This window comes from Wenzhouxiangella sp. YN9 (assembly GCF_056324165.1).
In genome coordinates this window covers 1-55,822 of sequence record NZ_JBJNIP010000100.1, presented here as the reverse complement: position 1 = coordinate 55,822, position 55,822 = coordinate 1, and the positions used below count along the sequence as shown (strand labels likewise).

Annotated in this window: 52 protein-coding genes; 23 read left to right on the top strand and 29 right to left on the bottom strand. The window is 64.4% G+C overall.

Annotation, left to right across the window (positions count from 1 at the left end; translation table 11 throughout):
* Positions 1-38 precede the first annotated feature (38 nt).
* The 3 genes from ACEWQ0_RS08760 (at position 39) to ACEWQ0_RS08750 (ending at position 3,292) form a co-directional block, all read left to right on the top strand.
* A complete protein-coding gene (locus ACEWQ0_RS08760) occupies positions 39-560 on the top strand; it encodes a lipocalin family protein (protein WP_476483309.1) in 522 nt (173 codons plus the stop codon).
* Positions 557-1,528, top strand: coding sequence for an NAD(P)/FAD-dependent oxidoreductase (locus ACEWQ0_RS08755; protein ID WP_476485115.1), 972 nt, complete (start codon positions 557-559; stop codon positions 1,526-1,528). Before ACEWQ0_RS08760 ends, ACEWQ0_RS08755 begins: the two co-directional genes overlap by 4 nt.
* Before the next feature lie 129 nt (positions 1,529-1,657).
* Complete coding sequence (locus ACEWQ0_RS08750) at positions 1,658-3,292, top strand: methyl-accepting chemotaxis protein (protein ID WP_476483307.1); 1,635 nt, start codon at positions 1,658-1,660, stop codon at positions 3,290-3,292.
* On the opposite strand, the gene ACEWQ0_RS08745 is transcribed toward ACEWQ0_RS08750, so the two are convergent.
* Both ACEWQ0_RS08745 and ACEWQ0_RS08740 read right to left on the bottom strand, forming a co-directional pair.
* On the bottom strand, positions 3,293-4,180 hold the full coding sequence (locus tag ACEWQ0_RS08745) for a UDP-2,3-diacylglucosamine diphosphatase (RefSeq protein WP_476483306.1): 888 nt from the start codon (positions 4,178-4,180) through the stop codon (positions 3,293-3,295).
* Positions 4,161-4,763: a peptidylprolyl isomerase gene (locus ACEWQ0_RS08740; RefSeq protein WP_476485114.1), complete on the bottom strand. Its 603-nt coding sequence runs from the start codon at positions 4,761-4,763 to the stop codon at positions 4,161-4,163. Before ACEWQ0_RS08740 ends, ACEWQ0_RS08745 begins: the two co-directional genes overlap by 20 nt.
* 274 nt (positions 4,764-5,037) lie before the next feature.
* Between ACEWQ0_RS08740 and gyrA the strand changes: the two genes are divergently transcribed.
* Positions 5,038-7,620 carry a DNA gyrase subunit A gene (gene gyrA, locus ACEWQ0_RS08735; protein WP_476483304.1) on the top strand — a complete coding sequence of 861 codons (2,583 nt, stop codon included), beginning with the start codon at positions 5,038-5,040 and terminating at the stop codon, positions 7,618-7,620.
* Between the two features lie 401 nt (positions 7,621-8,021).
* Here the strand turns inward: gyrA and gcvP are convergent, their stop codons facing one another.
* Genes gcvP through ACEWQ0_RS08715 form a run of 4 tightly spaced genes read right to left on the bottom strand, consistent with a single transcriptional unit; the run spans position 8,022 to position 13,189 of the window.
* Positions 8,022-10,925 carry an aminomethyl-transferring glycine dehydrogenase gene (gene gcvP, locus ACEWQ0_RS08730; RefSeq protein ID WP_476483303.1) on the bottom strand — a complete coding sequence of 968 codons (2,904 nt, stop codon included), beginning with the start codon at positions 10,923-10,925 and terminating at the stop codon, positions 8,022-8,024.
* Entirely contained in the window at positions 10,925-11,836 is a 912-nt protein-coding gene (gene cyoE / locus ACEWQ0_RS08725) for a heme o synthase (protein ID WP_476483302.1), read from the bottom strand. The genes gcvP and cyoE overlap by 1 nt, the downstream gene beginning before the upstream one ends.
* Positions 11,837-11,879: 43 nt before the next feature.
* Positions 11,880-12,458, bottom strand: coding sequence for a hypothetical protein (locus ACEWQ0_RS08720; protein ID WP_476485113.1), 579 nt, complete (start codon positions 12,456-12,458; stop codon positions 11,880-11,882).
* Positions 12,455-13,189: an SURF1 family protein gene (locus ACEWQ0_RS08715; RefSeq protein ID WP_476483300.1), complete on the bottom strand. Its 735-nt coding sequence runs from the start codon at positions 13,187-13,189 to the stop codon at positions 12,455-12,457. Before ACEWQ0_RS08715 ends, ACEWQ0_RS08720 begins: the two co-directional genes overlap by 4 nt.
* A 48-nt stretch (positions 13,190-13,237) precedes the next feature.
* Here ACEWQ0_RS08715 and ACEWQ0_RS08710 point away from each other — a divergent pair, with 48 nt between their 5' ends.
* Positions 13,238-13,471, top strand: a complete 234-nt coding sequence (locus ACEWQ0_RS08710) for a DUF2909 domain-containing protein (protein ID WP_476483299.1) — start codon at positions 13,238-13,240, stop codon at positions 13,469-13,471.
* A gap of 170 nt (positions 13,472-13,641) precedes the next feature.
* Here the strand turns inward: ACEWQ0_RS08710 and ACEWQ0_RS08705 are convergent, their stop codons facing one another.
* The 9 genes from ACEWQ0_RS08705 to ACEWQ0_RS08665 all read right to left on the bottom strand — a co-directional run bounded on the left by ACEWQ0_RS08705 (position 13,642) and on the right by ACEWQ0_RS08665 (position 25,861).
* Entirely contained in the window at positions 13,642-14,007 is a 366-nt protein-coding gene (locus ACEWQ0_RS08705) for a response regulator (protein ID WP_476483298.1), read from the bottom strand.
* 90 nt (positions 14,008-14,097) lie between these two features.
* On the bottom strand, positions 14,098-15,108 hold the full coding sequence (locus ACEWQ0_RS08700) for an acrylyl-CoA reductase family protein (protein WP_476485112.1): 1,011 nt from the start codon (positions 15,106-15,108) through the stop codon (positions 14,098-14,100).
* 66 nt (positions 15,109-15,174) lie between these two features.
* Positions 15,175-16,602, bottom strand: a complete 1,428-nt coding sequence (gene lpdA / locus ACEWQ0_RS08695) for a dihydrolipoyl dehydrogenase (RefSeq protein ID WP_476483296.1) — start codon at positions 16,600-16,602, stop codon at positions 15,175-15,177.
* Between the two features lie 182 nt (positions 16,603-16,784).
* Complete coding sequence (sucB, locus tag ACEWQ0_RS08690; RefSeq protein ID WP_476483295.1) at positions 16,785-17,996, bottom strand: dihydrolipoyllysine-residue succinyltransferase; 1,212 nt, start codon at positions 17,994-17,996, stop codon at positions 16,785-16,787.
* Positions 17,997-18,003: 7 nt separating this feature from the next.
* A complete protein-coding gene (locus ACEWQ0_RS08685; protein ID WP_476485111.1) occupies positions 18,004-20,877 on the bottom strand; it encodes a 2-oxoglutarate dehydrogenase E1 component in 2,874 nt (957 codons plus the stop codon).
* A gap of 72 nt (positions 20,878-20,949) precedes the next feature.
* Positions 20,950-22,329, bottom strand: coding sequence for an adenylosuccinate lyase (gene purB / locus ACEWQ0_RS08680; protein ID WP_476483293.1), 1,380 nt, complete (start codon positions 22,327-22,329; stop codon positions 20,950-20,952).
* Between the two features lie 79 nt (positions 22,330-22,408).
* A complete protein-coding gene (locus tag ACEWQ0_RS08675; protein ID WP_476485110.1) occupies positions 22,409-23,536 on the bottom strand; it encodes an NAD(P)/FAD-dependent oxidoreductase in 1,128 nt (375 codons plus the stop codon).
* Between the two features lie 46 nt (positions 23,537-23,582).
* Positions 23,583-24,896, bottom strand: coding sequence for an amidohydrolase (locus ACEWQ0_RS08670; protein ID WP_476485109.1), 1,314 nt, complete (start codon positions 24,894-24,896; stop codon positions 23,583-23,585).
* 71 nt (positions 24,897-24,967) lie between these two features.
* Positions 24,968-25,861 carry an acyltransferase gene (locus tag ACEWQ0_RS08665; RefSeq protein WP_476485108.1) on the bottom strand — a complete coding sequence of 298 codons (894 nt, stop codon included), beginning with the start codon at positions 25,859-25,861 and terminating at the stop codon, positions 24,968-24,970.
* Between the two features lie 105 nt (positions 25,862-25,966).
* On the opposite strand from ACEWQ0_RS08665, the gene ACEWQ0_RS08660 reads away from it, so the two are divergent.
* From ACEWQ0_RS08660 to ACEWQ0_RS08630, 7 genes are all read left to right on the top strand, one after another.
* Positions 25,967-27,343, top strand: coding sequence for a class II fumarate hydratase (locus tag ACEWQ0_RS08660; protein ID WP_476485107.1), 1,377 nt, complete (start codon positions 25,967-25,969; stop codon positions 27,341-27,343).
* Between the two features lie 2 nt (positions 27,344-27,345).
* A complete protein-coding gene (gene greB / locus ACEWQ0_RS08655) occupies positions 27,346-27,816 on the top strand; it encodes a transcription elongation factor GreB (RefSeq protein ID WP_476483497.1) in 471 nt (156 codons plus the stop codon).
* A gap of 211 nt (positions 27,817-28,027) precedes the next feature.
* On the top strand, positions 28,028-28,507 hold the full coding sequence (locus tag ACEWQ0_RS08650) for an Hsp20 family protein (protein ID WP_476483288.1): 480 nt from the start codon (positions 28,028-28,030) through the stop codon (positions 28,505-28,507).
* Positions 28,508-28,659: 152 nt separating this feature from the next.
* Positions 28,660-29,427 (top strand): lysophospholipid acyltransferase family protein, encoded by a 768-nt coding sequence (locus ACEWQ0_RS08645; RefSeq protein WP_476485106.1) that lies wholly within the window; start codon positions 28,660-28,662, stop codon positions 29,425-29,427.
* Complete coding sequence (locus ACEWQ0_RS08640; protein WP_476485105.1) at positions 29,427-30,119, top strand: rhomboid family intramembrane serine protease; 693 nt, start codon at positions 29,427-29,429, stop codon at positions 30,117-30,119. Before ACEWQ0_RS08645 ends, ACEWQ0_RS08640 begins: the two co-directional genes overlap by 1 nt.
* 57 nt (positions 30,120-30,176) lie before the next feature.
* Positions 30,177-30,746, top strand: coding sequence for an SRPBCC family protein (locus tag ACEWQ0_RS08635; RefSeq protein ID WP_476485104.1), 570 nt, complete (start codon positions 30,177-30,179; stop codon positions 30,744-30,746).
* Positions 30,743-31,615: a DUF2520 domain-containing protein gene (locus ACEWQ0_RS08630; protein ID WP_476485103.1), complete on the top strand. Its 873-nt coding sequence runs from the start codon at positions 30,743-30,745 to the stop codon at positions 31,613-31,615. The genes ACEWQ0_RS08635 and ACEWQ0_RS08630 overlap by 4 nt, the downstream gene beginning before the upstream one ends.
* On the opposite strand, the gene aat is transcribed toward ACEWQ0_RS08630, so the two are convergent.
* Genes aat through trxB form a run of 3 tightly spaced genes read right to left on the bottom strand, consistent with a single transcriptional unit; the run spans position 31,602 to position 34,409 of the window.
* On the bottom strand, positions 31,602-32,333 hold the full coding sequence (gene aat, locus ACEWQ0_RS08625) for a leucyl/phenylalanyl-tRNA--protein transferase (protein ID WP_476485102.1): 732 nt from the start codon (positions 32,331-32,333) through the stop codon (positions 31,602-31,604). The two genes, ACEWQ0_RS08630 and aat, sit on opposite strands and share 14 nt — an antisense overlap.
* Entirely contained in the window at positions 32,330-33,472 is a 1,143-nt protein-coding gene (locus ACEWQ0_RS08620) for a GNAT family N-acetyltransferase (RefSeq protein WP_476485101.1), read from the bottom strand. The genes aat and ACEWQ0_RS08620 overlap by 4 nt, the downstream gene beginning before the upstream one ends.
* Positions 33,453-34,409 carry a thioredoxin-disulfide reductase gene (gene trxB / locus ACEWQ0_RS08615; protein WP_476483281.1) on the bottom strand — a complete coding sequence of 319 codons (957 nt, stop codon included), beginning with the start codon at positions 34,407-34,409 and terminating at the stop codon, positions 33,453-33,455. The genes ACEWQ0_RS08620 and trxB overlap by 20 nt, the downstream gene beginning before the upstream one ends.
* 143 nt (positions 34,410-34,552) lie before the next feature.
* Here trxB and ald point away from each other — a divergent pair, with 143 nt between their 5' ends.
* The 3 genes from ald (at position 34,553) to lolA (ending at position 38,679) form a co-directional block, all read left to right on the top strand.
* Positions 34,553-35,608, top strand: coding sequence for an alanine dehydrogenase (ald, locus tag ACEWQ0_RS08610; RefSeq protein ID WP_476483280.1), 1,056 nt, complete (start codon positions 34,553-34,555; stop codon positions 35,606-35,608).
* A 44-nt stretch (positions 35,609-35,652) separates the two neighbouring features.
* Positions 35,653-37,959 carry a DNA translocase FtsK gene (locus tag ACEWQ0_RS08605; protein ID WP_476485100.1) on the top strand — a complete coding sequence of 769 codons (2,307 nt, stop codon included), beginning with the start codon at positions 35,653-35,655 and terminating at the stop codon, positions 37,957-37,959.
* A 108-nt stretch (positions 37,960-38,067) separates the two neighbouring features.
* Positions 38,068-38,679 (top strand): outer membrane lipoprotein periplasmic chaperone LolA, encoded by a 612-nt coding sequence (gene lolA, locus ACEWQ0_RS08600; RefSeq protein WP_476485099.1) that lies wholly within the window; start codon positions 38,068-38,070, stop codon positions 38,677-38,679.
* A 38-nt stretch (positions 38,680-38,717) separates the two neighbouring features.
* Here lolA and ACEWQ0_RS08595 read toward each other — a convergent pair whose 3' ends face one another.
* From ACEWQ0_RS08595 to epmB, 6 genes are read right to left on the bottom strand one after another with little or no spacing between them, the layout of a single operon-like run.
* Positions 38,718-38,981 carry an exodeoxyribonuclease VII small subunit gene (locus ACEWQ0_RS08595; RefSeq protein ID WP_476485098.1) on the bottom strand — a complete coding sequence of 88 codons (264 nt, stop codon included), beginning with the start codon at positions 38,979-38,981 and terminating at the stop codon, positions 38,718-38,720.
* A gap of 10 nt (positions 38,982-38,991) precedes the next feature.
* Positions 38,992-40,281 (bottom strand): tRNA lysidine(34) synthetase TilS, encoded by a 1,290-nt coding sequence (tilS, locus tag ACEWQ0_RS08590; protein ID WP_476485097.1) that lies wholly within the window; start codon positions 40,279-40,281, stop codon positions 38,992-38,994.
* A gap of 11 nt (positions 40,282-40,292) precedes the next feature.
* Positions 40,293-41,252, bottom strand: coding sequence for an acetyl-CoA carboxylase carboxyltransferase subunit alpha (locus tag ACEWQ0_RS08585; RefSeq protein ID WP_476483275.1), 960 nt, complete (start codon positions 41,250-41,252; stop codon positions 40,293-40,295).
* Positions 41,253-41,301: 49 nt separating this feature from the next.
* On the bottom strand, positions 41,302-42,201 hold the full coding sequence (gene gluQRS, locus ACEWQ0_RS08580; RefSeq protein WP_476483274.1) for a tRNA glutamyl-Q(34) synthetase GluQRS: 900 nt from the start codon (positions 42,199-42,201) through the stop codon (positions 41,302-41,304).
* A gap of 37 nt (positions 42,202-42,238) precedes the next feature.
* Positions 42,239-44,296: an EAL domain-containing response regulator gene (locus ACEWQ0_RS08575; RefSeq protein ID WP_476483273.1), complete on the bottom strand. Its 2,058-nt coding sequence runs from the start codon at positions 44,294-44,296 to the stop codon at positions 42,239-42,241.
* Between the two features lie 58 nt (positions 44,297-44,354).
* Positions 44,355-45,362: an EF-P beta-lysylation protein EpmB gene (epmB, locus tag ACEWQ0_RS08570; protein WP_476485096.1), complete on the bottom strand. Its 1,008-nt coding sequence runs from the start codon at positions 45,360-45,362 to the stop codon at positions 44,355-44,357.
* Between the two features lie 78 nt (positions 45,363-45,440).
* Between epmB and efp the strand changes: the two genes are divergently transcribed.
* Genes efp through ACEWQ0_RS08545 form a run of 5 tightly spaced genes read left to right on the top strand, consistent with a single transcriptional unit; the run spans position 45,441 to position 49,594 of the window.
* A complete protein-coding gene (efp, locus tag ACEWQ0_RS08565) occupies positions 45,441-46,010 on the top strand; it encodes an elongation factor P (RefSeq protein ID WP_476483271.1) in 570 nt (189 codons plus the stop codon).
* Between the two features lie 4 nt (positions 46,011-46,014).
* Positions 46,015-47,364 (top strand): TRZ/ATZ family hydrolase, encoded by a 1,350-nt coding sequence (locus tag ACEWQ0_RS08560; protein WP_476485095.1) that lies wholly within the window; start codon positions 46,015-46,017, stop codon positions 47,362-47,364.
* Positions 47,357-48,073: a bifunctional 2-polyprenyl-6-hydroxyphenol methylase/3-demethylubiquinol 3-O-methyltransferase UbiG gene (gene ubiG, locus ACEWQ0_RS08555; protein WP_476483269.1), complete on the top strand. Its 717-nt coding sequence runs from the start codon at positions 47,357-47,359 to the stop codon at positions 48,071-48,073. Before ACEWQ0_RS08560 ends, ubiG begins: the two co-directional genes overlap by 8 nt.
* A gap of 4 nt (positions 48,074-48,077) precedes the next feature.
* The gene (locus tag ACEWQ0_RS08550) at positions 48,078-48,761 is read left to right on the top strand and encodes an HAD family hydrolase (RefSeq protein ID WP_476483268.1); all 684 of its coding nucleotides are present in this window, start codon (positions 48,078-48,080) and stop codon (positions 48,759-48,761) included.
* Positions 48,761-49,594 (top strand): phytoene/squalene synthase family protein, encoded by an 834-nt coding sequence (locus tag ACEWQ0_RS08545; protein WP_476485094.1) that lies wholly within the window; start codon positions 48,761-48,763, stop codon positions 49,592-49,594. The genes ACEWQ0_RS08550 and ACEWQ0_RS08545 overlap by 1 nt, the downstream gene beginning before the upstream one ends.
* 24 nt (positions 49,595-49,618) lie before the next feature.
* Here the strand turns inward: ACEWQ0_RS08545 and ACEWQ0_RS08540 are convergent, their stop codons facing one another.
* Positions 49,619-49,906 carry an FmdB family zinc ribbon protein gene (locus tag ACEWQ0_RS08540; protein WP_476483266.1) on the bottom strand — a complete coding sequence of 96 codons (288 nt, stop codon included), beginning with the start codon at positions 49,904-49,906 and terminating at the stop codon, positions 49,619-49,621.
* Positions 49,907-50,044: 138 nt separating this feature from the next.
* Here ACEWQ0_RS08540 and ACEWQ0_RS08535 point away from each other — a divergent pair, with 138 nt between their 5' ends.
* Both ACEWQ0_RS08535 and ACEWQ0_RS08530 read left to right on the top strand, forming a co-directional pair.
* Complete coding sequence (locus ACEWQ0_RS08535; RefSeq protein WP_476485093.1) at positions 50,045-50,728, top strand: SDR family NAD(P)-dependent oxidoreductase; 684 nt, start codon at positions 50,045-50,047, stop codon at positions 50,726-50,728.
* 23 nt (positions 50,729-50,751) lie between these two features.
* A complete protein-coding gene (locus ACEWQ0_RS08530; protein WP_476483264.1) occupies positions 50,752-51,096 on the top strand; it encodes a histidine triad nucleotide-binding protein in 345 nt (114 codons plus the stop codon).
* A 78-nt stretch (positions 51,097-51,174) separates the two neighbouring features.
* Here the strand turns inward: ACEWQ0_RS08530 and ACEWQ0_RS08525 are convergent, their stop codons facing one another.
* The 4 genes from ACEWQ0_RS08525 to coaE all read right to left on the bottom strand — a co-directional run bounded on the left by ACEWQ0_RS08525 (position 51,175) and on the right by coaE (position 54,805).
* The gene (locus tag ACEWQ0_RS08525; protein WP_476483263.1) at positions 51,175-52,503 is read right to left on the bottom strand and encodes an MFS transporter; all 1,329 of its coding nucleotides are present in this window, start codon (positions 52,501-52,503) and stop codon (positions 51,175-51,177) included.
* Positions 52,500-53,390, bottom strand: coding sequence for a CsiV family protein (locus ACEWQ0_RS08520; protein WP_476485092.1), 891 nt, complete (start codon positions 53,388-53,390; stop codon positions 52,500-52,502). The genes ACEWQ0_RS08525 and ACEWQ0_RS08520 overlap by 4 nt, the downstream gene beginning before the upstream one ends.
* Positions 53,391-53,529: 139 nt before the next feature.
* Positions 53,530-54,039 carry a glycine zipper 2TM domain-containing protein gene (locus tag ACEWQ0_RS08515; protein WP_476483261.1) on the bottom strand — a complete coding sequence of 170 codons (510 nt, stop codon included), beginning with the start codon at positions 54,037-54,039 and terminating at the stop codon, positions 53,530-53,532.
* A gap of 121 nt (positions 54,040-54,160) precedes the next feature.
* A complete protein-coding gene (gene coaE, locus ACEWQ0_RS08510) occupies positions 54,161-54,805 on the bottom strand; it encodes a dephospho-CoA kinase (protein ID WP_476483260.1) in 645 nt (214 codons plus the stop codon).
* Positions 54,806-54,963: 158 nt separating this feature from the next.
* Here coaE and ACEWQ0_RS08505 point away from each other — a divergent pair, with 158 nt between their 5' ends.
* Positions 54,964-55,602 (top strand): response regulator, encoded by a 639-nt coding sequence (locus ACEWQ0_RS08505; protein ID WP_476483259.1) that lies wholly within the window; start codon positions 54,964-54,966, stop codon positions 55,600-55,602.
* The last annotated feature ends 220 nt before the right edge of the window (positions 55,603-55,822 follow it).

Below are 55,822 nucleotides of genomic sequence, written 5' to 3'. Positions count from 1 at the left end.
GGTACAATTCAGGCATGCGCTGTACGATCTGCCTGACAATGATCCTGATGAGCATCACCGGCCGCGCCGAAGAGCGCCTCGAGCTGGTCGAGTCACTCGACCTCGAGCGCTACCAGGGCCTGTGGTATGAAATTGCGCGCCTGCCCAATCGGTTCCAGTCCCGCTGTGTCCGCGATGTCAGCGCGCACTATCAGCTGACGTCGGGTGGCGAGGTGGCGGTGACCAATCGCTGCCGCAGCGAAGACGGGCAGTGGATCGAGGCCCAGGGCAGAGCACGCCCTGACCGCTCGGACGGGCGCCAAGCGGCGCTCGAGGTGCGGTTTGCGCCGCGCTGGCTTGCCTGGCTTCCTTTCGTCTGGGGTGAGTATCGCGTCATCGCGCTCGACGAAGACTATCGCCATGCCCTGGTAGGCAGCGACAATCGTGCCTATCTGTGGATCCTCGCGCGGGAACCAGAATTGTCCGCAGCGGTGTTCGAGCACCTGGTGGAGCAGGCGAGCCGGCAGGGTTTCGATATCGACCAGCTGGAGCGAACCCGCCACGGTGAGCCCTTGCAATGATCGAAGTGCTCGTCGTCGGCGCCGGCTGGAGCGGCCTGGTGGCAGCGGCGCGCCTGGCGGCCCGCGGGCGTTCCGTGGTGGTGGTGGAGAAATCCCGGGGAGCCGGCGGGCGCTGCGCCACCCGTCGCGAGCAGGGTTTTGTCTTCGATCACGGCGCCCAGTACCTGACCGTGCGCAGCGAAGCCTTCGAACGCCAGGTGCAGGCCTGGGCGCATTCGGGCCTGCTTGAGGCATGGCAGCCGCGGCTGACCGTTTTTGGACAACAGCCTGCCGGCGCGTCCGAAACGCCACGCCGGCGCTGGGTGGGCGTTGGCGGCATGAATGCCGTGCCTCACCAGCTTGCCCGAGGGCTGGATTGTCGCTGGCAGTGGCGTGCGCAGACGCTGACTTTTGACCGTGATGGCTGGGAAGTGCGCTCGAGCCAGGGCGAGACCCTGCGGGCCCAATCGCTGTTATTGACGGCCCCGGCGCCGCAGTGTGCCGACCTGCTCGGAGCGGAGCACCCCCTGAGTGCAACGCTGCGTAGCGTTGACATGCTGCCGTGCTGGGCCCTGATGCTGGGCTTCGAGCAACCGGTTGACTGTGATTTCGACGCCGCCTTTGTCAATCGCGGACCGCTGACCTGGCTGGCCCGGCGGCCGGCGGCCATCGATGGTGGTCGCGGGGAGGCCTGGATTGCCCACGCTGCGCCGGACTGGTCGCTTGCCCATCAGGGACAGACGGCCTCGGGCGTGGCTGCGGCGCTGCATTCGGCGGCGGCACAGCTGGTGCCGGCGCTTGGTCGTCAGCCGCGGCTTTGCAGCGCACATCTCTGGCGCCATGCGCGCGCTCGCCAGGCGCCGGGTGGCACGATCCTGCGCGACGACGCTACCAGCCTGGTGGTGGCCGGTGACTGGTGCGCCGGCGAGCGTGTCGAAGGCGCGTGGATCAGCGGCGTGGCCGCGGCGCGTCATCTGGGCAAGTACTGAAGCCGTCCGCCTCAAGCCGCCTTGATTGGAGCCGCTAAAGAAGCCGGGCCGCGACAGACCTTGCGGCCACACTTCCGGCGCGGTTCATCCGTGGACCGCCCCGGCCCCACGGATACGGCAGGAGCAGCTGTGCACCGATTCGATCAACTTGCGGTATCGACCCGCATTGCGCTGGCATTCGGCCTGGTGGTGGTGATATATGTCGCCAACGCCGGCCTCAGCATCATGCATCTCGGGCAGGTGCGTGACAGTACCGAAACCGTCTACTCGGACTGGCTGGTGAGCATCACCACGCTGCTGCAGGCCGATCGCGATGCCTACCAGGCCCGGCTGGCGCTTGCCGAACTGCTGGACGAATCGTCGATGACGGCGGCGGGCATGCGCCGGCAGCTCGACTTTGTCGACGAGAACATCACTCAGCTGGGTGAGCGCTTCGGTCGCTTTCGCGGCATTTACCGGGAAGCCACCGGCGACACCGATCACGCACAGTTTGCGCTCTTCGCGAGCCAGTACGAACAGCTCATGAGTTCGGCCCAACGCCTCGCAGCTGCTTTCAGGAGCGGTGACCTTGCCGCGGCGCGCGGCCTCTACCAGCGTCGGTTCGTGCCGGCCTTTGACGCGGCCCGGAAGGCCATCGATGTGTTGACCGAAGACGCCGAGCGGCAGGCCGGAGCCCGATTTGACGTCAGCATCGAGCAGGCGACGAAGATTCGCAATGAATCGATCGTCTTCTTTGGCCTGATTGTGCTGCTGATGCTGGTCAGCGGCGTCATTCTGCGCCGCAGCATCATGCGCCAGCTTGGCGGTGAGCCGGCCCATGCAGTCGAGGTGGCCCGACGTGTTGCCTCCGGCGATCTCGGCGTGACGGTGGACGTGCGCCGCGGTGACAGTACCAGCCTGCTGGCCCACGTCAGGCAGATGGTCGACAAGCTATCGGGGGTGGTTGCGGAGGTCGGCTCGGCAAGTGAAAGTCTGGCTTCGGCTGCTGAAGAGGTATCGGCCACGGCGCAGAGCATGAACGAAGGTGCGAGCGAGCAGGCCGCAAGCGCGGAGCAGACCACCGCCTCGATCGAGCAGATGTCGGCATCGATCGCGCACAACAACGAAAGCGCCCGGGTCACGCGCGATATTTCCGCACGGGCCGCCGACCAGGCCCTGCAGGGCGGCAAGGCGGTCGGCGAGACGGTGGCGGCAATGCAGGCCATCGCCGACCGGATTTCTGTCATTGACGAGATTGCGCACCAGACCAATCTGCTGGCGCTCAATGCCGCCATAGAAGCCGCCCGCGCCGGAGAGCAGGGCAAGGGGTTTGCGGTGGTTGCTGCCGAGGTGCGCAAGCTTGCCGAGCGCAGTCACCAGGCGGCGCAGGAGGTGGGCGAAACCGCACGCGGCAGCGTCGACCTGGCCCGGCGGGCCGGCGAGCAGCTTGAAGCCATGGTGCCCTCGATACAGAAAACCGCGGAGCTGATCGAGGCAATCTCGGCGGCGTCGTCGCAGCAGGCCGCGGGCGCCGGCGAGATCGGCGGCGCGATGGCGCAGCTCAATGGTGTTACCCGGCAATCGGCGTCTTCTTCCGAACAGCTGGCCGCAACCTCTGAACAGATGAGTGCCCAGGCCGAGCAGCTGCAGCAGCTGATCTCTTTCTTTCGCCTTCGCGAGCGGGCCGTGGTCGCGTCGGCGCAAGCGGCACCAACAGCGGGCGGAGGCGTGGTTGGCGGCCGGGCCCGGCAAGCCCGGTCCGGGGCGCGGTTGGCACCGCTGTGATTAAGCCCCGCCGAGCTCGGTGGCGGCCTCACGCGGATACAGCTCGACCACGCCGCGTTCATTTCTGGCGATGGTCATCATCTGCAGCCCTGCGCCCAGGCAGACTGCGGTGCCGGTGGCGTGCCAGTCTCCGAGCACGATCCGTTGACAGTGGCGCTGCTCGCTGCTGCGTGTGGCGCTGTCATGGCCGCTCTGAGGGACGGCGGATTCACCCGGGCGCTCGCCCGCGCCCTGTTCGCCGTCATCGAGGGTCAGATCGTGGATGGCGCAGCGGTGGGTATGGCCGTGGATCATGCGGCGCACGCCGTGTTTGCGAAAGGCGGCGACGACGGCGTCGTGGTTGACGTCCATGATGCCGGCCTCCGTGCTGCCGGTATGGCGACGGCTGGCCCAGCGGGCCAGGCGCGCCATCAGCCGCCGCAACCAGATCGGTTTGGAGAGCATGCGTTGCTGCCATTCCGGGGTGCGGGACTTGCGGCGAAAGCGCTGGTAGGACACGTCGTCGGTGCACAGCGTGTCACCGTGGAGCAGCAGAACATCCCTGCCGCGGTGGCGGAGCAGCTGGGGCTCTTCCAGGCGCGTCATGCCGGCCTGGCGACAGAAGCGGTCGCCGACCAGGAAGTCGCGATTGCCGCAGATGAAATAAATCGGAATGCCGGCCCGGCTCAGTTTCAGCAGCCCGGCGGCCACCTCGCGGCCGAGTTTCCCGGGCGCATCATCGCCGATCCAGACCTCGAACAGATCGCCAAGGATGAACAGCTGCCCGGCCGCGCGGGCCGGGCCGTCGAGAAAGTCCAGGAACAGCCGCGTTGTTTCCGGGCGTTCCTGCTGCAGGTGCAGGTCAGCGATCAGCCAGGTGGTTTCGCTGTCACTCGGTGATTTCGACACTTTCAATAACAGCCGTTTCAACCGGCACGTCCTGGTGCATGCCATGGCTGCCGGTTTCAAGGGCGCGAATCCGGTCGACGACGTCCATGCCGTCCGTGACCCGGCCGAACACCGCATAACCCCAGGTCTGTCCCGAGCTCTTGTTGCGGTGGTCGAGGAAGTGGTTGTCGGCCACGTTGATGAAGAACTGACTGGTCGCCGAGTGCGGATCATTGGTGCGCGCCATCGCCAGCGTGCCGCGGGTGTTCTGCAGCCCGTTATCGGCTTCGTTTTCGATTGACGCGCGCGTGGGCTTCTGCCTGAAATCAGCGTCGAAGCCGCCGCCCTGAACCATGAAGTTGTCGATCACGCGATGGAAGATGGTGCCATCGTAGTGTCCGTCCCGGGCATACTGCAGAAAGTTGGCCGTTGACAGGGGGGCTTTGTCTTCAAACAGTTCGACGGTGATGTCGCCGAGGTTGGTGTGCACAATCACGCTGGGGTTCTCCGTTGTATTCGGGGTCGGGTCGTCGCCGGGTTGTTCGGCATCCTGCGCTGCCAGCGGCAGCGCAAGAAAAATCAGCAGGGCAAACAGGGTTCGCATGGCGAAGGTTCAATCCGTGGGTTGCACAAGCGCCCAATGATACGAGTTCAGGATGGAAATGTCAGCGGCCGAAAGCGCCGGGGGCGATCAGGCGCTCCATGGACTCAGCGGGTTACGGCTCGAACCAGCGCGTTGACAGGCCCCGCTGTGGTAAGATTTGATGCTTGTTGCGCACAGTTTGCCCGCCGCTTGCCGGGCGATTGTCGCGGCTCTGAAAGTCAGTAGTTTCAGTCATTTGAAAAACAAACCTAAAGCATTGACGGGGTAACCGCAGATGGCGGAAATGGCACGTGAAGTGCTCCAGGTAAATCTGGAAGATGAAATGCGCCAGTCCTACCTTGATTACGCCATGAGCGTGATCGTGGGTCGGGCGCTACCGGATGTGCGCGACGGCCTCAAGCCGGTGCATCGGCGCGTGCTCTTTGCGATGCACGAGCTGGGTAACGACTTCAACAAGCCCTACAAGAAATCGGCCCGCGTGGTCGGTGACGTCATCGGTAAATATCACCCGCACGGCGATAGCGCCGTGTACGACACCATCGTGCGGATGGCCCAGCCCTTTTCCATGCGCTACATGCTGGTCGATGGCCAGGGCAACTTCGGCTCCATTGACGGCGACTCGCCGGCGGCGATGCGCTACACGGAAGTGCGCATGTCGCGAATTGCGCACCAGCTGCTGGCCGACATCGGCAAGGAAACGGTCAATTTCATTCCCAACTACGACGAGTCGGAAAACGAGCCGACCGTCCTGCCGACGCGAGTACCGAATCTGCTGATCAACGGCAGCTCGGGCATTGCGGTGGGCATGGCCACCAACATTCCGCCGCACAACCTAGGCGAGGTGGTCAGTGCACTGCTGGCGATGATCAGGAACCCCGATATCGACGTCGACGAGATCATGGAACACCTGCCGGGGCCGGATTTTCCCACGGCGGCCATCATCAACGGCGCGGCCGGCATTGAAGAGGCTTATCGCACCGGTCGCGGGCGCATCCACTTGCGCGCAAACACCGAGATCGAGACCGATGACGATACCGGCAGGGTTCGTATCGTGGTCAACGAGCTGCCGTATATGGTCAACAAGGCCCGGCTGCTGGAGAAGATCGCCGAGCTGGTCAAGGAAAAGCGATTGGAGGGGATCTCCGGGCTGCGTGATGAGTCCGACAAGGACGGCATGCGCATGGTCATCGAGCTCAAGCGCGGTGAAGTGGCCGAGGTGGTGCTCAATAATCTGTTCCAGCTGACCCAGCTGCAGACGGTGTTCGGCATCAACATGGTGGCCCTGGTCGACGGCCAGCCAAAGCTGCTCGACATTCAGCAGATGCTGTCGGCTTTCCTGGCGCACCGGCGTGAGGTGGTGACCCGGCGCAGCCTCTACGAGCTGAGAAAATCACGCGAGCGCGCGCACATTCTCGAGGGCCTGACGATTGCCATCGCCAACCTCGATGAAGTCATCGCCCTGATCAAGAATTCCAATACGCCGGCCGACGCCCGCGAGGCACTGCAGCGCCAGCGCTGGGAGGCTGGTCTGGTCGAGGCCCTGCTGGGCCGGGCAGGGGCGGAGCTGTCGCGACCGGAGGGCCTGTTGCCTGAATACGGGTTGAGCGAGGGTGGCTATCAGCTCTCGCCGCAGCAGGCGCAGGCGATTCTGGATTTGCGTCTGCAAAAGCTCACCGGACTGGAACAGGACAAGCTTTCGGAGGAATACGAGGAGATTCTGGACACCATCCGCGAACTGATGCGGATTCTCTCCGAGCCGGATGCGCTCATGCAGGTGATCGAGGATGAGTTGATTGCGGTTCGCGATCAGTTTAACGATGTTCGTCGCTCGGAAATTCTGCGTGACCACCTGGATCTGACCATGGAAGATCTGATCACGCCCGAAGATGTGGTGGTGACGCTCTCGCATGCCGGTTACGCCAAGTATCAGCCGCTGGATCGCTATCGCTCCCAGCGGCGCGGCGGGCGCGGCCGGTCGGCGGCCCGGACCAAGGACGAGGATTTTGTCGAGAGATTCTGGGTAACCAACACCCATGACACGCTGCTGGTATTCACCTCGGCGGGCAAGGTCTACAAGACCAGGGTTTATCAGCTGCCGCAGGCCGGTCACAACAGCCGCGGCCGGCCGATGGTCAATCTGCTGCCGCTCGAAGACGGCGAGCGTATCAATGCGGTGTTGCCCACGCGCGAGTTTCCTGACGACTGGTTCGTGTTCTTTGCAACTCGCAGCGGCCGCGTCAAGAAGACGCCGCTGTCGGATTTCGCCAATATCCGCTCCAACGGCATCTGGGCGGTGCTGCTGGAAGAGGGCGATGAGCTGGTGGATGTGGCGCTGACCGACGGCGACCGCGACATCCTTCTTTTCTCCTCCTCCGGCAAGGCGGTACGCTTTGATGAAACCGACGCCCGCCCGATGGGCCGGCAGACCCGCGGCGTGATCGGCATTCGTCTGCAGAATGCTCAGGAAGAGGAGGTCGTCTCGATGCTGGTTGCCGATGAGGAGCGCGACGACGTGCTGCTGGCCACCGCCAACGGCTACGGCAAGCGCACACCGCTGGAAGAGTTCCCGGTGCACAGGCGCGGCGGCCAGGGGGTGATCGGCATTCAGACCGAGGATCGCAACGGGTCGCTGGTTGCCGCGCTGGCGGTGTCCGACGATGATGATGTCATGCTGACTTCCAATGCCGGCACCCTGGTGCGGATTTCAGCTGCGGAAATCTCGAGCATGAGCCGCAACACCCAGGGCGTGACCCTGATTCGGCTGGACGACGAAGAGCAGCTGATCGGCATGGCGCGGGTCGCCGCGTCCGAAGAGGAAGATGAAGCGGGCGAAGCGGCTCAGGACGAAGACGACTGATTCAGTCGGCAACAGCGGGGTGGCGTTGGGCTGAACCGCTCTTGCCCTGGCTCGGGAAGGTTCACTTCAGTTCGACGCGGTGGCGAGGCCTTCAGTGAACCTTCCCGAGCCAGGGCAAACGCTCTGAGTCGGGTTTCGGGATGCCATCCCGGAGTCGCAGTTTCCTCCCCCGGCTCGGGGCACTCACTTCAGTTCGACGCGGTGGCGAGGTCTTCAGTGAACCTTCCCGAGCCAGGGCAAACGCTCTGAGTCGGGTTTCAGGCGGCCATGCCCGGAGCCGCTGTTTGCCCGGCTCGGGTATATTCACTTCGGTTCTGCGCCGTGGCGAGACCGTCAGTGAGCCCTCCCGAGCCAGGCATTCGTCGTCGCGAGCTGGCCTCGAATCGCTCCGGGCGACCAGCCTACATCCAGTCTTCCATCGGCGGGCAGGAGCAGACCAGATTGCGGTCGCCGTAGACGTTGTCCACGCGCCCCACGGGCGTGAAGTATTTGCCCATGCGCAGCTCCCGGACCGGCCAGCCGGCGTCCTGTCGGCTATAGCCGTGCGCCCATTCGTCGGCGCCCAGTTCCTCGACGGTGTGCGGTGCATTCTTGAGCGGGTTGGCCTCGCGGTCCCACTCGCCGCTCGCTACGCGGTCGATCTCCTGCCGGATGCTGATCATTGCCTGAATGAAGCGGTCCAGCTCGGCCTTTGACTCACTTTCGGTCGGCTCGATCATCAGGGTGCCGGGTACGGGCCATGACATGGTCGGCGCGTGAAAGCCGTAGTCCATCATGCGCTTGGCGACGTCTTCCTCGGTGATGTCGGCCGACTCCTTGAAGGGGCGCAGGTCGATGATGCACTCGTGCGCGATGCGTCCGTTCCGGCCCGTATAGAGGATGTCGTAGTGTCCTTCCAGACGTTTGGCGATGTAGTTGGCGCTGAGAATGGCCGCCTCGGTTGCCAGACGCAGACCGTCACCGCCCATCAGGCGAATGTAGACCCAGGGAATGGGCAGGATGCCGGCGCTGCCCCAGGGGGCGGCCGCCACCGGCGGATTGCTGCCGAATTCAGGTCCCAGCAGACCGCTGCCGTGGCCGGGCAGAAAGGGGATGAGGTGCTCGCGAACACCGATCGGTCCGATGCCCGGTCCGCCGCCACCGTGCGGAATGCAGAAAGTCTTGTGAAGGTTCAGGTGGCAGACGTCGGCGTAGTCGGCAATGCGCGACCAGCCCACCAGGGCGTTGAGGTTGGCGCCGTCGAGATAAACCAGGCCGCCGGCTTCGTGTATCTGCTCGCAGATGTCGACCACCGACTCCTCGAACACGCCGTGCGTGGACGGGTAGGTGATCATCAGGGCGGCGAGGCGTTCGCGATGCTCGTCGATCTTCGCACCCAGGTCGTCGAGGTCGATATTGCCCTGTCGGTCGCATTTGACGACGACAATTTCCATCCCCGTCATCTGCGCGCTGGCCGGGTTGGTGCCGTGCGCCGAAGACGGAATCAGGCAGATATCGCGCTCATGGTTGCCCTGGTCTTCGTGCCAGCCCTTGATCGCCAGCAGGCCGGCGTATTCACCCTGCGAGCCGGCATTGGGCTGCAGTGAAAATGCCTTGAAACCGGTGATCTCGCAGAGCATGCCTTCGAGCTCGTCGATAAGCTGGTGATAGCCGCGCGCCTGCTCTGGCGGGCAGAAGGGATGCAGCTCGGAGAACTCCGGCCAGGTAATCGGCATCATCTCGGCGGTGGCGTTGAGCTTCATGGTGCACGAGCCCAGCGGAATCATCGCGTGGGTCAGGCTCAAATCGCGGTTTTCCAGGCGCTTGAGATAGCGCAGCATCTCGGTTTCGGAGCGATAGCGGCTGAACACTTCGTGCTCGAGATAGGGCGTGCGCCGGCGCAGGCTTTCGGGAATGGCCTGGAAGTCCGCGTCGAGCGCTTCGTCGAGCGCGGTGATGTCTGCGGCGTCTTCGCCGCGGAAAAAGCCGAGAAGGCTCGACAGGTGCTGCCGTCGGGTCTGTTCGTTGAGGCTGATGCCGATGACGCCCTCGCGATCGGCGCGCAGGTTGATGCCTGCCTGCTGGGCGCGATGCAGCAGCTCCTGGCGCCGCGGTTCGTCGACGCGCACCGTCAGGGTGTCGAAGTAGTGTTCGTTTTCGAGCGTGTAACCGGCATCGACGATGCCGCGGGCAAGAATGCCGGTCTGGCGGTGAATGCGCTGCGCGATCTTCTTCAGGCCTTCCGGGCCGTGCCAGACGGCGTAAAAGCCGGCCATCACTGCCAGCAGCGCCTGGGCGGTGCAGATATTGCTCATTGCCTTTTCGCGCCGGATATGCTGTTCGCGTGTTTGCAGGGCCATGCGCAGCGCCGGATTGCCGTGGCGGTCCTTTGATACGCCGATGATGCGGCCGGGCACATTGCGACGGTAGGCTTCGCGGGTGGCGAAAAAGCCGGCGTGCGGCCCGCCGTATCCCATGGGCACGCCAAAGCGCTGGGCGCTGCCGACCACCACGTCGGCACCGGCCTGGCCGGGAGACTCGAGCAGCAGCAGCGCCATCAGGTCGGCGGCGACCGCCACCTGAACGTCGCGCTCGTGTGCCTGCGAGACCACATTGTCGAGCGGCTCGACGGCGCCGTTACTGCCCGGGTACTGAACGAGAACGCCGAAACAGTCGATGTCGGGCAGGGCCGAGTGCAGATTCTCGTGCACCTGTACGTCGATACCCAGATGACGACCACGGTTGCTGACCACCTCGATGGTCTGGGGCAGGCAGTTGGCATCCACCAGAAAGACGTCGCTCTTGTTCTTGCGGTTGACGCGCTTGAGCATGGCCATGGCTTCGGCCGCAGCCGTGCCTTCATCGAGCAGCGAGGCGTTGGCCATTTCCATGCCGGTCAGATCCATGACCATCTGCTGGAAGTTGAGCATGCCTTCCAGGCGGCCTTGCGAGATTTCGGCCTGATAGGGCGTGTACGCGGTATACCACCCCGGGTTCTCGAGCACGTTGCGCAAAATTACCGGGGGCGTCAGCGTGGGGTGATAACCCAGCCCGATCATCGAGTGGGCAACGCTGTTGCGTGAAGCCAACTGGCGGATGGTTTCAAGAACACGTTCTTCGTTTTCGCCGGCGGGGAGGTCCAGCGGCCGGTCGGCGCGAATGCTGCCAGGCATGGTCTCCAGGGCCAGCGCCTCCAGCGAATCGCAGCCGACGACATCGAGCATTTCGCGGACCTCATCGGCGGAAGGGCCGATGTGCCGCGAAATGAAATCGTCATGCGATTCCAGATGGTGGAGAGGCGTAGAAGTATTCCGATTGTCGGTCATTACAGAAGCAGTCCTTGCGTAGAGGTCGTGAACACGTAGTGGTCGATCAGGAGAAACGCGAACAGAGCCATGAGGTAGACCACTGAATAATTGAACATGTGCATGGCCAGCTGTTCGTTGCTGGAGCGCATGATGGCGATGGCGTAGCCGAGAAAGCCGACGTTGAGGATCATGGTGCCGACCAGATAGGCCAGCCCGCTCATGCCCGTCAGCCAGGGCAGCAGTGTGATCAGCACGAGGATGATGGTGTAGAACAGAATCTGCCAGCGGGTGAATCTGACGCCGTGCGTGACCGGCATCATGGGCACGTCGGCGGCGGCGTAGTCCTCGCGGCGGTGGATGGCCAGAGCCCAGAAATGCGGCGGGGTCCAGACAAAAACAATCAGGAAAAGAATCAGGGCATGGGCATGAATTTCGCCGGTGACCGCGGCCCAGCCCAGCACCGGTGGTGCGGCGCCGGCGGCACCGCCGATGACGATGTTCTGCGATGTGGCGCGCTTGAGCCAGGCGGTGTAGATCACGGCATAGCCGATCAGGCTGATGAAGGTCAGTACCGCGGTCAGCGGGTTGACCAGAAAGACGAGAATCAGCATCGAAACAGCGGCCAGAATCAGGGCAAAGATGAGTGCCTGGCGGCGGTTGAGCTGTTTGCTGGGCAGTGGTCGGTTGCGCGTGCGCGCCATGATGCGATCGGCGCGCTCGTCGAGCAGATGGTTGATGGCGGCCGCCGAGGCTGCTGCCATGCCGATGCCCAGCGTGCCCCAGATCAGCGCGTCGAGCGGGATCATGCCCGGCACCGACAGCGCCATGCCGACAACCGCGGTAAACACGATCAGTGACACGACCCTGAGCTTGCACAGGCCGAGAAAGAAACGCGTTCGCTGCCGTATTGTTGCCGTGGCTGCCGTCATTTGCGCTCGTTGGGGGTGAATCGCTGCGCCGGTGTTGCCGGAATCACTCCGGCCCGGTCTGAGTCCAGGTGAGCAGGCGCGAGAGATCCCGGCGCATGCCGTTGAGATCTGCATCCTGCGGGTAACTCAGTATTATATGCCCCTTGGGGTCGACAATGTAGCTGATTGGCTTCAGACCGGGGTCGGGCAGGGCGGTGCCGAGGGTTCTTCCGGCCGTTCCGGCCACTACGCGAAAATCCTCGGCCAGGTCATGGATGGCGCTCAGCGTGTCGTTGTTCACCTCGCCGGGGGTGACCAGCATCAGGTCGATTTCGGGCTGGTGACGATCCTGGCCGAGACGGATCTGGCGCAGCCAGTAGAGGTCTTCCAGGCAGGCTTCGCTGCAGCCGGCAGGGCGATAATGCAGCAGCTGCCACTGGCCGGCCAGCGTCTCGCGGCTGACGCGATTTCCGGCGGCGGTCTGGAGCTCGAATTCCGGCAGCCGGACGGCCGGCTGCAACAGCTCGCCGTGATTGCGCGTGCTGCCCGGGCGCCAGTCAAGCCACTGGCTGTTGAGCAGAATCGCGATTGCGACGGGAGCGAAAAACAGCGCCAGCAGAAGGGCAACGGTAACTTTTTTCATGACTTTCCGGTTCGCTTGCGATGGCGAAGACTGCGCCACGTCAGGGTGACCCAGATGAGCAATACCGCGACTGCCATGGTGATCCACTGCCAGGCATAAGCATGATGGCGGTCGGGCCCGAAGTTGACCGGACGCCACTCATCGCCGGTCAGGTGCGCCGCGTGGGTGGGCTCGAGCAGAATCACACGGTCAGCCAGCCGGGTGCCCAGGGCTGTCTCGACGCGGTCGAGGTCGAGATAGGTCACCAGGTTCGGCCAGTGGTCCGCGTCAAGCGCGCGGGCCGTTCCGAGTTCGAGGCCGACGCGCGGCGGGTTCGCCAGTCGACCGCTGATGGCCAGGCTGCCACGGGGCGTGTCGACTTTCGGCAGCGCTTCCTGGCGGGAGGGCAGCGGATACCAGCCCCGGTTGACCAGCCAGGAGCGCGCCGTGCCCTCGGGTTGAAAGGGCGTAAAGACATGCACGCCGGGTTGGCCGCCGCGCATCTGGTTGTCCAGCAGGATGTGGCGCGATGAATCAAAAACCCCGCGCACCTGCACTCGGGCGTATGCCGCTGCTTCTGCAGTCGTCTGATCCAGCGTGACCGCTTCGGCTTGTTGCCAGGATTGCAGCATGGCCTGCTTCTCCTGCGCGCGATCGAACTGCCACACGGCCAGCCTGGCACACAGGAGGATCACCACAACCGCGGCAAGGTGCGGCAGCCAGCGAATGATGAAGGAAGAGAGCCTGCTCATGGCGTCAGACCATTATAATGGCAGCGACATTTTCGCCGGAGCCTTCTGTTGCTCAGCAAAGTACTGATCATCGCTGCCTTTCTCACCATTCTTTATACCCTGGCGTCAAGCTTCTACTTTCTGGTCAAGGATGCCGGCGAGGGGAACCGCACGGTGCGGCGCCTGAGCTGGCGCGTGGGGATCTCGATCGGGCTGGTATTCACGCTGTGGGTGGCCTTTCAGCTGGGCTGGATCGAGCCACAGGGCGTCAACCCGGTGCACTACTCGGGCGGGAATGGCTGAGCTCTGACGCGGAGTCGGAAGCCGGGCGGTTCGATCAGACCGGCAACGGCGCTTGCAAACATCCGCACTGGCTGACAAAACGCGCCGTTTGGCATCGTCGGCAGTTCGGTGTGCGGAGAACCGTCGTGCAGAGAACCGTCGCCCGCCGTTGCCGTCAGGGTGCCGATCGTTCAGCCTTCCAGCGCGCTGTTGATGGCCTTGAGCAGCTCTTTCTTGTCGACCGGCTTGGTGATGTAGGCGGCCGCGCCCTGGCGCATGCCCCAGATGCGGTCGGTTTCCTGATCCTTGGTGGTGACGAAGATCACCGGAACGTTCGCCGTCGACTCTTCCTTGCCGATGCGCCGGGTGGCCTGAAAGCCGTTGAGGCCGGGCATGACGATGTCCATCAGGATAGCGTCGGGCAGGTGCGACTTGGCTTGCTCCACGCCTTCTTCACCGCTGGAGGCGGTAATCACTTCGTGGCCCCCGCCTTCGACGATCTTCTTCAGCGAGTAGAGATGGGTCTCGGAATCGTCAACGATCAGAATCTTGGCCATGGAAATCCCTTGTATGACTGTTGTAGTACGCAAACTGGAATGGATTTCATCATACCCGAAACCAGCGCCCGGGGTCGCGTGAGGTCAGCTTCAGTCCAGCCTGACGCGTACGGTAATGCGCCCGCGCCCCTGACCGGCGAGCAGCTGCCCGAAGGCGTCTTCGAGGCCGTTCAGATCGATCGCGGGCGCGGCAATCCGGTCCAGATGTCGCGGCTTCCAGTCGCTGGCCAGCCGCTGCCAGATTTCGTTGCGAATACTGTAGGGGCAGCCGGCGGAGTTGATCCCCAGCAGGCCGATGCCGCGAATGATGAAGGGCATCACCGTGGTATTGACGCCGATGCCGCCGGCCATGCCGCAGGAGGCGATGTTGCCCCAGGGTTCGATCACGCGGGTCAGCCCGGAGAGCATGTCGCCGCCGACGTTGTCCAGAGCGCCGGCAAACCGGGATGAAGCCAGCGGTGATTCCGGCCAGTAGAGCTCGCGCCGGGAAATGCACTGCGATGCACCGAGCTCGTGCAGCCAGTCGAACTCGTCTTCCTTGCCGGAGATGGCCGTGACCTCGTAGCCGGCTTTGGAGTAGATGTCGCAAGCCAGCGAGCCGACGCCGCCGCTGGCGCCGGTAATCGCGATGGTGCCCATGTCCGGCCGCTGACCATTGGCCTCCATGCGCCACAGCCCGAGCGCGGCGGTAAAGCCGGCGGTGCCGAGCAGCATGGCCTCATGCAGGGACAGGCCATCGGGCAGTGGAATCAGCCACTCCGACGGCACCCGCAGGAACTCGCTGTAGCCGCCGTCACGGGTTTCCGATAGGCCGCTGCCGGTAATCAGAACTTCGTCGCCATCGGCAAAGTCTGCGTGTTCGGACTGCACCACGGTCCCGGCGGCGTCGATACCGCCGTTGAGCGGAAAGCGGCGCAGGATCTTGCCCTGGCCGGTGCCGGCCAGGGCGTCCTTGTAGTTGACGCTGGACCAGGCGACGCGAATGACGACGTCACCCTCGGACTGATCATCGATCGACTGCTCGACAATTTCGCCGCGATAGCCGTCCTCGTCGTCGCTGATCCGGAAAGCGCGGAAGGTGTCGGAAATGGCTTCGGTCATGATGTCGTCAATCCTGGCAACGTCGTATCGCTGATCTTTCAGCCTGCACTGTCAACCCGGCCGCGCTCAGTTGACCTTGTGGATGGCGCGCTTGTCCACGGCCAGCGCGGCTTCGTGGACGGCCTCCGACAGGGTCGGGTGAGCGTGGATGATGCGGGCGAGGTCCTCGGCGGCGCCGGCGAACTCCATTGTGACCACGCATTCGGCAATCAGCTCCGAGGCGCTGGGGCCAATGATCTGCACGCCCAGCAGGCGGTCGGTCTCGGCATCGGCGATGACCTTCACGGTTCCGGGGGCATGCCCCATGGCCAGCCCACGCCCGCTGGCGGCAAACGGAAAGTTGCCCACGTGGTACTCGACGCCTTCTTCCTTCAGCTGCTTTTCGGTCTTGCCCAGCCAGGCGATTTCGGGGTCGGTGTAGATCACCCAGGGCACCGTATCCAGGTTGAAGTTTCCCTGGCTGCCGGCGATGGTTTCGACCACCGCGATGCCTTCTTCGGACGCCTTGTGCGCCAGCATCGGGCCGCGCACCAGGTCGCCCACGGCCCACACGCCGTCGACTGCCGTGCGGCAGTACTCGTCGACTTCGACCTGGCCGCGGTCGGTCATCTTCACGCCGGAGTCATCGGCCAGCAGACCCTCGCCGGCACCCTTGCGGCCCACGGCCACCAGCAGCTTGTCGAAGGTTTCGCTGTGCTCGCCCTTGGAATCCTCGTAGGTGACGGTCACCTTGCCGTCGGCAACCTCGGCGCCGGACACCTTGGCGCCCAGGCGAATATCGAGGCCCTGCTTCTTGAACTCACGGGCGGCGACGCGCGAGCTGTCCTTGTCGATGGCCGGAAGGAATTCGTCCAGCGCTTCGAACAGCATCACCTCGCTGCCCAGGCGTGACCAGACGCTGCCCATTTCCAGGCCGATCACGCCGGCGCCGATGACGCCCAGGCGTTCGGGTACTTCGGGAAATTCCAGCGCGCCGATGTTGTCAACGATGGTCTCGCCATCGAGCTCGACGTTGGGAATGGAGAAAGCGACAGAGCCGGCGGCAAGAATGACGTTCTTGCCCTTGACCGTGTAGGCCTCGCCGTCGTGCGGGCTGAGCTCCACCTCGCGCTCGGCCAGAAGCTTGCCGCGACCGTTGACGAATTCGACCTTGTTGGCCTTGAGCAGCTGGGTGACGCCTCCGGTGAGCTGCTTGACCACCTGATCCTTGCGCTTGAGCATCTGTTCGACATCGATGCTGACTTCATCGACCTGAATGCCATGCTCGGCGTAGTCGTCACGGACGCTGGCGAAGTGCTTGGAGGAGTCCAGCAGCGCCTTGGACGGAATGCAGCCGATGTTCAGGCAGGTGCCGCCAGGGGCCGGCTTGTCGTCTGCGTTCTTGCGATCGTCTACCAGCAAGACTTTCAGATCCAGCTGCGCGGCCCGAATGGCGGCCACGTAGCCTCCGGGCCCGCCGCCGATCACGATTACGTCGAATTCCTTGTCAGCCATTGTGTTTCCTCTCGATCAGGTTCTGCGCCATCAGTTGGGAGCTTCAAGCGTCTGAAAAGCTCGAACGGGAAGGGCGCGAAGAAGGCACGAAGGGCACGCAAGAGTCAGATTCCACTTCGCGGACTTCGTGTCTCCTTCGTGCGCTTCGTGTGCTTCGTGTTTATGGAGTACGTTCTTGCAAACTACAGCCCCAGCAGCATGCGGGCCGGGTCTTCCAGGGCTTCCTTGATGGCCACCAGGAACTGGACGGCGTCCTTGCCGTCGACGATGCGGTGGTCGTAGGACAGGGCGATGTACATCATCGGGCGGATGACGATTTCGCCGTCGATGGCCACCGGGCGTTCCTTGATGGTGTGCATGCCCAGGATGGCCGACTGCGGCATGTTGAGCAGTGGCGTCGACAGCAGCGAGCCGAACACGCCGCCGTTGGTGATGGTGAAGGTGCCGCCCTGCAGATCCTCGAGCTGGATCGTGCCCTTGCGTGCTTTCTGGGCGTAATCGGCGATGCCCTGTTCGATTTCGGCCAATCCCATGCGGTGGGCGTCCCTGAGCACCGGTACTACCAGTCCGCGGTCGGTGGAGACGGCAATGCCGACGTCCTGATAGCCGTGGTAGATGATCTCTTCGCCGTCGACCGAGGCGTTGACCACGGGGTGCTTCTGCAGCGCCTCGCAGGCGGCCTTGACGAAAAACGACATGAAGCCGAGCTTGATGTCGTGCTTTTTCTGGAAATCTTCCTGGTAGCGCTTGCGCAGATCCATGACCGCCTTGAGGTCGACCTCGTTGAACGAGGTCAGGATCGCGGCGGTGCTCTGCGCTTCCTTCATGCGCTCGGCGATGCGCGCGCGCAGGCGCGACATCTTGACCCGTTCTTGCGGGCGCGGGCCGGTGGCACCGCCGGCCATGTGACCCATGACGTCACCCTTGGTGACGCGTCCGCCACGGCCGGTGCCTTCGATCTGGCTGGCATCGAGATCGTTTTCAGCCACCATCCGGCGCGCCGAAGGCGGCAGGTCCTTTTCGGCATCCTTCGACTGACCGGATCGCTTCTGCTTTTCGCTGTCGTCACGCTGGTCAGCCTGGCTGTCTTCGTCCCGGCCCTTGTCTTCCGAGTCCGCCTCTTCGGAGTCCTCATCCGCCGATTTGCTCGGTGCCTCGCCTTCTTTCATCTTGCCCAGCAGCTCGCCCTCGGTGACGGTGTCGCCCTCTTCGGCGCTGATTTCCTCGAGCACGCCGTCGGCCGGGGCCGGCACTTCGAGCACGACCTTGTCGGTTTCGAGATCGACGAGGTTTTCGTCGCGCTCGATCGCATCGCCGGGCTTCTTGTGCCACTTGGCAATGGTGGCGTCCGAAACGGATTCGGGCAGATTGGGAACTTTGACTTCAACGCTCATGGGTAGATTACTCCGTGAATTTGCCTGGGGTCAGCGCCTCGCCGACCAGGCGCTTTTGTTGTTCGATATGGACTTGGTAATAGCCGACGGCCGGCGACGACGAGCCCTTGCGGCCAACGTAGCCAAGCTCCTGATCGTCGCGGATACAGGCCTGAATATGATGGCGAATCTGGAACCAAGCGCCCTGGTTCATGGGCTCTTCCTGGCACCAGACCACTTCGCCGGCGTTCTCGTAGCGCGCGATGATCGCCTGGAACTCCTCACGCGGGAAGGGGTAGAGCTGCTCGACGCGGACCAGGGCAACGTTGTCGACTTCGTCCTTGGTCAGCTGATCGGCGAGATCGAAGTAGACCTTGCCGGAGCAGAAGACCACGCGCTCGACCTTCTTCGGATCGGGCCCGGCGGGATCATCGATGATCAGCTCGAAGCGGCCGTTCTCGAGGTCGTCGAGCGACGAGGTCGAGGCCTTGTGGCGCAACAGCGACTTCGGCGTCATCACCACCAGCGGCTTGCGGAAGTGCCTGAGCATCTGCCGCCTGAGCATGTGGAACATCTGCGAAGGCAGGGTCGGGGCGCAGACCTGCATGTTCGCGCCCGAGCACAGCTGCATGAAGCGCTCCAGCCGGGCTGAGGAATGCTCCGGTCCCTGGCCTTCGTAGCCGTGCGGCAAAAACATCACCAGACCGCACAGGCGGCCCCACTTGGCTTCACCGGAGGCAATGAACTGGTCGATGACCACTTGTGCGCCGTTGGCGAAGTCGCCGAACTGGGCCTCCCAGATCGTCAGCGTGGTCGGTTCGGCGGTGGCGTAGCCGTATTCAAAGCCCAGCACCGCCTCTTCCGACAGCAGCGAGTCGATCACCGTCACCCGCCGCGGATCATCGGTGAACTGACGCAGCGGGAGAATCGAGCTGCCGTCGACCTGGTTGTGCAGCACGGCATGGCGATGGAAGAAAGTGCCGCGGCCGGAGTCCTGACCGACCAGGCGCAGGCCGCAGTCGTCATTGATCAGCGTGGCGTAGGCCATGGTTTCGGCAAAGCCCCAGTCCATGGGTGATTCGCCGGTCGCCATTTTCTTGCGTGAGTCGATGATGCGCTGAACCTGCTTGTGAAGCTCGAACCCTTCGGGCAGGGTGGTCAGTTGATCCGACAGCTTGCGGATGGTGGCGGGCTCAACGCCGGTGTCGACCTCTTCGCGCCACTCGCCGTCGAGGTAGGGTTCCCAGTCGACGGTCTCGATCGCTTCGTCTTCGTCGAGCAGGTCGACGACCGGCTCGCCGGCGTCAAGCTTGTCGCGATAGTCTGCGTTGGCCTGCTCGATGGCCTTCTTGTCGACCAGACCTTCCTTGATCAGGCGGTCGGCGTACTGCTTGCGAACGGTGTCGAGCTTGCGGATGGTTGTGTACATGCGCGGCTGGGTTGCCGCCGGCTCGTCGGCCTCGTTGTGGCCCAGGCGGCGGTAGCAGACCAGGTCGAGCACGACGTCCTTTTTGAATTCGTGACGGAAGTCGGCCAGCACACGCGTGGCAAACAACACGGCTTCGGGGTCGTCGGCGTTGACGTGCAGGATCGGCGCCTGAACCATCTTGGCCACTTCCGTGCAGTACAGCGTCGAGCGCGTGTCGAGCGGGTTGGACGTGGTGAAGCCGATCTGGTTGTTGACCACCACGTGGATGGTGCCGCCGACGGCAAAGCCGCGTGCCTGCGACATGTTGAGCAGCTCGGTGTTGACGCCCTGGCCGGCGATGGCGGCGTCGCCGTGTACCAGTACCGGCAGCACCTGGTCGCGGCGATCGTCGTGCAGGCGCATCTGGCGGGCGCGGGCCGAGCCGGCAACCACCGGGTTGACGATTTCCAGGTGCGACGGGTTGAAGGCCAGGGCCAGGTGCATCGGCCCGCCCGGCGTGGGCACGTCGGAGCTGAAGCCCATGTGGTACTTGACGTCACCGGTGCGGCTGGGATCGTCATACTCCATCTTGCCCTCGAACTCCGCGAACAGGTCGGCGGGGCTCTTGCCAAGAATGTTGACCAGCACGTTCAGCCGGCCGCGGTGGGCCATGCCGATGACCATTTCACGCACGCCCTGACTGCCCGTGTGGCGGATCAGGGTGTCGAATAGCGGGATCATGCTCTCGCCGCCTTCCAGCGAGAAGCGTTTCTGGCCCACGTAGCGTGAGTGCAGGTATTTTTCCAGGCCTTCGGCGGCGGCCAGCTTGTCGAGCAGCCGTCGGCGCTCGCCGGCTTCGGGCGTGTAGTGGCCGCGCGTGCCTTCCAGGCGCTGCTGCAGCCAGCGCCGCTGGTTGGTGTCGGTAATGTGCATGTATTCGACACCGATGCTGCCGCAATAGGTGTCGCGACAGATTTCGACGATTTCCTTCAGCGAGCGGTGGTCAGGACCCGCCAGGGTGCCGGTGTGAAAGTTGGTTTCGAGATCGGACTCCGACAGGCTGTGGAAACCGAGCTCGAGATCGGGAACCTGCGGGCGCTCGCTCAGGCCCAGCGGATCGAGCTGGGCGCGCTGATGGCCGCGCACGCGGTAGGCGTTGATCAGCCGCAGAACGCCGGCCTGCTTGAAGTCCTCAGCAGCGGTGCCGGCGCTGTAGTGTCCATTGGCGGCCAGGTTCTGGAAGTGTGCCTCGATCCGGCGGTGTCGAGTGTCGGTGTCGACCGAGTCCGCCAGTTCGGAAAACAGTTTCTGCCAGTTTTCCGGAACGGACTCGGGATCGTCCAGCCAGGCTTCGTAGAACGCCTCAACATAGTCGGCGTTACCGCCGGAAAGATGAGAGTTGCGGTACTGCTCCTGAAGGAAGTCGGTCATGAAAAAGGTGTGGCTCGGATGGGTGTCCAGTGGAAGATAGTTGATTATAACGGCGGCGGGCATTCTGTTGGGCTCAATATGCCGATATCGACCCGTATTGCCGCGATTGCCTGCATATCGTTCGCCAATCGCGCGTCAAACGTAGCGATCGATGGCGCGCGCCATGGCCGCCGCGTTGCCGGTGTAGGTCGACGGGCTCAGCTCGAGCAGCCGGGCGCGATCGCTTTCGGGAATGTCGAGGCCGGTGATGAATTCGCGGATGCGTTCGCGATCGATGCCGCGGCCGCGGGTCAGCGCCTTGAGCTTCTCGTAAGGCTCGGGCACACCGTGCAGGCGCATGACGGTCTGCACTGCCTCGGCCAGCACCTCCCAGGCGCGCTCGAGGTCGGCAGCCAGTCTTTCCTCGTCGGGGGCGATCCGGTCCAGGCCCTTGAGAATCGACTGCCAGGCCAGCGAGGCGTAGCCAAAGCCCGAACCCAGCGAACGCTGCACCGTGGAGTCGGTCAGGTCGCGCTGAAAGCGTGAAATCGGCAGTTTGTCGGCGAGATGGCCGAGCAGGGCGTTGGCCAGGCCCAGATTGCCCTCGCCGTTTTCGAAGTCGATCGGGTTGACCTTGTGCGGCATGGTCGAGGAGCCGACTTCGCCTTCGACCAGACGCTGGCGGAAATACCCCAGCGAGACATAGCCCCAGGCGTCGCGCGCGAAGTCCAGCAGCACGGTGTTGACGCGCATCAGCGCGTGTGCGACTTCGGCAATCATGTCGTGCGGCTCGATCTGGGTGGTGTAGGGGTTCCAGACCAGACCGAGGTCTTCGACGAAGTCGCGCGCCAGGCTGGGCCAGTCGACGTCCGGGCAGGCAGCCATATGGGCGTTGAAGTTGCCCACGGCGCCGTTGATCTTGCCCGTGATTTCGATCTGATCGAGCGCCCGGCGCTGGCGGCGCAGACGAAAAACCACGTTGGCCAGCTCCTTGCCCAGCGTGGTGGGCGAGGCGGTCTGTCCATGGGTGCGCGAGAGCATCGCCATGCCGGCGGTGTCCTTGGCCATGGTTGCCAGCCGCTCGTCGAGCTGTCCCAGCAGGGGGTCGAGCTCTTCGACCACGGCGTGTCGGATGATCAGCGCCCAGGCGAGGTTGTTGATGTCTTCGGAGGTGCAGGCGAAATGGATGAATTCGGTGTGGGGCTGAAGTGAACTGCGCTCGGCGAGGCGTTCCTTGAGCCAGTATTCGACCGCTTTCACGTCGTGGTTGGTCGTGCGCTCGATGGCCTTGACCGCGGCCGCATCATCCTCGCTGAACTCGTCGACCAGGCGATCGAGAAAGTTGCGGTCTGCACGTGAAAGCTCGGGCAGGGCAGTGAAGGCAGGCTCGGCTGCCAGCGCCTTGAACCAGGCCACCTCCACGCGAACGCGATGGCGAATCAGGCCGGCTTCGGATGCCAGCCAGCGCAGCCCGCCGAGCCGGTTGGCGTAGCGTCCGTCAAGCGGCGATAGAGCAGTCAGGGCGTGGGTGTTCATGGGGTTTTGCCATCGTTTCGATCAGCCGGTAATGATACCCCAGCAAGCCGGTGATTTTGCCCTGCCGGAGGCGGGCCGGTCAGCGGTATTGCCGCAGATAGCGCCACTCCAGCAGGCGCTTGAGCCAGTGCATGGCGCGTAGCGGCGGCAGCACGCGATTGGCTTTGTCGTTGCGCGTGACGAGGATGCCGCGGTCGTGCAGGTCGACAATGCACACCAGTTCGCTCTTGAAGGTCTTGTCGGCCGGCTTGTGGGCAAGCTCGGCCAGCAGGTTGTCGGCGGCGGCAGCAGCCTGCAGGTCGGCCATGTGCGCCTGCTTCGGCATCCAGCCCGGTCCGGGAAACGAACCGGCGTCGCCGGCCACGTACACGCGCTCGAAGCCCTCGACCCGGCAGTGCGCATCGGCTGCGATCATGCCACCGGGTGAACGTGGCAGCGTGGTGTTGTCGAACCAGTCGTTACCGGTCATGCCGGGCATGAACAGGATCAGGTCGGCGGCAAAGCTCGCGGCCTCGGTCTCGACACCGTCAGCGCTCAAGCGCTTCGGTTTCTGGCCAAGGTGCATCAGGATGTCGCGCTTTTGCATTTGCGCGAGCAGGCGGTCGACCGCCTTGCCGCCCAGCCGCTGACCGGGTTTTTCAGCCGGACTGAAGAAGTGCAGATCGAAGCGCTCGCGCCGGCCCTGCCGGCGCAGCCAGGTGTCGATGCCGAACAGGAATTCGAACACCGGGCCGCCGCGCATGGCCGCAGGCTCCGCCGGGTTGCCGGCAAAGCCGAAGGCAATCGAGCCCGAGCCCAGGCTCTGGAGGCGGTCGCGCAGGCGCGTCATTTCCCATGGCCCGCCACAGGGCAGGAAGCTGTGCTCGATGCCCGGCAGCGTGCGCAGGAACTGCCCGCCGCAGGCAATGATCAGGCCGTCGTTGGCCACCTCGCCGGTGCTTGTCTGTACGCTGCGCCCGTCGTCGGACAAGCCGCCGGCCCGGCTGGCGTGATGGCGCACACGCATGCGCTCGAGGAAGCCATCGAGCGGCACGATCAGGTCTTCGGCCCGGCGCCTGCTGGTCGGGATCCAGATCGTGCCGGGGTAGTAGACCAGCTCGGCCCGGGGCGCGATCAGGTCGATGCCCAGCCGGGCATCGGCCTGGCGCAGCCGGCGAACGGCGGTCAGGGCGGCGAATCCCGAACCGATAACGGTCACGCGCGACATGGTGTGTTCGCCTTGCGTCTGAAATGGACGCTTATATTAACAAATGCTAATCAGGCGCATGGTCGAGCATGTAGTCCAGGGTCAACGTGGCCAGCGCGCGCACGCCGGTCTGCATGGCCGACTCATTGATCTGAAAGTCCGGCGTGTGGTGCGGAGCCACCTCTTCCAGCGCCATGCCCTCCGGCGCAGCGCCCAGAAAGATGAACACGCCCGGCACCTCGCGCTGGAAGAACGAAAAATCCTCGGCCGCGGTCAGCGCGTCGATGCGGATTGCCTGATCGCCGGCCACGCGCTCCAGGCTGGGCGCCATGGCTGCCGTCAGTTCCGGGTCGTTGTAGGTCACCGGATAGCCGCGCTGGATGTCGACGCTGACCTCTGCGCCCTGGCTTTTGGCGATGTGCTCGGCCGTGCGCCGGATGTCGGCGTGGATCTTGTCCTGCATATCCGCGTCGAGCGTGCGGATGGTGCCGATCAGCTCGGCTTCTTCGGGAATGATGTTGTTGCGCACGCCGGCACGCACGCGACCGACCGAAATGACGGCCGCGGCCTTGGTCAGCTCGGTCTGGCGGCTGACGATCGTGTTGAGGCCAAGCACGATCTGGGCGGCAGTGGTGATCGGATCGACTCCGGTCCACGGCGTCGATCCGTGCGTCTGCTTGCCGTGCACGGTAATGTTGAACTGATCCGAGGCGGCCATGGTGCCGGCGGCACGAAAGCCGATCTGGCCGGCGGGCGCGGGTGCCCAGATGTGCTGTCCGAAGACGACGTCGACGTCGGGATCGGTGAGCACGCCTGCGGCCACCATCATCTCTGCGCCGCCTTCCTCGCCCGGCGGTGTGCCTTCTTCGGCCGGCTGGAAGATGAACTTGACGGTACCCGGCAGCTGATCGCGCCGATCGGCCAGCATCCGGGCCACGCCCATGAGCATGGCCATGTGCGAGTCATGACCGCAGGCGTGCGAAACCGGAACCTCTTCGCCCAGGTATTCGCCGGTGACATCCGGTGAAAACGGCAGGCCTGCCCGCGCGGGCACGGGCAGGGCGTCCATGTCGGCACGCAGGCCCACGACCGGACCGGGGCGGCCGCCTTCGAGCACGCCCACAACGCCGGTGTGTGCCACGCCGGTGGTCACCTGCATATCGAGCGAGCGCAGAAACTCGGCGAGTGTCTCGGCAGTCTCGAATTCGCGATTCGACAGCTCGGGGTTGGCGTGGAAGTGGCGTCGCCATTCGATCACCTGTGGCTGCAGCGTGGCCGCGCTTGCGTCGATGTATTCATGCCAGTCGGTGGCCGTCTCCTGAGCATTGCCAGCCAGGGCGACCAGCAGACCGAAAAGCGGTAGCAGGGCGATGTTTCTCACGGCAGTTCCTTTGACCATGGGGAGCAGCACTCATTCTTGCCGCCCCGGTGGCGGTCATGCAAGTCGGGAATTCACCCCGTGTGGAGCGTTTTCAGCGTGGTGTCCTTTTGCCGCCAGAGTTGATTGATCCAGTCCTGGATCCTGCGACGGAATTCGGGATCGTTCTGGTAGTCGCCGCCGCGCAGCTGCTCGGGAATCGGCAGGCGACGGACGTGAACGCGGATCACGCGCACGCGATTGGCGAACAGATCGGCCAGGCTGGGGCGCCCGTCGGGATAGGCAATGGTGACGTCGACGAGGGTGTCGAGCGCAGCGCCCATGGCGTCCAGGGTGAAGGCTACGCCGCCGGCACGCGGCTTGAGCAGGTATTGATGGGGCGATTGCTGATCCTGATGCTTGGCCGGCGTGAAGCGCGTGCCCTCGACGAAATTGACGATGGCTACGGGGATGCGGCTGAATTTGCGGCAGGCGTGGCGCGTGGCGGCAATGTCGCGCCCGGCCAGTTCCGGTCGGCGCGCAATCCGGGCGCGGCTGTAGCGTTTCATGAAGGGGAAATCCAGCGCCCACCAGGCCAGGCCCAGCAAGGGCACCCAGATGAGCTGGCTTTTCAGGAAAAAGCGCAGCAGCGGCAGACGGCGGTTGAACAGCTTCTGCAGGACGGGAATATCGACCCAGCTCTGATGGTTGCATATCACCAGCATTTGCCCGTCGATGTCGGCTGTGGGCAGGCCTTCGACCTGCAGGCGTGTGGCCGTCAGCTGGTCGAACAGCCAGGAGTTGAAGTCGATCCAGCTCGCCGCGATGCCTGCCAGAGCCCGATCACAGGCGCGCGTAACCGCTGCTGTGCGCACGCCCAGTTTCACCAGCGCGACCACCAGCAGGGGCAGGATGTGCACCACGGAATTGGCGGCCAGCAGCAGGCTGGCGGCGACGATGCGCAGGCAGGCAGACAGTTTTTCCAGCATGGTTTGATTATCTCACGCGCGTCTGCCGGCCGGGCTCGGCAGTAAAAGCCGGGCACGGCGTTATAATCAGGGACTTGGCTCTGTCTGACACTGGACTACCACGCAATGAGTGATTTTCGTATCGAAAAAGACAGCATGGGCGAGCTTCAGGTGCCCGCCGATGCTCTCTGGGGGGCGCAGACCCAGCGCGCCGTGAACAATTTCCCGATCAGCGGTCAGCGCATGCCGGCGGCCTTCATCCGGGCGCTGGGCCTGGTCAAGGCCGCCTGCGCCGAGGCCAACGAAGCGCTGGAGCTGCTCGATGCCGACCGCAGTCGGGCCATCGTGCGGGCCGCCGGGCGGGTGGCGGCCAACGAGGTCGACGAACATTTCCCGATCGACGTCTATCAGACCGGCTCGGGTACCAGCTCGAACATGAACGCCAACGAGGTGATCGCGCACCTGGCCGACCCGAAGGGCGAGTTGGGAATTCACCCCAACGATCACGTCAACATGGGGCAAAGCTCCAACGATGTGATCCCCACCACGATTCAGGTCAGCGCCTGTTTGCTGACCAGCGAACATCTGCTGCCGGCCCTGCAGCACTTGCAAAAGGTGTTGCGCCAACGCGCCGACGAGTTCTCGCAGGTGGCCAAGACCGGGCGCACTCACTTGATGGATGCCATGCCGGTGACGCTGGGCCAGGAGCTGGCCACCTGGGCGGTTCAGATCGACGGAGCCGAGCGACGCATTCGCGACGCGCTCTCGCGCTGCCGCTATCTGCCTCAGGGTGGCACTGCCGTGGGCACCGGAATCAATGCTCATCCGGAGTTCGGCCACCGCTTTGCCGCCCGCCTGGCCGAGTCCACGGGTTTCGAGTTTGCCTCGGCCGACAACAAGTTCGAGGGCATTGCCAGCCAGGACGCGGCGGTCGAGCTTTCCGGCCAGCTCAAGGGCCTGGCGGTGGCGCTTTTGAAAATCAGCAATGATCTGCGCTGGATGAACTCCGGACCGCTGGCCGGTCTCGGGGAAATCGAGCTCGAAGCCCTGCAGCCGGGCTCTTCGATCATGCCGGGCAAAGTCAATCCGGTGATTCCCGAAGCCATCGGCATGGTGTGTGCCCGCGTGATCGGCAATGACAGCACAATCACCGTTGCCGGGCAATCCGGCAATTTTCAGCTCAACGTCATGCTGCCGGTGGTTGCCGCAGGCCTGCTCGACAGCCTGGAAATCCTCGGCAACGCCGCACGGCTGTTCGCCGATCGCGCCGTCGCCACGTTCACGGTGCGCGAAGACAACCTTGAAAAGGCGCTGGCGCGCAACCCCATCCTGGTGACCGCGCTCAACCCGGTCATCGGCTATGAAAAGGGTGCGGCCGCGGCCAAGAAAGCCTATGCCGAGGGCCGGCCGATTCTCGATGTCGCTGCCGAGATGACCGATCTGTCGCGCGAAGAGCTCGAGAAGCTGCTCGATCCGGTCAAGCTCACGCGTGGAGGGTTGTAGCCCTGGCTCGCAGTCCGCACATCACGCCAGCGGGTCATCGAGCGCTGCAGGACGAGCTCAAGTACCTGTGGGAGAAGAAGCGCCCTGCGGTCACGCGGGCGGTGACGGCCGCAGCTGCCGAGGGCGATCGCTCGGAAAACGCCGAATACATCTATCGCAAGAAGCAGCTTCGCGAGATCGATCGGCGCGTGCGCTATCTGCGCAAGCGCCTCGATGAGGTTCGCCCCGTGCCGCCGCGGGCGGACAACCCCGGCAAGGTGTTTTTCGGCGCCACGGTCACCCTGGCCGAAACCGACGGCAGCGAGGTGTGTTACCGCATTGTCGGGGCCGACGAGACCGATGCCGGCCAGGGCTGGATCTCGGTGGACTCACCCGTTGCCCGAGCGCTTCTGGGCCGGGCCGTGGACGAGGAGGTCAGCGTGCGCACGCCGACCGGCGAGCGCGTGCTCGAGGTGGTCGACGTCGAATACTGATGTTTCGGTGCCCGCCCGGGAGGATGCGCTCGCGGCTTTCCCCAACCCGGCCGCAATCGCCATTGCGCCCGGTTTGACAAGGCCCTTGAAAACGCGTCGCTTAGCACCTATATCTTTGCATGAGATCGCCGCAAGGGGTCTCATCCGGCCCGGCCTGATGCAGGCGGGCAATAAATGACAACACCGATTGCTTCTCAAGGAGGATACGGTAATGACGACATTTGATCTTTCACCCCTGTACCGCACGGCCATTGGCTTTGATCGCATGGCTGACATGTTGTCCAACGCGCAGCGCGTCGACAGCAACGGTTACCCGCCTTACAACATCGAATCTCTGGGCGAGGATCGCTATCGCATCACCATGGCGGTGGCGGGCTTCTCGGATGACGAGCTCGATATTGTTTCCGAGCAGAACACGCTGACGATCTCCGGCAGCAAGGCCGAGCCCGAAAAGGAAGACAGCGACGAGCGTGCCTTCCTGTACCGCGGTATTGCCAATCGCAGCTTCGAACGCCGCTTCCAGTTGGCCGATCACGTCAAGGTGGCCGGTGCCGATCTGGAAAACGGCCTGCTGCACATCGAGCTCAAGCGTGAGCTGCCCGAGCGGATGAAGCCGCGCAGAATCGAAATCGGCAGCGGCGAATCCCGCGTGATCGAAAGCGGCGACAAGGCATCGACCAGGGCTGCCTGACCGGTCGCCTGCACCAGGTGACAGCGCAGCTGAAGACAACAACACAGTGCAACAGGGGCGCCGAGGGCGCCCCTTTTTATCGTTCAGTGGCATGCGACCGTGACGGATCTGCGAAAATCAATCTCATCCATCGACGCAGACAAGCAGCGCGCATGACAACCTCACCGCCCAAGAGTCGCCCACCCGCCTGGCTTTTTTTGTATTCGTTTTATCAGTGGCTTGTCTACGTGCCGCTGGTCGTGCTGCTGACCTTGATCGGCGGGATTCTGGCCGTGCCGGTGGCCGTTGTGATTTCGCCGCGTCTGGCCAACCTGTGGATTGCGGTGACCTGGGGACGTTTGCTGACCTGGCTGGTGCCGGTACGCGTCGAGGTCGAAGGGTTCGATCGGATCGATCCTGAACAAAGCTATGTCGTGGTCGCCAACCATCAGAGCCAGTTCGACATTCCGGTCATTTATGGCTGGATCGGCCTGGATCTGCGTTGGGTGGCCAAGGCCGAACTCGGTCGCATTCCCTTCATGGCGGCCGGTTGTCGTGCCATCGGCCACGTGTTCATCGACCGCGCCAACCCCGAGCAGGCCAGAAAGGCCATCAAGCGCGCGGTGGGCCGGCTTGATCAGGGCACCGGGCTGATGTTCTTTGCTGAAGGTACGCGCAGCCGTTCTGGCAAGCTTCTGCCGTTCAAGGCCGGCGCATTCCGCGTGGCCGTGGACCAGCAGCTGCCGGTGCTGCCCGTCACCGTGGTCAATACCCGCGCCGTGCTGCCGGCAAAAAGCCTGCGTCTTCGTCCCGGCCGGGTTCGCATCGTAGTGCATTCGCCGCTGGAAACCGCGGGGCTTGGGACTGGCAACGTTGGCGACCTGCGTCGCCGCTGTCAGGCCGCAGTGGCCAGCGCGCTGCCGCAGGGCGACGCGTCCTGATGCGCTTTCGCCAGCCGGATCCTGACTACACCGGTTCGCCGCGAGCACAGGCCAACCTCTGGCTTGCCGTACGTCTGACCGGCGGTTTCGTGGCACTGATGTGGGCGGTATTCCTTTTCGATCTCCTCACCGGCCTGGATCTGGGGCGTTTCGGACTGCGCCCGCGCGACCCCGCCGGCTTGATCGGCCTGTTGACCACGCCGTTGCTGCATGCGCATCTGGGGCATATCGCCTCCAATACGCTGCCGTTGTTGGTCGGAGGTACCGCCCTGTTGTTTCTCTACCCGAATTCCGCGCTTCGGGTACTGCCTGTGCTCTACCTGGGTAGCGCGGCCTTTGCCTGGATCTTTGCCCGCGCCAATCTCCATATCGGTGCCAGCGGCCTGGTTTACGGCATTCTGGCCTTCGTGTTCGTTTCTGGCATTCTCAAGCGTGATCTGCGTTCGGTGGGCGTTTCTCTGCTGATCTGGTTTCTTTACGGGTCAATGGTCTGGGGCGTGCTGCCGCTTGATGCGGGTACCAGCTGGGAATTGCATGCCAGCGGCATGCTCATGGGCGTGGTCATGGCCTTCATGTTCCGCAGACATGACCTGCCGCCGGTAAGACGCTACGATTGGGAGTTGGAGGATGAGCCCGAGAGCGACTTCGAGGATGATCAGAGCAATGGCGGGCATGATCGGCGCTGGCCCTGATGCGCCATGGTTGAGTGTCTTGAATGAAAACGCGTTGACCAGCAGGAGACCCAGAACATGATCAGAAGACTGTTCGGCATGCTTCTGGCGCTGATCGTGGTCCTGGTGATCATCGGTTTTCTACTGCCAACGACGGTGCAGATCGAGCGCGAGCGGGTAGTCGATCATTCCCCGGAGGTCATTTTCGAGACGCTGACCGACCTGCGCCACTTCACGCAGTGGGTGCCCTGGCTGGCCGCGGATCGCGACATCGAATGGCGACTCGAGGGGCCGGCCAAAGGGGTCGGGGCGACGCTGGTCTGGAATGAAACGCCCGAGGCTCGGCCCAGCCGGCTGTGGATCGTTGCGGTCGATCCGCCGCGCCGTATCGACATGCAGCTCGAGCTGACCGGTAACGAGGCCGACAGCTGGTTCGAGGTGGTGGCCGGTCCGGGCGGGCAAACCATTCGCTGGGGAATGCAAATCGAGTTTGGCGCCCTTGATCTGGTCGGGCGCTATGTCGGCTTGATGCTGCCGGGCCTGATCGGCCGCGACTATCGCGATGGGCTGGAACGGTTGGACGAATACCTGTCGCGCAGCCCCGGACGCGTTCCCGAGCTGTCTGACGAGATCGATTGGCGGTCATGAGCAGCGTGCCGGCCCTGCATGTGCTCGGCTGCGGCCGCGCCGCACGGGCTGTCGCCCGCCGGCTGATCGGCACCGGGCAGGTCACGCCCGGTCTGGTGGTCAATCGCAGCCTCGAGAGCGCTCGAGAGGCAGCACGTTTTCTCGATGGCGGTGAGCCCGCGCTGCGGCTGGACGAACGCATTGCCGGTGGCTGGGTCATGCTCGGACTGCCCGACGGTGTGCTGGCCGCTCGCAGCGGTCAGCTCGAATGGCCCGGTTCGGCCGCGCCCGAACTGATCTTTCATCTGTCCGGATCGGTAGAAGCCACCGCCCTGGCAGGCGTCGGTGTGCCGCATGCCGCGGTGCACCCGGTCCGGGCCTTCGCCGACCCCGAGTCGGCGGCGGCTCGCTTTGCCGGCACCTGGTGCGTCGCCGAGGGCGAATCAACGGCTCTGGATCGTCTGCGACCGGTATTCGAGGCCGCCGGCGGCCGTTGGCTGGCTTTCGCTGCGCGCGACAAGGCGGCCTGGCACGCCGCCACCGTGGCGGCCAGCAACTTTCTGGTCACCATTCAGGATCTGGCCCGAAACCTTGCCGAGCTGGCCGGCTTGTCCGAAGCTCAGGCCGCCGAAGTGCTGTGCGACTTGCAGCAGGGCACGCTCGAGAGCCTGCGCGAGCGCTCGCCGCGAGAAGCGCTGACCGGTCCGATCGAGCGCGCGGATGCAGCCGCCTGTCGTCGGCTGGCTGCGGCGGCGGCCGGGCTGGACGCCGAACAGGCCCAGCTGTTTTTCCGACTCGGCCGGGCCACCCTGGCGCTGGCGCGTGAAAAGCGCGGCGAGCAGGCCGACGACCCGACGCTCGACCAGCTGTTTTCCGCTACCAGCGACTGAAATCCAGCCGGCCGATGGCCGTTGACCAGTCGTCGACCGCGGGGGGGTCGGGAACGCCGCGCGCAATGGCGGCCCGGAACAGCTCTCCGGAAAGCATGGTCACGCCCAGGCGTTCGAGGTGCGGGTTCCAGAGCTGGCAGTCGCACAGCAGGAAATTCCACTGCGACAGCGCGCGCATCAGCACGGCGAGCGCAATCTTGGAGGCATCTCGCCGGCGGTGGAATTTGGATTCGGCAAAGAAGATGCGCCCCAGCGCCACGCCGTAGAGCCCGCCGATCAGCTCGCCGTCTTCGCTGCGGATCTCGATGCTGTGGGCGTAGCCGAGCCGGTGAAGGCGACCGTACGCGCGCTGCATTTCCGGTGTGATCCAGGTGCCGCCCTGATCGTCGCCTCTGGCTTCGGCGCAGGCGGCGGTGACCTGGTCGAAGGCGCTGTCGGCATGCACGCTGAATCGCCCCTGCCGGAGCGTTCGCCGGAAGCGTCTGGACAGATGCATCGCCTCGGGCAGCAGAACCGCGCGCGGTTCGGGTGACCACCACAGCAGGGGTCCGGGCGCCTCGTACCAGGGGAAGATGCCGTGGGCGTAGGCATTGAGCAGCCGCTCGGGATGCAGGTCGCCGCCCCAGGCGAGCAGGCCGTCTTCTCCGCGCGCCGCGGCAGGATCGGGGAAAGGGCTGTCGGGTGACGCGCCCAGCTGCGGTATCGGCGACTGCATCATTCGGCCTTGAAGGGGTCGAGTTCATCGAGCAGTTCGCGGCGGCGTGCCAGATGCTCGCCTTCTGCGGCCAGCCAGCGGCGCACGCCCGCGCGCAGCTCCGGGTGGCGAATGTAATGGAACGAGCGCGTTCTTTGCGGCAGGAAGCCGCGCCGGATCTTGTGTTCACCCTGGGCGCCAGGCTCGAACCATTCCAGACCGGTGGCAATACAGTAATCAATGCCCTGGTAGTAGCAGGTCTCGAAGTGGACGTCACGCGTTTCCACCAGGCTGCCCCAGTAACGACCGTACAGCCGCGATTCGTCGCGCCAGAACACCGCGCAGGCCAGATCCTCGCCGCCGCGCTCGGCAATGCAGACCAGAAACCGGTCGCCGAAGCGGCTCGCCGCGCGGTTGAAGAATGCGCGGTTGAGCGAGGGCAGGTTGCCGTACACGGCAAACGTGGTCTGGTAACAGCGGTCGACCAGGTCGAGTTCGGCCGTCGACAGGGTGTTGCCATTGGCCCAGCGGAAACGCCAGCCCTCGGCATGAACTCGTCGGCGTTCAGCGCGAATGTTCTTGCGCGGCTTGCGGCGCAGTCGAGAGAGGAAGTCGTCGAAGTCCCGGTAGCCGTCGTTGCGCCAGTGATACTGCCAGTCGAAGCGCTCCAGCCAGCCGGCTTGGCGCAGCACGGCCGCATCGTGCGCGTCGCAGAAGTTGACGCCGGCCGACCACAGCTGCTGTTCTTCGACGATGGCTTCGATGTTGTGCACCAGCTCGAGCGCGGTCTGCGGCCGGGTTGCGGCGCCAAGCAGGCGCGGGCCGGTCACCGGGGTGAAAGGTGCGGCCACCAGCAGCTTGGGGTACCAGGGCATGCCGGCCTGCTCAGATGCCTGCGCCCAGGCGAAGTCGAAGACGAACTCGCCGTGGGAATGAGCCTTGAGCCAGGCCGGTGCCGCGCACATGATGTCGTCGCCCAGCGTCGCCGACAGCGCGAAGGGCTGCCAGCCGGTCACGCCACCGGTGCAGCCGGCCTCTTCGGCGCTGACCAGAAAGCGCCAGTCGACGAACGGGCCGGTCGCCTCGCACAGCCCGTTCCAGCTCGCCTGTCGGTAATCGGAGAAGGGAGTCTCCTGCAGCGGCTCAGACCTCCAGCTCGGCAAGATAGCGCTCGGCATCCAGCGCGGCCATGCAGCCGAAACCGGCCGACGTGACTGCCTGGCGGTAGACATGATCAGCGACGTCGCCGGCGGCAAACACTCCGGGTATGGATGTGGCCGTGGCCATGCCGTCCTGACCGCTGTGGATGTGGATGTAGCCGTCGGTCATGTCGAGCTGGCCCTTGAAGATACCGGTGTTGGGGTCGTGGCCGATGGCGATGAACACGCCCTCGAGCTCGATATCGCTCGTTTCCTCGGTCGCGACGTGCTTCAGACGCATGCCGGTCACGCCGTCGTCGTCGCCGAGCACCTCGTCGAGCACGTGGTTCCAGCGGATCTCGATCTTGCCCTCGGCCTCCTGCTGGAACAGCCGCTCCTGCAGGATCTTCTCGGCGCGCAGCTCGTCGCGGCGGTGAACCAGGATGACCTTGCTGGCGATATTGGCCAGATACAGCGCTTCTTCGACGGCGGTGTTGCCGCCGCCGATGACGGCGACCGGCTTGCCGCGATAGAAAAAGCCGTCACAGGTCGCGCAGGCCGATACGCCGCGGCCCTTGTAGGCTTCTTCGGAGGGCAGGCCCAGATAGCGCGCCGAGGCGCCGGTGGCGATGATCAGGGCATCGCAGGTGTAGACACCGCTGTCGCCCTCGAGACGATAGGGTTTTTTCGACAGGTCGGCGGTGTGGATGTGGTCGAACACGATTTCCGTGTCGAAGGCCTCGGCATGCGCGCCCATGTTCTGCATCAGTTCCGGCCCCTGCAGTCCGGGGTAGCTGCCGGGCCAGTTTTCCACGTCGGTGGTGGTGGTCAGCTGCCCACCTTGTTCGATGCCGGTGATCACGGCGGGCGCCAGGTTGGCGCGGGCAGCATAGATCGCCGCGGTATAGCCGCCAGGGCCGGAGCCGAGGATCAGCAGGCGGAAATGTCGGGGGTCGGACATGTATAATTTCTCCGTTTGGGGCCGGGCATGGTGAAGCCATTAATCTGTGGTCGCCCCAGGCTCAATCCAAGGTGGGTCGACCGGCAGCCTCCCGGGTTGTTGATCGCCTGTTTCATTCTGGCAGTTTTCAAGGAGTAACAAAGATGCGCATCGGAATTCCCCGCGAGATCAAGACCCTGGAAGGGCGGGTGGCCCTGGTGCCAGCGGCCTGCGGTGATTTGGTTCAGGCCGGGCACGAAGTGTTCATCGAGGCAGGTGCCGGCGAAAAAAGCGGGTTTTCCGATGCGGACTTCCAGCAGGTCGGTGTCGAGGTGTTGCCCGACGCCAAGGCGCTCTACGATCGCGCCACGCTGATCGTCAAGGTCAAGGAGCCGATCGAGGGTGATCTCGAGCACCTGCGCTCCGACCACCTGCTGTTTTGCTATCTGCACCTGGCGGCCGAGCCCGCGCTGACCGAGCGCCTGCTGGCAATCGGCCTGACCGGGGTGGCCTTCGAAACCGTCGAGGAGGCCGATGGCTCGCTGCCGTTGCTGGCGCCGATGAGCAATATCGCCGGGCGGATCGGCGTGCAGGTGGGCACCCATCTGCTGCATCAGCCCGAGGGCGGAAGCGGCGTTCTTCTGGGCGGCATCCCGGCGGCCGACCGTGGTCATGTCGTGGTGCTTGGCGCCGGCGCTGCGGGCGGCAATTCCGCCCGCCTGGCAGCAGCTTCTGGCGCCCGCGTGACCGTTTTCGACAAGCGTCAGGATCGCCTGGCGGAGATGATGGCCATTGGCTCCAACGTGACTGCGCTCTATCCCTATGGCGAAACCGTGGCCGATTACGTCGCCGATGCCGATCTCGTTATTGGCGCTGTGCTGGTCACCGGTCAGCGTGCGCCGCATGTGGTTACCCGTGAAATGATTGCGTCGATGGACGAGGGCGCGGTGGTCGTGGATATCTCGATCGACCAGGGCGGCTGTATCGAAACCAGTCGCCCGACGACCTACGCCGATTCGACCTACCAGGTCGATGGCGTGACGCATTTTTCTGTCACCAACATGCCCGGTGCGGTGCCGCGCACGGCCAGCCAGGCGCTTTCGGCCACCATCCTGCCCTATGTCCAGCACATGGCCGGGCCGGAGTGGGAGCGGGTCGAAGCGCTGTCACGCGGAGTGAACGTGCGCGCTGGCGAGCTTGTCCATCCGGCACTTAAGTGAGCACAATCAGCGCATTGCGAAGCAAACCTGATGCAGGGTGAGATGTGAGTCGGCGGGCCAACAAGAGCGACAAGGTCGATGCGTCCGCGCTGGCGATGAAGCGGCGCCTGTCGGAGGCGCTGTTTCTCCTCATCGTCGTGGCCGCCGTCTATCTCCTGCTGTGCCTGGTCAGCCATGATCCGTCCGACCCCGGCTGGTCGCGGTCGGCTGCCGATTCCCGGGTGGAAAATCTGGGGGGCGCGTTTGGTGCCTGGCTGGCTGATCTGTTCCTGGTGCTGTTTGGCTATATGGCCTATGCGGCGCCGGTGCTGATCGGATTTGCCGGTTTTCGGGTGCTGTCCGAGCGCGGAGAGCCGGCCGGTCTTGCCGAGTGGTCGGTGCGCACGGCCGGCCTGCTGCTGGCCGTACTCACCGGCTGCATGCTGTTGTCCTTGCAGGCCGGCGCGGTCGATGCCGGCCCCGGCGGCGGGGTGATCGGTGATGTGCTTTCAGCACCGATGCAGGCGACCCTCGGCCTGACCGGCGGCGTGCTCATCAGCCTGAGCGTGTTTCTGGGCGGCATCACCCTGTTTACCGGCCTGTCGTGGATTGACGTCGTCGATCGCACCGGGCGTTTTGCCCTGCACGCCTGCACCTGGTCCATCGGCCGGGTGGCACAGGGACGGGACTGGTTCGCCGGGCGCCGCGCGCGGGCACAGCGTGACGAGGTGCGCAAGCGCGATTCGGTCAAGCGCAAGGCGCGCAAGGAGGTGCGCATCGAGCCGCGCGTGGAGCCCAAGGCAAGCAAGCGCCGCGAGAAAAAGGCCCGGCAGCAGCCGTTGTTCAAGAATCTGTCGCCGGGTGAACTGCCGCCGCTGGAGCTGCTCGACGAGCCACCCTCCAAGCGCGCCGGCTATTCCGAAGAGGCCCTCAAGGCGATGAGCCGACAGGTCGAGCTGAAACTGGCCGACTTCGGCGTCGAGGTCGAGGTGGTCGCGGTCCATCCCGGGCCGGTGATCACCCGCTTCGAGCTGCAGCCGGCGCCGGGAGTGAAGGGCGCCCAGGTATCGAACCTGTCGAAGGATCTTGCGCGCGGCCTGAGCGTGATTTCAGTACGCGTGGTCGATGTGATTCCGGGCAAGAGCGTCATTGGCCTGGAAATTCCGAACCAGAACCGGGAAATCGTTTTCCTGCGCGAAATCCTGGATTCCGAAGCCTATGCCCGCTCGAGCTCACCGCTGACCCTGGGCCTGGGCAAGAGCATCTCGGGCAAGCCCATGGTGGCCGATCTGTCGCGCATGCCGCATCTGCTGGTTGCCGGTACGACCGGCTCGGGCAAGTCGGTGGCCATCAACGCCATGATCCTGAGCCTGCTCTACAAGGCCACGCCCGACCAGGTGCGCCTGATCATGATCGACCCCAAGATGCTGGAGCTGTCGGTTTATGAGGGGATTCAACATCTGCTCACGCCGGTGGTCACCGACATGAAGGACGCCTCCAACGCCCTGCGCTGGTGCGTCGCCGAGATGGAGCGTCGCTACAAACTGATGGCCTCGGTGGGGGTACGTAACCTGGCGGGCTATAACCGCAAGGTCCGGGAGGCGGCCGAAAAGGGCCAGCCCCTTACCGACCCGCTGGTTGATCCTTCCGAGCTTGCCGAAGGGGAGGCCAAGCCCGTTCTGGAAGCCCTGCCTTACATCGTCGTGGTGGTCGATGAGTTTGCCGACATGATGATGATCGTCGGCAAGAAGATCGAACAGCTCATCGCGCGGCTGGCACAGAAGGCACGCGCTTCGGGCATCCACCTGATTCTCGCTACCCAGCGGCCCTCGGTTGACGTGATCACCGGCCTGATCAAGGCCAATATTCCCACACGCATGGCCTTTCAGGTGTCTTCACGGGTCGATTCGCGCACCATTCTGGATCAGCAGGGGGCAGAGCAGCTGTTGGGCCACGGCGACATGCTGTACCTGCCGCCTGGCTCCGGCCTGCCCGAGCGCATTCACGGCGCTTTCGTGGACGACCACGAGGTGCATGCCGTGGTCGAGTCGCTGATGCAGCAGGGGCCGGCGGACTATCTCGATGAAGTGTTGTCCGACACCCAGACCATGGCCGATGGCCAGCAGATCGGGGCCACCGGCCTGCCTGAAGCCGGCAGCGGAGACTCCGAAGACGAGCTCTACGACAAGGGTGTGGCCTATGTGCTGGAAAGCCGGCGCGCCTCGATCTCGAGCGTGCAGCGCCACCTGCGAATCGGCTACAACCGCGCGGCCCGCATGATCGAGGACATGGAAGCGCAGGGCGTGGTCAGCCCGCCGGAGCACAATGGCCAGCGCGAGGTGCTGGCGCCCAAGCCGCCGCCGCGCGATTGAGCCTGGCGCCGCCGATCTGCCGGCTTCGCTACTGCCGCAGTCAGTTGCGGTTCAGGCGCCAATCGTCAGACTGACATCGACAACGTTTGGCAAAGGAAGTGATGCCCAATGATCATGGAATGGCTGGCTGCAATGCTGATGGCCGTGGCTGCGGCGGGAACAGCGCCACAGGCACAGGATGGTCGCGCGCAGCTCGATGCGTTTGCCGATGACCTGGAAACGCTTTCGGGCCGCTTCGAGCAGATCACCATTGATGCCGACGGGCGGGTGACCGAGGAATCGTCGGGCAAGCTGTACTTCTCCCGCCCCGATCGCTTCCGCTGGAGCTATGACGCACCTTTCCCGCAGGAAATCGTCGCTGACGGCGAGCAGCTGTGGTACTACGACGTCGCGCTCGAGCAGGTCACGGTCAGAGAACAGCCGCCTGCTGCCGAGTCGCCGCTGCTGGTGCTCACCCGGCCCGAGCTCCTGGACCGCTTTTATCAAGTGACGGACGCGGCCGGGGACGTCATCGCGTTCGCGCCGCTGGAGTCTGAAAGCGATATCGTCCAGGGGCGGCTGCACTTCCGGGACGGGCTGCCGCAGGAGCTGGAGCTGGAGGACGAATTCGGCCAGCTGACGCGCCTGCGCCTGTTCGACCTCGAGCGCAACCCCGAGCTTGATTCCGGGCGGTTCGAGTTTTCCGTACCTGAAGGCGTGGACGTGCTCGAAGGCTATTGATCACCCGGCCGAGCTCGATCCGGCAGCCTGCCGGGCCGTCAAGACTCCGGGGGCGCGAAGGCGCGGGCCGAGGTTTCGTCGTCGGGCTGCGTGAGGATCTCCACCGACTGTCGCGCCTGGGCAAGCATGTCGTGGCAGTGCCGGGACAGTTCGACACCGCGCTTGAAGCGCTCAAGCGAGTCGGACAGGCTCAGCTCCCCTGACTCCAGCGCTTCGACCAGGTTTTCCAGCTCATCGAGGGTGTGCTCGAAGTCCGGCTTGTGATCGCTGGCGGCGCTCTTGCTGGTTTTCTTTTTGCTCATGACAATCAGTTTAACCCAGCCGGTTCTTGCCTGGCGTCCAGATCAGAGACTGCCCCCTTTGCGCAAGCAGCTCCCGGAATCGGGCGGTCTGCCAGCGGTCTCCGAGCGCGACCAGTTCATCGCGGTGCAGCAATCGCGGCCACGATCGGCGTTGCCATGGCGGGACGCCGGCCGCGGCCAGCAGGCGCTTGCACTCGCGCTGATGGGCGTCGCCGGCGGGGCGCAGTGAATCGCCGTCCTGACCGCTGCGTACCCGCAGATTCAGAGGTTCGGCAATCGCTCCGGCAAGCTCGAGCTGACCCAGCCCCTCGGGCAGCTGCAGCGCGGTCTGTCCGTTCCAGCTCAGGTACCAGTCCGTGCACTCGGGGCAGCCGGATGCAAACCACAGCCGGTTACGCCAGAGGCGCAGAACGGCTTCATTCCAGCGCAGCTCCGGGCAGCGGTCGGTGCGCGCTTGCTTGATCTGGCGCAGGAAGGAATCCAGCCGACGACCGGGTGGCGGCTGCGAGCCGAGCCGGATGCACCAGGCCCGGATGATCTGCGCCAGGTAATATTCGCTGTTGTCGGCCAGCTGATCCAGCTGCAGGCAGTGAGAGCTGTTGCCGGCCCGGTCAAGATCAAGGTCGATCTGCCGGGCAAGCGTGGCCGCGGCCCCACGACACAGGCGCGCGCTGCGGCGCAGCGATTGGTCAACGGCAGGCCAGCGCTTGCGCAGCATGGGCAGAACCTGGTGGCGCAGGTGGTTGCGATCGAACTGTGGCGAGAGATTGGCCGGATCACGAATACAGTCCAGCGCATGATCTGCGAGGTAGGTCTCGATCTCCTGGCGCTGCCAGGAAAGCAGCGGTCGAGCCAGCCATCCTTGACCGAAACGGCGTACGGGCCGCATGCCGGCCAGGCCTTCCGGCCCGGCGCCGCGAATGAGTCGCAGCAGCACGGTTTCAGCCTGGTCGTCGGCATGATGCGCCGTCAGCAAGGTCTCATCGGCAGCCATCAGGTCATCGAGGACGCGGTAGCGGGCCAGCCGCGCGGCCGCTTCCGGCCCGGGGCCGTCGTCGACCTGGGCGTGAACGACCTGACAGGTCGAGCCCAGCTCCTCAGCGATGGCGACGGCGCGTTCGGCGCGTGCGCCGCTTTCTGCATCCAGCCCGTGATCGACGTGCACGCACACGAGTTCTCGCTCAAGCACAGTGGCCAGAAGCTGGTGCAGCAGGCAGACTGAATCGGGCCCTCCGCTGTAGGCCAGAAAGATTCGTCCGCGGCCGGGCAGGGTGGCGGGGTTCAGCTCAGCGGTGCTCATCACCGTCGGGCCTAGCTTTGCTCGAAGGCTCCGTATGCCATCAGGCGCTGGTAGCGGTCGTTGAGCAGGGTGTCGGCCGGCTGGCCGGACAGGTGTGCGAGCTGTGCGGCAATCGTTTCGCGGATATGGACGGCGACTTCATGCGGTGAACGATGCGCGCCGCCGGCCGGCTCCTTGATGATCTTGTCGATCAGCTCGAGTTTTCTGAGCTTGCTTGCCGTCACGCTCATCGCTTCTGCGGCGGTGGCCGCCTTGTCGGCGCTTTTCCACAGAATGGAGGCGCAGCCTTCAGGTGAAATGACCGAATAGATGCTGTACTGCAGCATGCTGATGCGATCTCCCACGCCGATGGCCAACGCACCGCCGGAACCGCCTTCGCCGATGACAAAGCAGATGATCGGCACCGGCAGGCGCGACATCACCGCCAGGTTGCGGGCAATGGCTTCCGACTGGCCGCGCTCTTCTGCGCCCACCCCTGGATAAGCGCCCGGTGTATCGATGAAAGTGACGATGGGCATGCCGAAGCGGGCGGCCATCTCCATCAGGCGTTGGGCCTTGCGATACCCTTCGGGCCGCGGCATGCCGAAGTTGCGGCGGACTTTCTCCCGGGTGCCACGCCCTTTCTCATGGCCGATCAGCATCATGCTCATGCCGTCGAGCATGGCCGGGCCGCCGACAATGGCGTGGTCATCTGCAAAGTGACGATCGCCGTGCAGTTCTTCGAATCGGTCGAAGACCATTGGCACGTAGTCGAGGGTGTGGGGGCGCTGTGGATGGCGAGCCAGCTGCGAAATCTGCCAGTCGCTCAACTCTGAAAAGATCGCTTTGGTGCGCTCTTCGCACTTTTGTTCCAGCCGCTGGATTTCATCGTCGAGATCCATCGAGACATCGGAGCCAACGTTCCTCAGCTCGCGAATCTTGGCCTCGAGTTCGGCGATGGGCTGTTCGAAATCAAGATAATTGGGGTTCATTCCGTATTCTGGCAGACCGCATGGTTGACCGGGGAGTATAACGTTCCCTTTACCCGGGATGAACCCCGACCGCGATCGGCCCGCGCGGGATGCGCCCTGGATCGAAGTTCGCCAGCGCCCAGTCCAGCTGGCTGTCCAGCAGGCGGGCACCGACTGGCGGTTCGTGGCCAAGGGCGCGCAGCGCCAGGCGCAGCGCCTCGGCGCGCGGGTGGGCGACGACCGGATCGTCAGCGTCGGACTTGCTTAGCTTGCGGCCGCGGCTGTCGGTGACGATCGGCAGGTGCAGCCACCGCGGTGGTGTCAACCCCAGGTGGTGGTAGATCAGCAGCTGCTTGGGTGTCGAATCGATCAGGTCGGCGCCGCGCACAACTTCGGTGATGGCCGATGCGGCGTCATCGACTACCACCGCCAGCTGATAGGCGATGAGGCCGTCGCCACGCAGAATGACGAAATCGCCACCGGTGCGACCGGGATGATCGCAGTATTCGCCCTGGACCGCATCAGTGAAGCATTCAACGCCGGCGTTATCGGTGCGCATACGCACGCTGCGCGGCGCGCGGCCCGGGGGTATTCCATTGCGACAAGTGCCGGGATAGATGCCGTTGGGCGGCAGGTGGCGTCGGCTGCAGCCGCAGCGGAAAGCGGCCCCGCTTTGCAGCAGCTGTGCGAGCGCCTGACGGTGTGCGGGATCACAATCGCTCTGGTAGCGCACGGGCCCGTCCGGAATCAGACCGAAGGCAGCGAGTGTTTTGATCTGTGCCCGCGCGGCACCCGGCACCTCGCGCGGCGGATCGAGATCTTCGATTCGCAGCAGCCAGCGTCCGGCGAGGCTGCGAGCACGCAGGTAGCTGGCAACGGCGGCCACCAGCGAGCCGAAATGCAAGGCGCCCGTCGGTGACGGGGCAAAGCGGCCGATATAAGCTGTAGAGAAAGGCTTTTCGGCGCTCATGAGGGATGCGGAGCGATACGCGTATCGAAACCGGAGGCTATACCGATGCTTCTTCGCGCACGAACTCGCCTTGCACCAGAATGATTCCGAACTGCCACAGCGTGGCCAGGTCACCGGTGTTTTCAACCTTGGGAGCGATCACGCGGCTGTTGTTTTCGCGCGCGTGGCTGACCAGGCTGGAGAGCTTCTGGCGCAGACCCTCGTTGTCGCCGAGATCCTGGATCATCTCCGGCGCCAGCCGGACGAAGTCGACGCCAAGATGGCGCAGCAGGCTTTCAACCGGCGCTTCCGGGCCGACGTCACAAAGCGCGAATCGGCAGCCGCTGTCCCTGAAACGCTCGATGAAGCTCTGAACCGGACGCAGCTTTTCCCGAACCTCGGCCTCGCGCAACCCCAGGATCATGCGCCCGGGCTCCAGCCCGGAGCTGCTCAGCCGCTTGAGCAATGCCAGCGAAGCCTGCTCATCGCTGATGGTGTCGAGGCTGACCGGCACCAGCCACTGGCCGTTGACGTCGTTGCGTTCGCCGGCCAGGCTTTGCAAGCGGTCCATCATGTCGGCATCGAGTCGCGCGGCCAGTCCGATTCGCGAGGCGATGTGCATGTAGACCGAGGGCAGTATGACCTCATCACTGTCTTCCGGCCGCAGCCGGGTTTCCACTTCGCTGATCAGGAACTCGTCGTCTTCCATGCTGGTGATCGGTGAAGTCACCAGGCTGAACTCATCGTGGTCGAGCGCATGGCGCAGGCGCTCGCCCCAGGCCGCGTCGTCTTCGTCGCCTTCAGCAGATACGCGCGGGCGGTAGCGAACGAAGCTGTTGCCGCCAGCCCGAAGGCTTTCCGTGAGGGCCGATTCGGCCTGCTCGATCAGGACAATCGGCTGCGGCAGCTCGCTGCCGGCAATGGCGAGGCCAACGCCGGCCGAGACCGTCAGGCTGTTGTCGCGGACGTCGATGATGCGGCCGGAGGTGTTGTCGACGATGTCGCTGGCCAGCTTTTCCGCCTCGTTGCGGTCGCTGCTGTCGGCAATCAGCGCGAAGGTGTGGTCGCGCAATCGGGCAATGGCGTAATCTTCGCCGACCACGTCGCGAAACAATCTGGCTGTCTCGCGTACCAGGTCATCGGTGGCGCCAACCCCGGTCTTGTCGAGCAGCTCGCCGTGATTGTCGAGGGCAAACGCCAGCACCGACAGCCCGGCGATATCGGCGCGGCTCTCGACCGTCTGCTGGAGCAACTCCGAAAAGGCCGGAACGTTGAGCATGCCGGTGAGCAGATCGGAGGTCTTGAGCTTGTGCAGTTCTTCTTCGAGCTGCGGGTCGGCCTGCGTGAGCTTTTCGCGCACCAGCATCTGCGCGCAGTATTCACCACCGTAACGGGCCGGCGAGAAGTCGACCGCCGCCGTGAATGTCGAATTGTCCTGACGCTGGGCATTGACCTGCATGGGTTCACCCGGCAGCTCGTCGTGGGCGATGGCCTTGAGCACCTGCTTGAGATCCGGCACTTCCTCGCTGGGCGAGAACAGATCGAGCATGGACAACCCTTCAAGCTCTTCGAAGGTGGCAAAGCCGAACAGCTCCATATAGGCGCGGTTGGCGTAGATATGCAGGCCCTCGTGAATATAGGCGATGGCCTCGCTGGAGCTGTCGAGCAGGAGTGTGTAGCGATCTTCGATATCGGCGAGGCTCTTCAGCGCCTGCCGGGCATCCTTGCGCGCCCGCAGTGATTCCACCTGAGAGACGATGATGCGCTTGAGCTGCCGCAGCCCGGCCTGACTGACAAAGCCCTCGACACCGGCAGCCGCTACGGCGCGGGCGGCGTCGCTGTCTTCTTCGTCAATCATGGCCACGATGGGCACAAAGCGATCCTGATCGCGGGCGGCGCGAACGCTGGCTTCGAGCAGGGGCAGGTCGGCCGAGTCGGCATTGATCATGATCATGTCCACCGACTCGGACTCGAACGTCCGCGAGACCGCATTGCCGGTATCAGCGAACAGGGTGCGAACGCTGGCATCATCGCCGAGCATCTGCTCGAGCTGCCGCGGCGCGGACGGGTCGTCGGTAACGGTCAGAATGCGTATTTCGCTCGGCTGATTGGCCATCTGGGGGTGCCCATGTTGCGTCATGATGTAAGGGATCTTAGCGCCGCCGCGCAAGTGTTTAAAGTACCGGCAGTTTATACGGCTCGCCGGCCACTTCGCGTACAAGCCTGGGTACAAGATAGCCCGAAAGCTCGCGCCTGAGGGTATCGATCATGGGCAGCGCCCGCGCTTGATCGACCTCGAAGCGCTGCGCGCCCGAGACCGGATCGAGCAAATGCAGGTAGTAAGGCAGCACGCCGGCCTCGAAGCCGCGCCGCATGAGCGCGGCCAGCGCAGCAGCCGAGTCGTTGATGCCGGCCAGAAGCACCGCCTGGTTGAGGAGGTGGACACCGCGCCCGCGTAACCGCGCCATGGCGTGCGCCACGGTGACGTCGAATTCGTTGGCGTGGTTGGCGTGCACCACCAGCACCACCGGCCAGGGCAGGTGATCCATCCAGTCGAGCAGATCCTCGGTCACGCGATCGGGCAGAATGATCGGCAGGCGCGTGTGGATTCGCAGGCGCCGGATGTGCTTCAGCTCAGCAAGCTGTCGGGTCAGCTCGCGCAGTCGGCGGGTGGGCAGCATCAGCGGGTCGCCGCCGGAAAGAATGACTTCTTCGATGCTTTCATCAGCCCGGATGTGGTCGACAGCCTGTTGCCAGTTCGCGCCGCCGGCGTTGTCGCTGGCGTAGGGGAAAGCCTGACGGAAGCAGTAGCGACAGTGGATGGCACAAGCGCCGGTGGTGATCAGCAGCGCCCGGCCCTGGTATTTGTGCAGCACGCCGGCACCGGCCGAGCTGGCCAGGTCGCCGACCGGATCATCGCTGAAGCCCGGCACGACGCGTGATTCGCTGGCTTCGGGCAGCACCTGCAGCAACAAGGGATCGCGCCGATCACCGATCTGCATACGCTGAATAAAAGCTTCCGGCACGAACATCGGAAAGCGGCTGTCGGTCGGTTCGGCGCCTGAATCGAGGTCGAGCCTGCGCAGCAGGTCGGCGGGTTGGCGGGTGGCGTCACGCAGCTGTTCACGCCAGTTGCCCGGCTTGGGTGAGCCTGCCGTTCGCGCTAAACTATGGAGATTCATCGATCAGTTCTGCTGATGTCTCTGTAAAGTCGTCGTCCCGACCGTCTGCTCGGGGCGTCATTATAATCCGGAGTGCTCATGGCAACCTACAGTACCAACGAATTCAAGACCGGTCTGAAGATCATTCTCAACGGCGATCCCTGCAACATCGTCGAAAACGAGTTCGTCAAGCCCGGAAAGGGTCAGGCCTTCAGCCGTGTGAAGATACGCAATCTGTTGACCGGTCGCGTCATCGAGCGAACCTTCAAGTCCGGCGAGACGGTCGAGGCCGCCGACGTGTTCGAAAAGAACGTGCAGTACCTCTACAGCGACGGCGAGTTCTGGCATTTCATGGACCCCGAAACTTTCGAGCAGCTGGCTGCGGACGAAAAGGCAGTGGGTGATTCCGCGCAGTGGCTCAAGGAAGAGGATCTGTGCCAGGTCACGCTCTGGGACGGATCACCGATCCAGGTCCTGCCGCCCAATTTCGTCGAGCTGCGCATCGTCGAGACCGATCCCGGCCTGCGTGGCGACACCTCCGGCAGCGGCGGCAAGCCGGCCACCCTGGAGACGGGCGCGACCGTTCGGGTGCCGCTGTTCGTTCAGGAAGGCGAAGTCATCAAGGTGGATACGCGCAGCGGCGAGTACATGTCTCGAGTGAAGGACTGAGCCGGTGAGCGCGGGGGTCGATATCCTGCTGCCGCGCTGGATCGTTCCGGTTCACCCCGAGGGGCAGGTGCTCGACAACTACGGCGTACGCGTGGAAAACGGCCGCATTGCGGCGCTGGAACCGGCCGAAGTGCTGCTGCAGCAGGGTGACGAGGCAACGGTCACGCGCCTGCCCGACCAGGTGCTGATCCCGGGCCTGGTCAACATGCATACCCACGGCGCGATGTCCCTGCTGCGCGGGCTGGCCGATGATCTGCCGCTGGCACGCTGGCTCGAGGACCATATCTGGCCAGCCGAGCAACGCTGGGTAGCCCCGGAGTTCGTGCGTGCCGGCACCGAGCTGGCCATGGCCGAAATGCTCAGCGGTGGCGTTACCTGCTTCAACGACAGCTACTTCTTCCCGGACGTGATCGCCGCTGCTGCCGATCGCGCCGGCATGCGTGCAGTTGTTGGTCTTCCGATCATCTCCATGCCCACGGCCTGGGCGCAGACCGAAGACGAGTATTTCCACCGCGGGCTGGAGGTCCACCAGCAGTTGCTCGATCTGCCGCTGGTTTCGCCGGCTTTCGCCCCGCACGCACCGTATACCGTCAGCGATGCCGCTTTCCGCCGGGTGCGCACGCTGGCCGAGGAAATGGATATTCCGGTACACCTGCACCTGCTGGAAACGGCGCAGGAAGCTCGCGAGAGCCTTGACCAGCATGGCCTGCTGCCGCTTGATCGCATGGACTCGCTGGGCTTGTTGACCGATCGCCTGCTGGCCGTTCACATGACCCGGCTCGATGACGCCGATATCGCCCGGCTGGCGCGACACGGCGTGCACGTTCTGCACTGCCCGGCGTCGAATCTCAAGCTGGCCAGCGGCATCTGCCGGGTGGCCGATCTGGATGCCGCCGGCGTCAACGTGGCCATCGGAACCGATGGCGCGGCCAGCAACAACCGCCTGGACATGTTTGCCGAGATGCGTCTGACCGCGCTCCTGGCCAAGGGAGTCAGCGGCAATCCGGAGGCCATTCCGGCCGAACGCGCGCTGTCGATGGCCACCATTCATGGCGCCCGCGCACTGGGCCAGGACGACCGCTTCGGTTCCATCGAGGTGGGCAAGTGCGCCGATCTCGTCGCGGTTGATCTGTCGGCAACGGAAACAGTACCCGTCCATCACGTCATTTCACAGCTGGTCTACGCGGTGTCTCGCCGACAGGTCAGCGATGTCTGGGTGGCAGGCCGTCGATTGCTGGAAAATGGCACGCTGACCACGCTCGATGCCGAGCGGGTGCTGGCGCAGGCTCGGCAGTGGGGCGGGCGGCTGCGGCAAGCCATCAGGATAACGTCGGAGAACAGTGACCATGAATAGTGAAACCCTCGGAAACAACGTCGACCCGCGCGAGTCCGATCGCTTCGACGCGTTGGCCGCGCGCTGGTGGGACCCGGAAGGTGAACTGCGCACGCTGCACGACATCAACGGCCCGCGGGTGGAGTACCTTGCCGAGCGCCTGCCTCTGGAGGGTCAGCGCGTGCTCGATGTCGGCTGTGGTGGTGGCGTGCTCAGCGAAGCTCTGGCGCAACGCGGTGCCAGGGTAACGGGCATTGATGCCGCCAGTCGGCCGCTGGAGGTGGCCCGCCTGCACATGGCCGAAAGCGATCTCGATATCGACTATCGGCAGCTCACCGCCGAGTCGCTGGCAGCAACCGGGGCCGGTGATTTCGACATCGTCTGCTGCCTGGAGCTGCTCGAACACGTGCCCGATCCGGCACAAACCGTGGCCGCCTGTGCCCAGCTCTGTCGGCCCGGCGGGCATTTGCTGTTCAGCACCATCAATCGTTCGCCGCTGGCCTGGGCGACGGCCATCGTCGGCGCCGAATATGTGCTTGGCCTGCTGCCGCGAGGCACACACCGTCATGATCGCTGCATTCGCCCGCAGGAGCTGGCCGGCGCCTGCCGCCGCAGCGGGTTGAAGGTGCTCGATATCACCGGGATGGCCTACAACCCGTTCTCGCGCACCGTGCGCATCGGTGGCGCGCCGCGGGTCAATTACTTTGTCCTCGCCGTCCGGCCGGAGTGAGACGATGACGCTGACAATGCCCGAAGCCGTTCTGTTTGATCTGGACGGGACGCTGATCGACTCTGCGCCCGATCTGCTGGCGGCCCTGGACCACGTCCGCAGCGGCTTTGATCTGCCGCCGGCCAGCCATCGGCAGCTGCGCGAACACGTTTCCCGCGGCGCTGCAGGGCTGTTGGCGGCCGGCTTGCCTGGCTGGTCCGAAATGACTACGGGCCGCCGTGATGCGGTACGTGAAACCATGCTCGACTTCTATGCTGAAAACTGCTGGCAGCGTTCGGCGCCGTTCGACGGCGTCGAAGCCCTCATCGATGCCCTGTCCCTGCAGGGCATTCCGCTGGGCATTGTTACCAACAAGATCAGTCGCTTTGCCGGGCCGGTGGTCGAGCGCGCCGGCTGGTCCGATTGTTTCGGTTGTCTGGTTGCCGGCGATCAGGTGACCCGTCCCAAGCCGGATCCCGAGTCGGTTCTGGCGGCCTGTCAGGCCCTGCGCGTGCGGCCGGAGCGAACGGTTTTTGTCGGCGACGATCGCCGCGACATTGTTGCCGGTGCGGCCGCGGGCACGCACACCGTCGTCGCCGCCTGGGGGTATTTGCCAGCCTGTGAACAGCCGCAAGACTGGCAGGCCGATGCCGTCATCAGTACGCCAACAGGCCTGCTCGAGCTATTGCCCGCACCGGAGCCGAGCTGATGAAAGCCCCCATGGACTGGTGTCGCCAGCGCATGCTCGGGCCGGGCAGTCCCTTGTCGGCGTCACTGCCTTTTGCGCCCGAGCGCTGGCAGGACGGCATTGTCGCCTTGCGCGCGGTGATTTCCGAGATTGCCGCAGTTCCCGACACCGTCAGCGACGTTGATATCGGACAGAAGAAGCTGGCCTGGTGGCGCGACGCCTTGCACAATCGTGCTGCGCATCCGGCCATCGAGGCACTGGTGGCCAGCGGTGCGGCCGACCGTCTCGCTCCCGAGCGCTTCGAGCCGCTGATCAACAGCGTGGTCGACACCCTGATCACGCCTCGCTTTGAAAGCCTGGAAGACGCCTGGCAGCACTGCGCTGCCCTGGGCGGGCCGGCTGCGGAACTGGAAGCCGAGTTGATTGCACCCGGAGATCTGACAGCCCTGGACTGGTCGGCAGCGGGCGGCTTTGCCTATCTGGTCCGGCTGGTGCGCGATACAGGCCTCGATACGCGTGCCGGTCGCTGGCTCGTGCCGCTGGATCTGCAGGCCGAATATCAGATCGCCCGGCAGGATGTGGTCAACGGCACCGCCAGCCGCGGCTGGGACGGCATGATTCGGGCCTGGCTGGATGACGGCTCGCGGCGGATGGCCGGGCCGCTTGGGCAGGCGCCGGCCAAGGTTGTCTGGCGGCAGCGACATCTGCTGATCTCGCACGCGCTGGATCGCCGGCTGGCGCGAGCCCTTGCGCGGCAGCCGCGCCGTATTCTCGAGCGGCGGGTTCGGCCCGGGCAGATGGGCAATGCCTGGGTGGCCTGGCGATCGGCCAGGCGGCTGCGTCGGGCGGTGTGATGGCGCCCGCGAGGGTGGGCGGCGTCAGTCCGAGCTGATGATGTCCGGCCCCTTGCCGGCCGATTTTTCGTAAACACCCTTGCCGATTTTGCGGTACTGGGTGAAACCGGCCCTTTCGACCTCGCTGCTCGACGGCGCGCGCGAATTCTGCCCGGCGAGGCTGGGCGGGGAAATCAGCCGCCGCACGGTCTGCCCGCAATAGGGGCACTTCTGCATCGGCGGGTCGCTGATCTTCTGGAGAATGGTCACCGGTTGGCTGCAATAATCGCAGCCGGCGTCCGGATCGATGCTGACATATTCATAGAACGGCATGGACGCATTGTACCGTTGCAGGTCAAGCGGAGGCTGTCAGGTGGCAGGGACGATGGCAACATTGTTGCGGTACCCGAGCCGGCGGGGAATCTGCGACAATGCCTCATCTGCACCGAATCGTGACTGGAACACTGACGCATGAAAGATTCTCCCAAAGCCGTCTGGCTGGTGACCGGCGCTGCCGGTGCACTGGGCAGTGCGGTTGTCCACCAGGTGATGGCCGCAGGCGCCGACTGTATTGCCCTGGATCGCCAGACCGGTGGGCTTGACAGCCTGCACGACGATCTGGGCGACAAGCTGGGGCGGGCCCCGGCGTTGATGCCGATGGACCTGGCCGGAGCGGCTCCGGAGGATTATCAGCGCCTGGCCGAGGTGATCGAGGCCGAGTTCGGGCGTATCGATGTGCTGGTTCACAACGCGGCCACCTTCCAGGCCCTGCAGCCGATGCTGCAGCAGCAGCCCGGCGAGTGGCTGGAAATCATGCAGACCTCGCTGACGGCGCCGTTCATGTTGACGGCCGTGCTGGCGCCGCTGATGTCGGCCGGCTCGGCCATCGTTTTTGTCGGTGACGACCACAGCCTGGAAAATCCGGGAGGCTGGGCCGCCTTCGGCGTCGCCCAGGCCGGGCGCAAGCAAATGGTCCGCGTTCTCGAGGCCGAACGCTCACAGGGTGGGCCGCGAGTGATCGCAGTCGACCCCGGACCGTTCTACAGCCCGCTGCGGGTGGCTGCCTGGCCGTCGGACTCACCCGGGCACCTGCCCAGCCCGGCTGCGGCAGCGCGGAAGGTCGTAGCGGCTGTCGAACACGCCGATCAACCCTGAATCAGACTTGAGGAGCCGTGATCATGTCAGACGATCTGTTCATGAAAATCATCGATCGGGAGATCCCCGCCGATATCGTTCACGAGGACGATGAACTTCTGGCCTTTCGCGATATCAATCCGCAGGCGCCGGTGCATGTGCTGATCGTACCCAAGCGCAAGATCGTCACCATCAACGACCTGCAGCCCGAGGACGCAGAACTGATCGGGCGGATGACGCTGGCGGCCAGAAAGATTGCCGCTGACGAGGGCCTGGCAGACGAGGGTTATCGGCTGGTCTTCAACTGTAACGACAAGGGTGGTCAGTCGGTCTATCACATCCACCTGCACCTGCTTGGCGGTCGCCAGATGCAGTGGCCGCCCGGCTGAGGGTTCGTTGCGACATTCCAAAGAAGCTTCAATGACTGAAATTCGAATGTTCGAAACGGCGGGCTGGATTCGGGGTTTCTATCCGTGTTGGGTCTCGGGCAGCCGGCTGCTCATCCAGGCGCCTGAAAGGCCCATGCCGGCGAGGATCAGAATGATGCCGGAGGTTGGCATCACCGTGGTCAGGGCGCCGACGCTGCCGGTCAGCAGCAGGACGACGCCGATGACGGTGTTGCTGACGGCAACATAGTCCGTGCGTTTGTTGCCGCCGGCCAGATCGATAATGTAGGTCTTGCGCCCCAGCCGCACGCCGGAGTGTGTGACCGCCAGCAAGAAGAAAAACAGTGGATACAGCCAGGCGCTGTCGGCGAACATCGGCAGGCCGTGCACGATGCCGACCAGCCCGATCCCCACCAGTGCGGCGCCGGCACCGGCCAGAATCATCACCCGTCGGCTCGAGGCGTCAGCAAAGCGGCCCCAGAATGGCGCCGATACCAGGCTGGCAACGCCATCGGCAATCACGAACAGCCCGAGCACCAGCAAGGCGCCTTCGGTGCGCTCATGCGCCAGCATGATGAAAAACGGAGCGCTCAAGGACGAGCACAGCAGCAGCGAACGGGCAATGACGAATCGGCGGAAATCGGGCTGGCTGCGCAGCAGGTCGAGGCGCTTGAGGGCCTCGCTCAACGCGTTGCCGCCCCCTGACGTGGCACCCGGAAATTCGCGGATCATGGCGTAGCTGATGGAAGCCAGCAGCCAGAGGCTGGCAGCGATCACCAGCAACATCAGGTAGACGCCGCGATGGCCGCCGTCGCCGCCGTCGAACAGCAGCACGACCCCCACGCCGACGGTAATCGAGCCGGCCAGAAACTCCGACCAGCCGCTGACGCGGCCGCGGCGTGTTTTCGGCACGGTCTTGCCGAGCACGTCCTTGGACGCCACCGAGCACAGCCCGCGCGAGAGACTGAACAGCACCAGGGCGGAGAGCAGGCCGATACCGGCGACCGTGCCGCTCAGGCTCAAGGCAACCAGCGCCATGCACACGACCGCCACGGCCTGCAGGACGCTGCCGGCCACGAATGTCCACTTTCTGACCGACTGTCGTCTGACAAAGCTGGCGATCACCAGCTGCGGGATCATGGAGCCCGACTCCCGAATGGGCACCAGGAACGCGGTAAAGATGCCCGGCGCCGACAAAGCGGCGAGCAGCCAGGCGAGAATCGTTTTGGGGTTGGCAATCGAGTCACCCAGTTTGGTCAGGAACTGCGTGACGACCTGGAGGACAAAGTTGCCCGGTACGACGCGACAGGCATCCTCGTCGATATCCTTGCACACACGGGCGTCTTCTTCGTTGACCAGCTTCTGATAGACCGACGCCAGGCGCCGGCTGGCAAAGAACCGTTCTCTCATGGCGCGGGGCTGTCAGTGCCGCGGTCGCTGGTTTCCGTGGCTGCCGGCTCGGGCACATGTGGCGTGACGCGAAGCAGCAGGCCCAGCCACGCCGAATCGAAGTACTCGAAGCGCCCTGGTCGGATGGTTCGGCTTTGTTCAAGCCGGTGCACTCGATAGCTGCCGTGAGCGCCGGCGGGTGCCTGAAAAGAGGCGCCGGGCGTGTCGTCGGCGCGCCAGACCAGGTCGATGTCGGCGTGTATGAACTGGCGCTTGCGTAAACGGATGCTGCCGTCCAGGCGATAGCGTAGCCGGACATCGAGATCCGCGGCGGTCTTGACAGGGTGGCCATCGCGCAGCAGGCGCCCGACCGGCGACAGGTTGACCCAAGCGGCGTCGAGGACCCGGTCATCATGAACATGCACGGCCTGGCGCGTTGCCCGGTCGATCGGTTGATGCCAGGCCAGCGTGGCGTGAACACGATAGGCGCCGGAGCGCTGCAATCGCGACAGGGCCTGTTGCATGGGCTGATCGAGTGCGTCCAGAGCCAGCCATGGGGTCGGTAAAGGCAGCAGGCGGGTCGTCGATTCAGCCTGCCCGCTGTCTTCGAGTCGCGACATGGTTTCCACGAGCTTGAGCGTGGCTTCGAGTTCGGCGTCTTCGCCATCGGCCATTCTGCGGTCGCCGGGGTTTTCCAGGGCCAGCGCGCGGCGCTTCGGGTCCACGGCCTGACCGAAGTCGGTCAGTTCACTGACCGGCCAATCGTCCGATTCGCCGTTGACCGGCGTGAACACGATGGCTTCGACGCGAAAGAGCGCCGTGTCAGCGCCGCGGGCCGGTGCCGTCGCGGGTGGAATGGCGAACAGACCGGTCAAGAGGGCAGGGAGGAGCAGTCGCGAAAGCTTCATGGGCCAGAGTTTACCCGAGTCGGGCAGGGAGGTGATCGATCGGTCCCGCCCCTCTGGCAGGGGCGACAGAAGTTTCCGCTCCCAACGGGCTGGAAATGCCCACAGCAGCGCGGGCCGAATGTCGGCCCGCGCGACAGGATCAGTCGATCGGATCGACCGAGACGCGAACCCGGATCGTATCCCCGGGATAACGGTCCATCGTCGTTCTGTGGAGGCGCCCGCCGTATTCATAGGTCACACGATAACCACCGTCCACCGTTCGCTCGCGCCAGTCGCGCTGCACCCGGCAGCGTTCGCGAGTGACTGCTCGGCGGCCGCCGTCGCGGGCTTTCGAGCTGTCGTGCCCGATGCTGCCGCCGAGCAGGGCGCCGGCAGCCGTTGCCGCGTCCCTGCCGCCACCGCTGCCGAACTGATTGCCGATCACGCCGCCAATGATGGCGCCCATGATCGTCGGCGTATGCGAATGGCGACGCGTCCTGACGTACTCGATCTCTTCGCGGCAGATTTCACGGTTGATCGGCGTGCGGTGAACCTCCCGAATCGGCTCGACATCGACGACGCGGGCGAGCTCGTAACCGCTACTGCCAGCCAGCGCCACGCTGCTTGCTGCAAGCGCGGCGGTCATGATCAGAAGCTCCTTGATTTTCATCGTCCGTTCTTCATCAGTTGCAGGCGGCTGTTGCCAGCGTTGGCACAATCCTAGTCCAGCCCGGCTGAATCGGCTCTGAATCGCCCGGGCCTCATTGATTGAGCAGCGATGCCGAACGGGTTCAGCGGTTTGAATGATGGCGGTGTTGGCTGTGCCGGACAAGGCGGTCGTGCAACTCGTCAACGGCTTGCTTGAGGGTATCGAGCGAGCCGGTGTTATCGATGACCTCATCGGCCATTGCCAGCCGCTGTTGGCGCGTGGCCTGGGCCGCCAGCATCGCTTCGGCCTGCTGGCGTTCGATGCCGTCGCGTTCCTGCAGCCGGCGGATCTGAGTCGATTCGGGAACATCCACGACCACGACACAATCGGCATCGCCAAACAGCCCGGTCTCGGCCAGCAACGGGACCACGACCACGACATAGTCGGCCTGCTCGTGCGTGGCGATCTGGCGCCGTGCTTCTGCCGCGATCAGCGGGTGCAGGATGTGCTCGAGTCTCTGGCGTGCTTCGGGGCGTTCGAATACCTTGTCGCGCAGGCGGCGACGTGCAAGCTGTCCGTGCTCGTCCAGTACCTCGGTCCCGAAAGCCTCGACGATGGCGGCCAGGCCCGGGCTGCCGGGGGCAACCACCTGACGCGCAATGACATCGGTATCGACCACGGGTGCACCTTTGGCTGCCAGACGACTGGAGATCGCCGTCTTGCCGCTGGCCACTCCGCCGGTAAGGGCGACAACAAAGGGCTGCTGGTAACGCCTGGATGGATTCATGCTGGTGCATTCGGCAATCATGGCGGCCATTATGCCGGCCGTGGCCGGCGGGTGTGAGAGGACGCATCGGTTCGCCACGGAGTGTGCTTCACTTGGCTGACGGTTTGCGTTAATGTGACCTGCAGGGAGACTTGTATTTGTTTATCGGGGACAGTTCATTGACCGATATTCTGATTGTCGAGGACCATGACCTGGTCCGCACCGGGCTGAAGAACATTCTGGCGGCTGAGCGCGACCTGAAGGTGGTCGGCGAGGCCGCCAGCGGCGAAGAGGCGATTCGCCTTTGCCGCGAGTTGCAACCCGATCTTGTCTTGATGGATGTCGGTTTGCCCGGTCTGTCGGGACTCGAGACGACCGAGCGAATTCTCAAGGCACAGCCGGCGATCCGGGTGATCGTTCTGACGGCCTACAGTGAGCCGCCGCTGCCGGCACGCTTGCTCGATTCCGGCGCATCCGGGTACCTCACCAAGGCCTGCGATGCCGCAGAATTGTTGCGCGCGGTGCGACAGGTGAGGCTGGGCGAGCGCTATATCGGCGCCGATATCTCGCAGCAACTGGCCATTTCCCTGCTTCCGGGCACACCACAATCGCCTTTTCAGGAGCTGACCAGCCGTGAGCTGGAGATTGCGTTGATGCTCACTCAGGGAATGAACATGCAGGCCATCGGCAAGACCCTGCATGTCAGCCCCAAGACCGTGGCCACCTACAAGTACCGCATTTACGACAAGATCGGGGTCAGTAACGAGGTTGAGCTCTTGCGCATGGCCTTGCGCCATGGCGTGGTTTCGGAGATTTGAGTGCGCCTGCCGGGCGGCCATCGGGCCGCCCGGCAGGACATGACTTCAGCGCTGCGATCTATTCCTTGTCGCTGAGGCGGTAGATGCCGCCGCCTTCGGGAATGGCGCCGGAACTGCGCTCGGCTTTTTCCTGCGGCTTTCCGCCACCGCCTGACTGACTGCCGCGCCCGGAGCGCTCTTTGTCCGGCTTCTGCTCCGGCTTCTTCTCGGGCTTCTGCTC

Excerpts from the sequence above, each read along its gene's own strand:
- epmB (WP_476485096.1), bottom strand. The coding sequence starts at position 45,362 with ATGAATCTCCATAGTTTAGCGCGAACGGCAGGCTCACCCAAGCCGGGC.
- ACEWQ0_RS08530 (WP_476483264.1), top strand. The coding sequence starts at position 50,752 with ATGTCAGACGATCTGTTCATGAAAATCATCGATCGGGAGATCCCCGCC.
- lpdA (WP_476483296.1), bottom strand. The coding sequence starts at position 16,602 with ATGGCTGACAAGGAATTCGACGTAATCGTGATCGGCGGCGGGCCCGGA.
- ACEWQ0_RS08720 (WP_476485113.1), bottom strand. The coding sequence starts at position 12,458 with ATGAAAAAAGTTACCGTTGCCCTTCTGCTGGCGCTGTTTTTCGCTCCC.
- ACEWQ0_RS08650 (WP_476483288.1), top strand. The coding sequence starts at position 28,028 with ATGACGACATTTGATCTTTCACCCCTGTACCGCACGGCCATTGGCTTT.
- ACEWQ0_RS08515 (WP_476483261.1), bottom strand. The coding sequence starts at position 54,039 with ATGAAAATCAAGGAGCTTCTGATCATGACCGCCGCGCTTGCAGCAAGC.
- ACEWQ0_RS08755 (WP_476485115.1), top strand. The coding sequence starts at position 557 with ATGATCGAAGTGCTCGTCGTCGGCGCCGGCTGGAGCGGCCTGGTGGCA.
- gcvP (WP_476483303.1), bottom strand. The coding sequence starts at position 10,925 with ATGACCGACAATCGGAATACTTCTACGCCTCTCCACCATCTGGAATCG.
- efp (WP_476483271.1), top strand. The coding sequence starts at position 45,441 with ATGGCAACCTACAGTACCAACGAATTCAAGACCGGTCTGAAGATCATT.
- ACEWQ0_RS08640 (WP_476485105.1), top strand. The coding sequence starts at position 29,427 with ATGCGCTTTCGCCAGCCGGATCCTGACTACACCGGTTCGCCGCGAGCA.
- ACEWQ0_RS08685 (WP_476485111.1), bottom strand. The coding sequence starts at position 20,877 with ATGCCCGCCGCCGTTATAATCAACTATCTTCCACTGGACACCCATCCG.
- ACEWQ0_RS08540 (WP_476483266.1), bottom strand. The coding sequence starts at position 49,906 with ATGCCGTTCTATGAATATGTCAGCATCGATCCGGACGCCGGCTGCGAT.
- gluQRS (WP_476483274.1), bottom strand. The coding sequence starts at position 42,201 with ATGAGCGCCGAAAAGCCTTTCTCTACAGCTTATATCGGCCGCTTTGCC.
- ACEWQ0_RS08665 (WP_476485108.1), bottom strand. The coding sequence starts at position 25,861 with ATGCTGGAAAAACTGTCTGCCTGCCTGCGCATCGTCGCCGCCAGCCTG.
- coaE (WP_476483260.1), bottom strand. The coding sequence starts at position 54,805 with ATGAATCCATCCAGGCGTTACCAGCAGCCCTTTGTTGTCGCCCTTACC.
- sucB (WP_476483295.1), bottom strand. The coding sequence starts at position 17,996 with ATGAGCGTTGAAGTCAAAGTTCCCAATCTGCCCGAATCCGTTTCGGAC.
- lolA (WP_476485099.1), top strand. The coding sequence starts at position 38,068 with ATGATCATGGAATGGCTGGCTGCAATGCTGATGGCCGTGGCTGCGGCG.
- ACEWQ0_RS08520 (WP_476485092.1), bottom strand. The coding sequence starts at position 53,390 with ATGAAGCTTTCGCGACTGCTCCTCCCTGCCCTCTTGACCGGTCTGTTC.
- ACEWQ0_RS08630 (WP_476485103.1), top strand. The coding sequence starts at position 30,743 with ATGAGCAGCGTGCCGGCCCTGCATGTGCTCGGCTGCGGCCGCGCCGCA.
- ACEWQ0_RS08545 (WP_476485094.1), top strand. The coding sequence starts at position 48,761 with ATGAAAGCCCCCATGGACTGGTGTCGCCAGCGCATGCTCGGGCCGGGC.
- purB (WP_476483293.1), bottom strand. The coding sequence starts at position 22,329 with ATGAACACCCACGCCCTGACTGCTCTATCGCCGCTTGACGGACGCTAC.
- ACEWQ0_RS08645 (WP_476485106.1), top strand. The coding sequence starts at position 28,660 with ATGACAACCTCACCGCCCAAGAGTCGCCCACCCGCCTGGCTTTTTTTG.
- ACEWQ0_RS08760 (WP_476483309.1), top strand. The coding sequence starts at position 39 with ATGATCCTGATGAGCATCACCGGCCGCGCCGAAGAGCGCCTCGAGCTG.
- ACEWQ0_RS08635 (WP_476485104.1), top strand. The coding sequence starts at position 30,177 with ATGATCAGAAGACTGTTCGGCATGCTTCTGGCGCTGATCGTGGTCCTG.
- ACEWQ0_RS08535 (WP_476485093.1), top strand. The coding sequence starts at position 50,045 with ATGAAAGATTCTCCCAAAGCCGTCTGGCTGGTGACCGGCGCTGCCGGT.
- aat (WP_476485102.1), bottom strand. The coding sequence starts at position 32,333 with ATGATGCAGTCGCCGATACCGCAGCTGGGCGCGTCACCCGACAGCCCT.
- gyrA (WP_476483304.1), top strand. The coding sequence starts at position 5,038 with ATGGCGGAAATGGCACGTGAAGTGCTCCAGGTAAATCTGGAAGATGAA.
- ACEWQ0_RS08585 (WP_476483275.1), bottom strand. The coding sequence starts at position 41,252 with ATGAACCCCAATTATCTTGATTTCGAACAGCCCATCGCCGAACTCGAG.
- ACEWQ0_RS08525 (WP_476483263.1), bottom strand. The coding sequence starts at position 52,503 with ATGAGAGAACGGTTCTTTGCCAGCCGGCGCCTGGCGTCGGTCTATCAG.
- ald (WP_476483280.1), top strand. The coding sequence starts at position 34,553 with ATGCGCATCGGAATTCCCCGCGAGATCAAGACCCTGGAAGGGCGGGTG.
- ACEWQ0_RS08660 (WP_476485107.1), top strand. The coding sequence starts at position 25,967 with ATGAGTGATTTTCGTATCGAAAAAGACAGCATGGGCGAGCTTCAGGTG.
- ACEWQ0_RS08575 (WP_476483273.1), bottom strand. The coding sequence starts at position 44,296 with ATGGCCAATCAGCCGAGCGAAATACGCATTCTGACCGTTACCGACGAC.
- ubiG (WP_476483269.1), top strand. The coding sequence starts at position 47,357 with ATGAATAGTGAAACCCTCGGAAACAACGTCGACCCGCGCGAGTCCGAT.
- ACEWQ0_RS08715 (WP_476483300.1), bottom strand. The coding sequence starts at position 13,189 with ATGAGCAGGCTCTCTTCCTTCATCATTCGCTGGCTGCCGCACCTTGCC.
- ACEWQ0_RS08700 (WP_476485112.1), bottom strand. The coding sequence starts at position 15,108 with ATGACCGAAGCCATTTCCGACACCTTCCGCGCTTTCCGGATCAGCGAC.
- ACEWQ0_RS08675 (WP_476485110.1), bottom strand. The coding sequence starts at position 23,536 with ATGTCGCGCGTGACCGTTATCGGTTCGGGATTCGCCGCCCTGACCGCC.
- ACEWQ0_RS08705 (WP_476483298.1), bottom strand. The coding sequence starts at position 14,007 with ATGGCCAAGATTCTGATCGTTGACGATTCCGAGACCCATCTCTACTCG.
- ACEWQ0_RS08550 (WP_476483268.1), top strand. The coding sequence starts at position 48,078 with ATGACGCTGACAATGCCCGAAGCCGTTCTGTTTGATCTGGACGGGACG.
- ACEWQ0_RS08595 (WP_476485098.1), bottom strand. The coding sequence starts at position 38,981 with ATGAGCAAAAAGAAAACCAGCAAGAGCGCCGCCAGCGATCACAAGCCG.
- trxB (WP_476483281.1), bottom strand. The coding sequence starts at position 34,409 with ATGTCCGACCCCCGACATTTCCGCCTGCTGATCCTCGGCTCCGGCCCT.
- cyoE (WP_476483302.1), bottom strand. The coding sequence starts at position 11,836 with ATGACGGCAGCCACGGCAACAATACGGCAGCGAACGCGTTTCTTTCTC.
- tilS (WP_476485097.1), bottom strand. The coding sequence starts at position 40,281 with ATGAGCACCGCTGAGCTGAACCCCGCCACCCTGCCCGGCCGCGGACGA.
- ACEWQ0_RS08740 (WP_476485114.1), bottom strand. The coding sequence starts at position 4,763 with ATGCGAACCCTGTTTGCCCTGCTGATTTTTCTTGCGCTGCCGCTGGCA.